The organism is Streptomyces echinatus, assembly GCF_014203595.1.
GTDB classification, from domain to species: Bacteria; Actinomycetota; Actinomycetes; order Streptomycetales; family Streptomycetaceae; genus Streptomyces; species Streptomyces echinatus.
The window spans coordinates 229,064-274,233 of record NZ_JACHJK010000014.1; the positions used below are offsets into that span (position 1 = coordinate 229,064).

The following is a 45,170-nucleotide window of genomic DNA, read 5'->3' on the forward strand; positions in this document are numbered from 1 at the left end:
TCCACAACTACCAGCGCTATCCGGTCGCGGTGGACGGCCGCACCATCCAGTACGTCGTGGCGGGCGGCGGCGGGGCCTTCATGCACGCCACGCACACCATCCCGCGGGTGTCCGTCGGCGGTGTCACCGAGCGCGAGTTCCGCTGCTATCCGCTGCGCGGTGACTCGCTCGCCTTCTACGGCCGCCTGTACGGCCGCCGGCTGCGGCTGCGCCGCTTCTTCCGCCTGACCGAGGCGGAGGCGACGGCCGTCGTCGCCGAACGGCTCGGCATCGAGCCGGGCCGCGCCCCCGGCACCGACGCCCGGATCACCCGACGCATCCGCCTGGTGGCGAGCCTGCTGGGCACCGGCCGCCGTCCGGACCGTCCGGCCCGGTTCCGGCTGCCCGTGCGCAAGATCTACACCCAGTTGTTCTCGCCGTCCTCCGCCACCTACAGCCCGCCGTTCTTCAAGTGCTTCCTGCGGCTGGACGTCGCTCCGGACGCCGTCCGGCTGCGCTGTTTCGCCGCCACGGGCAACCGCGCGCAGGAACTGGACCCGCCGGTCGAGGACGAGGTCGTGATCCCGCTGCCGCCGGCCGGGGCGAACTGATCACACGGTTGTCACACTCGGCTGCCAGAATCGGGGCAGAGCCGCCACCCGACCGCTGGAGGAACCGGTGCCGACCACTCCCCGCCCGCTGCGCAAGCTGGGCTTCCTCACCATCGGCCTGTTCGACGCGGCGGACCCGGGCCGGGGCCACGAGTCCACGCTGGAGATCATCGAGCTGGGCGAGCGGCTCGGCTTCGACACCGCCTGGGTCCGCCACCGGCATCTGCAGTACGGCATCTCGTCCCCGGTCGCCGTGCTGGCCGCGGCCTCCCAGCGGACCCGCCGGATCGGGCTGGGCACCGCGGTGACACCGCTCGGCTGGGAGAACCCGCTGCGGCTGGCCGAGGACCTGGCCACGGTCGACATCCTGTCCGGGGGCCGGCTCAACCCGGGCGTCAGCGTGGGCCCCCCGATGCACTACGAACAGGTCAAGGACGCCCTCTACCCGGACACCGCCGGCACGGAGGACTTCGGCTACCAGCGCGTGCGGCGGCTGCTGGACCTGGTGCGCGGCAAACCCGCCACCGACTTCAGCGGGGTGGAGGGCTTCGAGGTCTACTCCGACGTCGTCCAGCCGCACTCCCCCGGGCTCGGCCGGCGGCTCTGGTACGGCGGTGGCAGCCTGAGGTCGGCGCGCTGGGCAGGCGAGCACGGGATGAACCTCCTGACCAGCAGCGTCGTCAAGGCCGAGCGGCCGGAGGGACCGCTGGACTTCGCCGAGATCCAGCTGTCCCACATCCGGGAGTTCCGCGCCCACCACCCCGACGGCGAGGCGGCCCGGGTCTCGCAGGGCCTGGTCGTGATCCCGACCGACTCCGCGAGCGCCGGGCAGCGCGCCAAGTACGCGCGGTACGCGGCCGGGCGACTGCCCCGTACGGCCTCGCCCCAGGGCCCGGCGCGGCTGCTGTTCGCGCCGGACCTGGTCGGCACCTCGGCGGAACTGGCCGAGCGGCTGCGGGCGCACGCCGCTTTCCGCGAGGTCGACGAGGTGGCGTTCGCGCTGCCGTTCACCTTCGGGCACGAGGACTACGCGCAGATCCTGACGGACATGGCCCAGCGGCTGGGCCCGGCACTGGGCTGGCGGCCCGGCGGCGAGAAGGCCTAGGGTCTTTCGTTCGGACCCGGCCTGATCGAGACGTAGGACCCTGGGTCACCACTCCCCCACCGCCGTACCAGTGACCGGTTCGGAGGGGCGGCCGTCCACGCCGACCGGCACGTCGCCCTGGAGCATCACCCGGTGCATGATCCTGGGGGCGCCCACGTGTGTGTGGTCGCCGGGGGCGAGGTGGATGGTGGCCCGGTTGTCCCAGAAGGCGACGCTTCCCGGTTCCCAGCGGAAGCGGACCGTGTACTCGGGACGCACGGCCTGCTCCAGCAGCATCTCCAGCAGCGCCGCGCTCTCCGGCCGGGAGAGGTCCACGATCTGCTCCAGGTAGTAGCCGTTCACGGACAGCACCCGTTCCCCGGTCTCCGGGTGGACCCGCACCAGGGGGTGCACGGAGGCGACCTGGTGGTCCAGCAGGTGGCGGACGTAGTCGTCGTCGCCGGGCCGGGGCTGGTAGCCGACACCGAGCCGGTGTTCGGCGCGCAGCCCGTCCACGAAGGCCCGCACCGGCGCGGACAGCCCGGCGTAGGCGGCGGCCAGGTTGGCCCAGGTGGTGTCGCCGCCGTAGGGCGGAACGGTCTCGGCGCGCAGGACGGTCGCGGCCGGCGGGTCGATCCGGGCTCCGTGGTCGCAGTGCCACCCGCGCAGCAGGGTGTGCCGGCGCCGGCGCAGCCACTCCTCGTGCTCCATGCCGAACCGGCCGCCGAGCTCCAGCCGGTCGGCCGTGGTCTCCACCGCCGGGAAGTCCGCGGGCGAGGCGCCGCCCCGCCGGCCGAGGACGACCGGCCGGCCGAAGCGGCGGGCGAAGGCGAGGTGCCCGGCGTGGTCGAGCCGCTGTCCGCGGAAGAACACCACCTTCCAGCGCAGCACCGCGTCCCTGATGAGGGCGGTCACCGCGTCGTCCAGCGGCCGGGCGAGATCGACGCCGGTGATCTCGGCGCCGATGTGACCGGCGACCGGTCGCACCTCCACGCCCCCGACGTGTCCCGTTCCTCCCGCGGTCGCCCTGTCCGTCGTCATGCGCCCTCCGGTGCTCGTCCGTCTCGGCTGCCGGGGAGATCGTGACATCACCGGGCCTCGGACGGCGAACTCCCGTACGGCCGTGTCCCGGAGCACGGCCGTGCCACCGCCGGCGGGCCGGGCGGCGGTGGCGGGCCGGGCGGCGGTGGCCGGCCCTCTCACCCCCAGGATCGCGGGGGCACTGCCACGCGCGGACCGCCGGGCGCAGGGTGGACGGCGAGGCCGCCGGGAGGGACCGGTGGCCTGGACATCCTGAGAGGTACGACATGACTGCACAGCTCGGCGGCACCGTCACCCCGGCCGCGGGCCTGACCCTGACCCGCGTCGGCTACGGCGCCATGCAGCTGGCCGGGCCGCATGTCTTCGGCCCGCCGCGGGACCGGGACCGGGCGGTCGCGGTGCTGCGCGCGGTGGTGGAGGCGGGCATCACCCATATCGACACGGCCGACTTCTACGGGCCCGTCGTCGTCAACGAGATCATCAGGGAGGCCCTGCACCCCTACCCGGACAGCCTGCGCCTCGTCACCAAGGTCGGGGCCCGGCGAGGCGCCGACGGCAGCTGGATCATGTCGCGGCATCCCGGGGACCTGAAGGCGCAGGTGTACGACAACCTGCGGAACCTCGGCGTGGAGGCCCTGGACGTGGTCAATCTGCGGCTCGGCGACCTGGACACCCCGAACGAGGACTCCATCGCCGATCAGTTCGGCACCCTGGCCGGGCTGCGGGAGCGGGGACTGATCCGGCACCTCGGGCTGAGCACCGCGTCCGCCGCCCAGCTGGACGAGGCCCGCGCGATCGCGCCCGTGGTGACCGTGCAGAACCTGTACAACCTGGCGAACCGGCAGGACGACGCGCTGCTGCGGCGCACGGCGGCGGAGAACATCGCCTACGTGCCGTACTTCCCGCTGGGCGGGTTCACCCCCTTGCAGTCCGAGACGCTGGCGAAGGTCGCCGCACGCCTCGGGGCCTCGCCGCAGCAGGTGGCGCTGGCCTGGCTGCTGCGCCGGTCCCCGAACATCGTGCTCATCCCCGGCACCTCCTCCCCCGGGCACCTGCGGGAGAACATCGCCGCGGCGAGCCTGGCGCTGCCGGACGACGCGGCGGCCGAGCTGGACGGCATCGCGGGCTGAACCGACCGGGTCCGGGTACCCGGGGGCGCGTGAGGCGGACGCGGGGAAGGAGCCGCACGTGGCAGCGGAGGACCGGCTGCGGACGTACCGCGGCAAGCGCGATTTCGGGCGGACCCGCGAGCCCTCGGGGCAGGCACCTGCGGCCGGCGGCGACCGGCCCCGGTTCGTGGTGCAGATCCACGACGCGCGCCGGATGCACTTCGACTTCCGGCTGCAGGTCGACGACGTCCTGAAGTCCTGGTCGGTCCCGAAGGGCCCGTCCGGCGATCCGGGGGACAAGCGGCTGGCGGTGCCGACGGAGGACCATCCGCTGGAGTACGAGGAGTTCGAGGGCACCATCCCGAAGGGCGAGTACGGGGGCGGCACCGTGATCGTGTGGGACCGCGGGACGTACGAGCCGCTCTCCCACGACCGCCGCGGAGACCCGGTGGACTTCGCCGAGTCCCTGGAGCGGGGGCATGCCACGTTCCGGCTGCACGGCAGCAAGCTGCACGGTGAGTACGCCCTCACCCGCTTCCGCGGCGGCCGGGACGAGGAGCAGGCCTGGCTGCTGGTGCGCAAGGGGCCGGCGCGGTCGGCCGGGCACGGCACACCCGACCCCCGGCGGGCCCGCTCGGTGCGCACCGGGCGCACGCTGGCGCAGGTCGCCGCCGACGCCGGACAGGGGTGACGCCCCGGTGCGGTGACCGGACGCCGGCGTGGCAGCGATCAGAGGCCGGCGTCGCGATGTCAGGGGGCGGCGTCGCGACGGTCAGAGGCCGGGCGGCGATCAGACGTCGGGCAGCGGCTGTTCGGCCCAGATGGACTTGCCCGCTCCGGTCTGCCGGCTGCCCCAGCGCTGGGTGAGCTGGGCGACCAGCAGCAGTCCCCGGCCGCCCTCGTCGTAGGCGTGTGCCCGGCGCAGGTGCGGGGAGGTGGAACTGGCGTCGGACACCTCGCAGATGAGGGCCCGGTCGCGGATCAGGCGCAGCTGGATGGGCGGTTCGCCGTAGCGGATGGCGTTGGTGACGAGTTCGCTGACGACGAGTTCGGTGACGAAGGAGGCCTCGGCCAGACCCCAGGTGATCAGTTGCTCGGTGGCGGCCTGCCGGACGACCGCGACCTGGGCCGGGTCGGGCGGGACGTCCCAGGTGGCGACGTGGTCGGCGCCGAGGGCCCGGGTGCGCGCGAGGAGGAGGGCGACGTCGTCGCAGGGCTGGTCCGGCAGGAGGGCCTTCAGGACGTCGTCGCAGAGGGCTTCGAGGGAGTCGGCGGGGGTACCGAAGGCCCGGAGCAGTTCCTCGGCGGCGCCGTCCGGGTCCCGGTCGCGGTAGCCGATGAGGCCGTCCGTGAAGAGGGCGACGACCGAGCCTGCGGGCAGTTCCCGTTCCGTGGCCTCGAACGGCAGACCGCCGACACCGAGCGGCGGCCCGGCGGTCATCGGAAGGAGTTCGACGGTGCCGTCGGGCATGATCACGGCCGGGGGCGGATGGCCGGCGCCGGCCACGCAGAGGTGGCGGGAGATGGGGTCGTAGACGGCGTAGAGGCAGGTCGCGCCGAGTTCGGCGACGTCTTCTCCGCTGCCGTCGGCGGCGAGGTGGGTGACCAGGTCGTCGAGGTGGGTGAGGAGTTCGTCGGGGGGCAGATCGACGTCGGCGAGGGTGCGCACGGCCGTCCGCAGCCGGCCCATGGTGGCCGAGGACTGGATGCCGTGGCCCACCACGTCGCCCACGACCAGGGCGACCCGGCCGCCGGAGAGCGGGATGACGTCGAACCAGTCGCCGCCGATGCCGGCCAGTGATCCGCACGGCAGATAGCGGTGCGCCACCTCGACCGCGGCCTGCCCGGGCAGCCCGCGCGGGAGCAGGCTGTGCTGGAGGGCGAGGGCGGTGGAGCGTTCGCGGGCGAACCGGCGGGCGTTGTCGACACAGACGGCGGCGCGGCTGGCGAGTTCCTCCGCGAAGACGGCGTCGTCGGGGCCGTAGTCGTCGGGGTGGGCCATGCGGACGCAGACCGCGACCCCCAGGGTGGTGCCACGGGCCCGGAGCGGCACCGCGATCATGGAATGGGCGCCCTCCCGGTAGGGGCTTCCCTGGGGCGAGCGCGCGTTGCGTTCCCCGAGCCACTCGACGAACTCGGGGTCGCCGGCCCGGCGGACGACCGCGTGTCCTTGGCGCAGGGCGCGGGCGGGCGGCAGGGTCGGCTGGTAGACATGGGTCTCGCCGATGCTCAGGGCCGCCCCGGGGTTGCCGGCCCGGGTGGAGCCGTGGGCCACGCGGCGCACCTCGACACCGCCGTCCGGGGGGGCCGGCGGCTCCTCCGCGCCGAGCACCCAGTCGAGCAGGTCGATGCTGGCGAAGTCGGCGTATCGCGGGACGAGTAGCTCGATCAGCTCCTCGGCGGTGCGTACGACGTCCAGGGTGGTGCCGATGCGGGTCGAGGCCTCGTTGAGCAGGGCGAGGCGGCGCCGTGCCCAGTACTGCTCGGTGTTGTCGAAGGCGGCGATGCCGACCCCGGTCAGTTCCCCGGAGCCGGTACGCAGCGGCCACATCTCGATGCTCCAGAGATGTTCCCGGTTGATGGTGGGAGCCCCGGCGAAGGCCTCGTAGCGGACGGGCCGGCCGGTCTCGGCGACCTCACGGAGATGACGCAGGAAGCCCTGGTGGTAGTCGGCGTCGCCCACGGTGTCGGCGAAGTAGCGGCCGGCCAGCGCGGCCTCGGAGACGCCCATCACCTTGCAGGCGGCGGCGTTGACGCGCAGGTAACGCTGCTGGAGGTCGAAGACGGACATGGACATGGAGGCCTGTTCGAAGGCCTGGGCGCCCAGGGTGGGGCCGGGCGGGTCGGCCGTGACGATGTAGCCGGCGGGGGTCCCGTCGGCGTCGGTGACCGGGCAGGCGGAGACGGCCAGCTCGATCCGGTGACCGTCACGGTGCCGCAGGGTGACGGTCCCGGAGCGGGCCCTGAGCGGGTCGTCGGACAGGCCGGCCGCCAGCAGGTCCGCCGCCGGCCGGCCCACGACGTCTCCGGCCGGGTGACCGGTGAGCAGTCGCGCGCCCTCGCTCCACCCGGTCACCGTGCCCAGCGCATCGAGGACCGCCACGGCGGCGTCAGGCTCCATATGCCCCAGGATGTTCCGATTGCCCCGGCGTATCAAGCCGCGGGACGGCGTCTCATCCCCGGTGGGCGCGGAGGGCGGCGAGGGCCCGGTCGGCGTGCGTGTTCATGCGCAGCTCACTGCGGACGACCTCCAGGACGGTACGGTCCTCGGCGATCACGAAGGTGACGCGCTTGGTCGGGACGAGGGAGAAGCCGCGCTTGACCCCGAGCCGCTCACGGACCGTGCCGTCGGGGTCGGAGAGCAGGGGCATGCCGAGCCGGTGCCGGTCGGCGAACTCCCGCTGCTTGTCCACGGTGTCCCCGCTGACACCGACCGGCCGGGCGCCGGCGGCGGCGAACTCCGCGGCGAGGTCGCGGAAATGGCAGGCCTCCGCGGTGCAGCCGGGGCTGAGGGCGGCGGGGTAGAAGAAGAGGACGACCGGGCCGTCGGCCAGCAGGTCGGTGAGCCGGCGGGTGGTGCCCGTCTCGTCGGTCAGCGTGAAGTCCTCGATCTTGTCCCCTACGGCGACGCGCTCGCTCACGACCGCCCCTTTCCGTTCCGGGCGACTCCGTTCGCCCACAGCACGAGGGGCACCTGGAGGGGCAGCCGGGCAAGAGCCGCCGTCCTGAGCGGGGCGGGCCGGTGGCGCCAGTCCACGGCCATCTGGACGTTCGCCGGGAACACGCCGACGAAGAAGGCGGCGGCCGCCTTCGCGGCCGACGCGCGCGTCCGGGGAGCGGCGATCCCCGCCGCCAGGGCCAGCTCCACGGCCCCGCTGCCGTAGGTCCAGGCGCGGGGCGATCCCGGAAGCCGGCGCGGGATGAGGGCGTCGAAGGGCCGGGGGGCGGCGAAGTGGGCGACCCCCATGCCGGCCAGCAGGCCGGCGAGCAAGAGGGGTGAGCGTTGGGACCGGGGCACGGATTCCTCCTCTGGTGACCTGCCGCCGGATATTACTGGACGGTAAAGCGCCTGGGGGCCGTGAGCACCGAATCCGCACCGCCCCGTCGGCCGACGGGGGCCGGTGCGGCGAGTCCGTGCGGCGGAGCCCGTGCGGCCCGGTCCGTGCGGCGGGGTTCGCGGCGGGAGCCGGCCGGTCGTGTGCTGCAGGGCGGGGTGTCGGGTCAGCCCGTCCGGTACAGCTCGGTGAGCAGTTCGAGCACCGTCTGGAGCGCCGGGTGCGGGTCGTCGCGCCACCAGGCGAGCCGGACGGCGACGGGTTCCGCGTCACGGACCGGCCGGTAGACGACACCGGGCCGCGGGTACTGGTACGCGGTCGCCTCGGCCGTCACCCCGAAGCCGCGTCCGGCGGCGATGACGGTCAGCCAGTCGTCGACGTCGTGCGTCTCCTCGACGGCCGGGCGGGCGTCCGGCGGCCACAGCTCGGGGGTGGCGGTGCCGGTACGGCGGTCCACCAGCAGGACCCGGTCCGTGAGCTCGGCGAGCCGCACGGAACGGCGCCGGGCGAAGGGATCGTCGGCGGCCAGCGCGCACATCCGCCGCTCCAGCCCCACGATGGCGGTGTCGAACCGCCGGTCGTCCTGCGGCCTGCGCACGACGGCGAGATCGCAGGCCCCCTCGGCGAGCCCGGCGGAGGGCGAGTTGACCCGGACCAGGTACAGGTCGGTGTCCCCGTGGGCCGCGCTCCAGCGCCGCTGGAAGGCGACCGTGTGCCGGCCCAGCGCGGACCAGGCGTAGCCCACCCGTAGCCGGGTGTGCCCCGAGGTGGCCTCCCGGACCAGGTCGGACACGTCCGCGAGCACCCGCCGGGCCTGCGCCACCACGCGCACGCCGGCCGCGGTGGGGGTCACCTCGCGGGAGGTGCGCCGCAGCAGCCGTACCCCCAGGGCGCGTTCGAGGGAGGCCAGGGCGCGCGAGACGGCGGCCTGGGAGACGCCGAGCGCGATCGCCGCGTCGGTGAACGTGCCCTCGTCCACGATGGCCACGAGACAGCGGAGCTGCCGCAGATCGATGTCGTGCTCCCCTTGCATACGACCAGCGTATAGATCGGCCGGTCCATGCATTTTCCGCAAGAGCGGAAGGCGCGCACCGTCACTCGTATGCGACGAGCTCTCGAACGCCCGGCGGCGGCCGGGCCGGTACGCCGGCCGCGGCGGACGGCCGCAGTGGCCGCCATGGCCGGCAGCGGACTGTCCAACCAGACCGGCGCCGCGGTCGGCGCGCTGGCCTTCCCGGTCCTCGGCCCGCTCGGCGTGGTGGCGGTACGGCAGTACGTCGCCGCACTGGTCCTGCTTGCCGTCGCCCGGCCCCGGCCGCGGGCCTTCACCTGGCGGCAGTGGTGGCCGGTGCTGCTGCTCGGCGGGGTGTTCGGCTCGATGAACCTCAGCCTGTACAGCGCCGTCGACCGGATCGGCCTGGGCCTCGCGGTCACCCTGGAGTTCCTGGGGCCGCTCGCGATCGCGCTGGCCGCGTCCCGGCGCCGGCTGGACGCCGGATGCGCGGTGCTGGCCGCGGCCGGCGTCGTCGTCCTGATGCGTCCGCGCCCCTCCACCGACTACGCGGGGATGGCCCTCGGCCTGGTCGCCGCGTGCTGCTGGGCCTCGTACATCCTGCTCAACCGCGTCGTCGGACGGCGCGTCCCCGGGGCGCAGGGCGCGGCGGCCGCCTCGGCCGTGTCCGCCCTCGCCTTCCTGCCCGCCGGCGTCACCGTCGCGCTCGCCCACCCGCCCACGGCCGGGGCCGTCCTCTGCGCCGTGACCGCCGGACTTCTCTCCTCGGCCGTGCCGTACCTGACCGACCTGCTGACGCTGCGGCATGTGCCGGCCCAGACGTTCGGCCTGTTCATGAGCGTCAACCCGGTGCTGGCGGCCGTCGTCGGCTGGGTGGTCCTCGGACAGGGCCTCGGCGGCGCGGAGTGGGCGGGCATCGGGGCGGTGGTGGCGGCCAACGCGGTGAGCATCGCCACCACGCGCGGCTGACGACGACCCGGAGCACCGGCGGGTGAAGCCGGGCCGGCGGCCCGCACGCCGTGGCCCGAAGCCGACCGTCGGTGTCCCGCCCGGACGGCGTCGGGACCGGAGGCGGGCCTCAGGTCACGGCATCCGCCCGCGCCCCGGACACCGAGGAGCGTGCGGCAGACCCGAAGTCCGACGGAAGAGGGACCGGATCGTCCTCGGTCTGCTTGCGGAGCAGCAGCAGGGCGGCGTCGTCGTGCAGCCGGCCGCCCACGTGCGCCAGCAGTTCGTCGTGGAGCGCGGTGAGCGTGCGGGCCGGATCGGCGCAGGCGTGGCGGGCCACGCCGTCGGTCAGCGGATAGAACTCCCGCGCGTGATCGCGGGCCTCGATGACCCCGTCGGTGTAGAGCAGCAGCTGGTCTCCCACCGTGAGGGGCAGGCGCTGCAGGCTGGGAGCCTGACCGGAGAGGGCGCGCAGCCCGAGGGGCGGAGCCGGATGCGCGGGCTCCACCGTCCCCACCTCTCCGCACGCCGATATCAGCAGCGGAGGCGCGTGCCCGCAGTTGACGATCTCCAGGTCTCCCGACGGGGCGTGTCCGACGACCACGGCGGTGACGAAGTCGTCCGGGCCGAGGTTGCGGGCCAGGCTCCGCTCGATCCGCCCGACGACGGCGAGCAGGTCCGGCTCGTCGTAGGCCGCCTCACGGAACACGCCGAGCACGAGTGCCGCGGTCCCGACGGCGGGCAGCCCCTTGCCGCGCACATCACCGACGATCAGCCGGATGCCGTACGGGGTGGGCACCAGGGCGTACAGATCCCCGCCGATCCGGGCCTCCGCCGCGGCGGCGCTGTAGCGGACGGCCACCTGGAACGGGCCGACGGTCTCCGGGACCGGCTGGAGCAGGGCCTGCTGGGCGGCCTCGGCGACCGAGCGGACGGCGGCGAGGACCCGCTCGCGGCGGCCGCGCAGCGCGCTGGCCAGGCAGCTCGCCGCGGTGACGGCCAGCAGGGCGGACACCACGGCCGCCGGTTCGCGTGGCGGAACGGCGTGCCAGACGCTCAGCGCCGTACCCATCGCCACGGCGAGGAGACCGACGCAGACGACACCGCGCGGCCCGTTGGTGGCGGCCGCCAGCGCGGGGCCGGCCGCCAGCAGAGGCAACCAGGGCACTCCCGCCCGGGCGGCGACGTCGATGAGCACGACGACGGCGACGACGAGAACGGGCAGCAGCGGCAGTCCCGCGGCCAGCGGTCCGGCGGTACGCCGGCGCACCGCTTCCAGGGCGCCGGCCGTCCGGTTCCCGAAGAGCCGCAGGGGAGCGCGGTCGCCGCCGTGGTGTCGGGCCTGGGTCATGTCTGGTCCGCTGTCCTCACGGGTAGGGGGCGCACGCCCGGAATGTCTGTTTCATCAAGGAAACGGGTCGGGCGAGGACGGCCACAAGGAGCGGAATTTCAGATAGTGAGCGAGAGCCCCCGGGTCACTCGGCTCGCGAGCGGCAGGAGCCGGGCCCGGATCTCCGGGAGCCGGTCCTGCCGCTCCACCGGCAGGGAGACACCGAGCGAGCCCGGGGTGTCCCCGCGGTAGACGGGCACGGCGACACACACGGTACCGAGCGCGTACTCCTCCAGATCCGTGACGGCCGGCGCCAGCGGCGGCGCGTCGAGCCTGCGGAGCAGCTCCGGAAGCCTCGTGATCGTCCGCGGCGTGAGATCGGCGAGATGGTGCCTGGACAGGTAGTCCCGGCGGCCCTCCTCGTCCAGCTCGCGCAGCACGGACTTGCCCAGCGCGGTGGCGTGTCCGGCGTCCTCGAACCCCACCCAGAGGTCGACCCGTGGGGCTCGGGGGCCGTCGACGATCTCGGCGACCCTGATCTCGCCCTCCTCGTAGAACGTGAGGTAGGTGGCGGTGGAGAGCTCGTCCCGCAGGGCGGCCAGCGCCGGGCGCACCCGGCTGAGCAGCGTCTGGGCGTGGCCGACCGCGTGCAGGGAGTTCACCTTGTCGCCCAGGACGAAGCCGCCGTCGTCCAGTTTCCGCACGTATCCGTCGTGCAGCAGGGTGCGCAGCAGGTGATAGGCCGTGGCCAGGGGCAGCTCGGTCTCGCGCGCCAGCTGTTTCGCCGGCGCGCCGTTCTCGTGCGCGCTCACCGCCTCCAGCAGGCGGAGGGCCCGCTGCACGGACGTGATGAGGGTGGGGCCGTCCTGAGCGCCCATAGGACAAGGTTGCGCCGGGCACCTGGGCCGGGCAAGGCGGGGATGGGGGGCCGGGGCAGGGATCAGCGGGCCGGGGCAGGGATCGGCGGGCGGGGCGGGCGGCTCGGGAAGGGCGGGGCGGTACGGGGACCGGAAGAGCGGGGCGGTACCCAGGCGGCCCGGGAAAGGCGGGGCGGCCCGGCTGCGTACCCCGGCACGGGCCGAAAGGCGGGCCTCAGGTCACCTCCCGGCCGGGGAGACGGTTCAGGTGGTGCCGAGTTCGGCCCAGCGGGTGACCCCGCCGGGATGGATGCGTATGCCGTGGCGCGTCGCCAGGGCGTGGACGATCGCCTCGCCCCGGCCGTGCTCGTCCGGATCGATCCCGAGGAGCGACCGCCCCGCCGGCGCCGCCCCCGCGTCGCTCACCTCGATCCGCAGGGAGCGGCAGCCGTCGCCACGCACCCACGACAGCCGCAGCTCGGCCGGCGGCCGGGCGTGCACGATCGCGTTGGTGACCAGCTCCGACACCACGAGCAGCGCGTCCTCGACGATCTCCGGACACACGCTCCAGTCGGCGAGGAGCATCGCCACCCTCCGGCGTACAGCCGAGACGGCACCAGCGACGGGCGGAACCGGACACACGTGTTCGTATGCCGCCCGAAGCAGCGTGTTGAGCTGTGCCGCCATGTTCTCTCCCGGTGGTGTGTGCTGCCGGTCCGACGCCGTGAGTCGGCGCTTCCCGGACTCCAGAGCAAGCTATGGAGACAAATCGGGCCGGTCAATGAACTGTGGTCGGCATTACCGAACGCTCCGGCGACGGGGCGTCCCGCGGCCCCGCAGGGCGAAGCCCGCTCGGCGGTAATAGGCTCGCCTCATGGCCGGCCCAGTCCAGTCGATCGAACGGGCGGCGGCGATCCTGCGTCTGCTCGCCGGGGGCCCCCGCCGACTGGGGCTCGGCGAGGTGGCGGCCTCACTCGGGCTCGCCAAGGGCACCGCGCACGGCATTCTGCGCACGCTCCAGCACGTGGACTTCGTGGAGCAGGACGCGGCGACCGGGAAGTACCAGCTCGGAGCCGCCCTGCTGCATCTCGGCACCAGCTACCTGGATGTCAACGAGCTGCGCTCGCGCTCGCTGAACTGGGCCGACGCGCTGGCCGCCCGCAGCGGGGAGGCCGTACGCCTGGGGACACCGCTGGAAGGCAGCGTCCTCATCGTCCACCACGTGTTCCGGCCCGACGACACCTTCCAGACCCTGGACGTGGGCGCGCTGCTGCCGCTGCACGCCTCCTCGCTCGGCAAGGTGCTCCTTGCCTACGGGACCGCGGCCACCGAACCCGGCCGGGAACCGGAGCTGGAGGCGTACACCCGGCACACCCTGGTCGACCCCGAGCGGCTCGCCCGGGCGCTCGCCGCGGTCCGGGAGGCCGGCTGGGCCGCCGAGGTCCAGGAGATGAGCATGGGCGAGGCCGGGCTCGCCGCGCCGATCCGGGGGCACGGCGGCCTCGTCGTCGGTGCCATCGGGCTGTCCGGGCCGGTCGAGCGGATCTGCGACAGCCACAACCAGCCCCGTACCGGTCTGATCAGTCTGATCCGGGAAGCCGCCCGGGCGATCTCCAGGGACCTGGGAGCCGCCCGCTGGTAGACGCCGACAGCCGCCCCTCGATCCGTCGGAAGGCAGAGCCGATCATGGTGGAACGGTACGTGATGTCCGTCGATCAGGGCACCAACTCGACCCGGTGCATCCTGTTCGACCACCGCGGGCGGCTCGTCTCGGTCGCGCAGAGGGAACACCAGCAGCACTTCCCCCGGCCGGGATGGGTCGAGCACGACGCGGTCGAGATCTGGCAGAACCTGCGCCGCGTCGTGCCCGAGGCCCTGTCCGAGGCCGGCATCGACACGGGGCAGGTCGCCGCCATCGGCCTGGCCAACCAGCGCGAGACGACGGTGCTCTGGGACCGGCGGACCGGCGCCCCGCTGGGCCGGGCGATCGTCTGGCAGGACACGCGTACGGCGCCGCTGGTCGAGGAGCTCCTGCAACGCCCCGGGGAGGAGTTCTTCCTGGAACGCTGCGCCCTGCCGCCCTCGACCTACTTCTCGGCGCTGCGGATCCGGTGGCTGTTCGACAACGTCAAGGGGGTCGAGCAGCGCGCCAAGGACGGCGAGGTGCTGTTCGGCACGGTGGAGAGCTGGCTGATCTGGAACCTCACCGGAGGTGCCGACAGCGGACTGCACATCACCGACGCCACCAACGCCAGCCGCACGATGCTGATGAACATCCGCACGCTCGCCTGGGACGACGAGCTGCTGGAGTTCTTCGGGGTGCCCCGCTCGATGCTGCCCGAGATCCGGTCGTCCGCCGAGCTGTACGGTGAGGCCCGCTCACTGCTGCCGGGCGTCTCCCTCACGGCCGCCCTCGGCGACCAGCAGGCCGCCCTCTTCGGCCAGACCTGCTTCTCCCCGGGCGAGGCGAAGTGCACCTACGGAACGGGCAGCTTCCTGCTCCTGAACACGGGGGCCGACGTGGTGCGGTCCCGGCACGGACTGCTCACGACCGTCGCCTACAAGATCGGCGACCAGCCGCCGGCCTACGCCCTGGAGGGGTCGATCGCCATCACCGGGGCCCTCGTCCAGTGGTTCCGTGACCGCCTCGGCCTGATCAGCAGCGCCCCGGAGATCGAGACCCTCGCGCGGACGGTCGAGGACAACGGCGGCTGCTACATCGTCCCCGCCTTCTCGGGCCTGTTCGCGCCCCGCTGGCGCAGCGACGCACGCGGGGTCATCGTCGGCCTCACCTCGTACATCACCAAGGGGCATCTGGCGCGGGCCGTACTGGAGGCCACGGGGTGGCAGACCCGGGAGGTCGTCGACGCCATGAACGCCGACTCCTCGGTCTCCCTGCAGCAGCTCAAGGTGGACGGCGGCATGACCGCGGACAACCTGCTCATGCAGTTCGTCGCCGACGTGCTCGACGTGCCCGTGGTGCGGCCCATGGTCGCCGAGACCGTCTCCCTCGGCGCCGCCTACGCGGCCGGGCTCGCCGCCGGCTACTGGCCCGATCTGGAGGTGCTGCGCCGCAACTGGCACCGGGCCGCCCAGTGGCTGCCCGACATGGACCCGGAGCGGCGGGAGGCGGAGTACGACAACTGGCAGCGGGCCGTCGAACGGTCCCTCGGCTGGGTCCGACCGCCCCGCTCCCCCTGACCGAGCACGCCCACACGGACCCCGGCGACCGGACAGCGCCTTGACAACCCGGCGACCGGACGGCGCCCTGGCGACACGGCGACCGGACGCCGCTACGACACGGTGACGGTGACCGGACGGCCATGGCTGCGCTGCGACCGGACGCCCTCGGCACCTCAGCGGTGGGACGCCCTCGCCGCATCGGCGGTCGGACGGCCTCGGCGCCGAAGCGGCCGGGACGGACTCCGCGGCTCAGCGGCCCGGGCCGACACGGGCTTGGCCGGCCGGTGCCGGCCACAGGCCGACGATGGCGTCGGCGAGTCCGGTGGCGACCTCGCTCCAGCCGGCCCGCGGGGGGAGGGCGCGGCGGTCCTCGCCTTCCTGCCGGCCTCGTTCCTCCCCCGGCACCGCCCGGCCGGCCCGGTTCCGGTTCCGGCCGCCGCCGAGGCGTCGGCCGAGGCGGTCGCCCGAGGCCGCTCGGGCGCGGCCCGGAGCGCGGGCCCGTTCAGGGGAACCGGGGGTGAAAGGCGCGTGAGGGCGGCGGTGCCGGTCGAGACCTTCTGCCGTGACCGCCGTGCCCCTGCCCCTCGTCGCTCCGATGCTGGCCACCCCCGGCCGCCTGCCGCCCGCCGCCCAGGACGCGCGGTGGGCGTACGAGACCAAGCAGGACGGCCAGCGGGTGATGGTCTATCTGCCCGGCGACGGCACTGTCCTCCTCCGCGCCCGCTCCGGTGAGGTGATCACCGCGGCGTATCCCGAACTCCGGCCGCTGGGCGCAGCCCTGGGCACCACGCCCGCCGTGCTGGACGGCGAGGTGCTCGCCCTGGACGAGCAGGGCCGGGCCGACTTCCAGCTGCTGCAGAGCCGGATGGGATTGGCGCACGCCCCCGCGCGGGCGGCGCGCCGGGCCGCCCGGGTGCCGGTGCACCTGGTGCTGTTCGACGTGCCGTACCTGACGGAGCCGCTGGTACGGCTGCCGTACGTGCGGCGGCGGGCCCGGCTGGAGGAGCTGGGCCTGGCCGGGCCGTACTGGTCGACGCCGGGCGCCGTGACGGGACACGGCGCCGAGGCGCTGCGCGCCACCCGGGAGCACGGCCTGGAGGGCCTGGTGTGCAAGCGGCTGGACTCGGTGTACGAGCCCGGCGTCCGCTCCCGCGCCTGGATCAAGATCCGGAACATGCGCGCCGAGGACGTGATCGTCGGCGGCTGGCTGCCCGGCAAGGGCCGGCTGACCGGCCTGCCGGGAGCGGTGCTGGTCGGCCAGCGTGACGCGGACGGCCGGCTGCGCTACGTCGGCGGGGTCGGCACCGGCTGGAGCGAGGCGGAACGCGTCCGGTTGGCGGAACTGCTCCGGGACGCGGCGAGCGAAAGCTGCCCCTTCGTCCCGGCGCCGCGGATCGCGGAGGCACGCTGGGTGCTGCCCCGCCTGGTGGGCGAGGTCAGCTACAGCACCCGGACCCGCAACGGCATGCTCCGCCAGCCGTCCTGGCTCCGCCTGCGCCCGGACCTCACCCCCGAGGAGTCGGCGGCGGACCTGCCGCGGGACACCGGCCCCTGACACCGAATCAGCCCCACCCGACGAAACCACCACACGACGCCGGCCCCGGGCCGGCGTGGCCTTCATACCGAGGCTCGTCGACGGCCCACCCCCGGATCGGGAACCGAGACGCTGTCGTAGCGCCGCCGCGATCGCGCGAGGTGGCGGGGGACGGCTTCACGTCTCCGGCAGTGTCTCCGGCAGGCCCAGTGCCGCGGCGACGTGGCGCCAGATCGCGGTGAGGGCCCGGTCCAGGGTGACGGTGGGATCGCGGAGCATCAGGCGGATGCCGTAGCCGTCGCTGAGGGACAGCACCAGGGTGCTGAGGTCGTCCACGTCGGTCGGGGTGAACTCGCCCGACTCGATGCCGCGGCGCACCGCGCCGGCCACCCAGGCGTGCAGCTGGGCGTACAGGTCGACGGCGAAGGCGCGGGTCGTCTCGTCGCGCAGGGCCCGGGCCCACAGTTCCTGCCACAGCCGCCAGTCCTGGTGCAGTTCGGGATCGGTCGGCAGGAGGTTGCGCAGGATGCGGGCGAGGACGACCGCCGCGGGCGCGGTGTCCACGTCGCGTTCGGCGTCCAGGGCGGTGTGGGCGAAGGAGTGGGTCATCGCCTCGGTGAACAGCTTCTCGCGCGTGTCGAAGTGGTAGTGCAGCAGCGCCGTCGACACCCCGGCCCGCTCCGCCACCATGCGCATCCGGATCTTCTCGAAACCGGCCTCGGCGATCACCTCGCACGCCGCGGTCAGGATGCGCTCGCGCGTCTCGGCCGTGCTGCGCACCTTGGTCGGCACCCTGCGGCTCCCCTCGTCCGGTGTTCGTACGCCGTGACCATTTTCCCTCACGACCGCTCCGCCGGTACGGCCGTCTCGTTCCGCGGCCGCGCCGGGTAGGTGTGGAAGCCGCGTCCGGACTTCCGTCCCAGCAGGCCCGCCTCCACCATGCGGGACAGCAGGGGCGGCGGCGCGTAGAGCGGCTCGCGGAACTCGGCGTACAGCGACTCGGCGATGGCCCGCGTGGTGTCGAGGCCGATCAGGTCGGTCAGGGCGAGCGGGCCGAGCGGGTGGGCGCAGCCCAGGACCATGCCCCGGTCGATGTCCTCGGCGCTCGCACTGCCGGCCTCCACCATGCGGATGGCGGCCAGCAGGTAGGGGACGAGCAGCGCGTTGACGACGAATCCGGCCCGGTCCCGGGTGCGTACGACCTCCTTGCCGAGCCTGCCCGTCACGAAGGTCTCGGCCCGCGTCAGGGTGTCGGCCGAGGTGAGCAGGGAGGGGACGAGTTCGACCAGGGTCAGTACCGGTACGGGGTTGAAGAAGTGCACGCCCACGACGTGTTCCGGGCGGCCGGTCGCGGCGGCGAGCCGGATCACCGGTATGGAGGAGGTGTTGGTCGCCAGGAGGGCGTGGCCGTCGGTGAGGACGGAGTCCAGGCGGGTGAAGACGTCGGTCTTGAGGCGTTCGTCCTCCGCCACGGCCTCGACCACCAGGTCGCGGTCGTGCAGCGCTTCCAGTTGGTCGGTCACCGTGATCAGGCCCGCGGCGGCCGCGCGTCCCTCCGCCGTGAGCCGGCCGCGCGCGGCGGCCCGGTCGAGCGAGCGGTCGATGCGGAGGCGGCCCGCGCGGGCCGCCTCCGCGTCGCGTTCCACCACGGTGACCGGCAGGCCGGCCCGCGCACAGACCTCCGCGATGCCCGCACCCATCAGGCCGCAGCCGACGACTCCGACGCGTTCGATGTCGGTCATCCGAGCTTCCCTTCGATCCGTGTCGGCCGGTGTGTCAGGCGGTGGGCAGGTCCAGGACGCCGGTGCCGCGGCGGACGAGTTCGTTGGCGATGATCAGCCGCTGGATCTCGGAGGTGCCCTCCCAGATGCGGTCCACGCGCAGCTCCCGGTAGAGCCGCTCGACGGCGTACGAGCGGTCGTAGCCACGGCCGCCGTGGATCTGGAGGCACCGGTCGATCACCCGGCCCGAGGCCTCGCTCGCCGAGAGTTTGGCGATGGCCGCCTTGGCGTGCAGCCGCTTGCGGTCCTCGGCCGAGGCACGGTCGATCTCCCAGGCGACCTGGTGGGTGTAGGCGCGGTTGACGGCGATGTCGACGGCGCTGTCGGCGAGCATGCCCTGGATCAGCTGGTACGAGGCGATGGGCGACCCGAACTGCTCGCGCTCCACGGCCCAGTCACGGGACAGCTCCAGGGCCCGCTCGGCCGCGCCGGTGGTGCGGGCGGCGATCATCAGGCGCTCCTCGGTGAACCAGGAGCGGGTGATGTCGTAGCCCGCGCCGATGCCGCCGAGCACGGCGTCCTCGTCCACCTGGACGTCGGTGAAGGTGAACTCTGGGTGCTCGTAGACGAAGGTGTGCATGAAGCGCGGCACGCGGGTCATCTCGATGCCGGGCGTGTCCTTGTCCACCAGGAACAGGGTCGGGGCGCGCTCGGGGCCCGCCGCGGCGAGGACGATCATGAAGTCGGCGTGGTCGCCGACGGTCACGAACCACTTCTCGCCGTTCAGGACCCAGCCCCGGTCGTTCCTGGTGGCGGTGGTGGCGAGGTTCTGCGGGTCCGAGCCGGCGCCGGGCTCGGTCACGGCGTAGCAGTCCCGCCGCTCGCCCCGGATCACCGGGACCAGGAACCGCTCGCGCTGCTCGGGCGTGCAGAACCGCAGGGCGTTGGCGGGCCGCCACACCATGTCCCACAGGGCCCCGGTGAGGCGCCCCAGTTCCTCCTGCACGGTGACCTGTTCGGCGATGGTGAGGCCGGCGCCGCCCCACTCGGCCGGCATGTTGACGGCCTGGAGCCCCGCGTCGAGGACGGCGTCCCGGATCTTGGCGTGGGCGTCGGCGGGCAGGCCGTTGTTCTCCTCGCACTCCAGCTCGTAGGCGGCGATGAGGTCGGTGAGGGCACGCGCGTCGGCCTTGAGCTGTACCTGGCGCGGGGTGAGACGGAAGTCCATGGAAGTCCTCGCTGTGAAGGTGATGGGGTGCGACGGGGCTCGGAAGCGGTCAGGGCGTGGGCAGGGCCAGGGCGCTGGTGCCGCGCTTGATCAGCTCGTTGGCGATGATCAGCCGCTGGATCTCGGAGGTGCCCTCCCAGATCCGGTCGACGCGCAGTTCGCGGTACATGCGCTCGACGGCGTAGGAACGGTCGTAGCCGCGCCCGCCGAAGATCTGCAGGCAGCGGTCGGCGACCCGGCCGGCCGCCTCGCTGGCGGCGAGCTTGGCGGTGGAGGCCTTGGCGTGCAGGGTCTTGCGGTCGGTGCCGGGCTGGTCGGCCTCCCAGGCGACCTGGTGGGTGTAGGCGCGGTTGACGGCGATGTCCACGGCGCAGTCGGCGAGCATCCCCTGGATCAGCTGGTACGAGGCGATCGGCGACCCGAACTGCTCCCGTTCGACGGCCCAGTCCCGGGCCAGTTGCAGGGCCCGCTCGGCCGCGCCGACCGTGCGTGCCGCGATCATCAGGCGTTCGTCGGTGAACCACTCCTTGGTCAGCTCGTAGCCCTTGCCGACGCCGCCGAGCACGTCCTCGTCGGCGACGAAGACGTCGGTGAAGGTGAACTCGGGGTGCCCGTTGACCGCGGAGTGCATGAAGCGGGGCAGCCGGGTCATCTCCACGCCGGGCGCGGCCTTGTCGACGAAGAACAGCGTGGCCAGCCGCTCGGGACCGGCGTCCGCCTGCACCAGCAGGAAGTCGGCGACGTCGCCGCAGGTGACGAACCACTTCTCGCCGTTGAGGAGCCAGCCGCCGTCGGTCCGGGTGGCGGTGGAGGTACCGGAGGACGGGTCGGATCCGGCGCCGGGCTCGGTGACGGCGAACGCATCGAACTTCTCGGCCCGGATCACGGGCAGCAGGTACTTCTCGCGCTGCCGTTCGTCGCCGTAGGCGAGGACGTTGGCGGGCCGCCAGGGGATGTCCCACAGGCAGTTGGTGACCTTGCCGAACTCCTCCTCGACGATGACCTGGTCGAGCAGGCTCAGTCCGGCGCCGCCCCACTCGGCGGGCATGTTGATGGCGTAGACGCCGGCGTCCATGGCGGCCCGGGTCAGCTCGGTGACGAGCTCCTGCGGCAGCGGGCCGCCGGCCTGCTCGGACTGGTCCTCGTACCGCATCAGCAGCCGGGCGTACTCGGCGGCACGGCGCTTGAGGTCGGCCTGTTCGGGGGTGTAGCGCAGGTCCATGGGTGCCTCTTGTTTCCGGGAGACGGGGTGCGGGGGCGGGTGGCCCGGGCCGGTGGGTCCGGACCGCTGGTCCGGCCGGGGGCGCGGTCCGGTCAGGCGAGTACGGCGCGGGAGTCCAGGGCGAGGACCCCCTGGGGCCGTACGAGGAGGGGGTTGACCTCGATCTCGGCGATCTCGGGGTGCTCGGCGGCGAACGTGGTGATCGTCTCGACGGCGGCCGCGGCGGCGGCGACGTCGACGGCCGGTTTGCCGCGTACGCCGTCCAGCAGGGCGGCGGTGCGCAGGCCGCGCAGCAGCGACTCGGCGCGGCCGGCGGGCACGGGTGCCAGGGAGAAGGCGACGTCGCGCAGCGCCTCGGCCAGGACTCCGCCGAGGCCGACCATGGCCACCGGTCCGAAGCGCGGGTCGCGGTTGACGCCGACGATCAGTTCGATGCCGCCGGACAGGTCCGCCATGGCCTCGACCGAGTAGGCGGGCGCGCCGAGCCGGGCGTGCATCTCCCGGAACGCGGCGAGGAGTTCGCCGGGGCCGGCCAGGTTCAGGGCGACACCGCCCGCGTCCGACTTGTGCAGCAGGTGCAGGGCCTTGAGCACGTAGGGTCCCGTGAACTCGGCCGCAGCGGCAAGGAGTTCGCTCTCGTCGTGGATCTCCCGGGCAGCGGGGAAGGCGAGTCCGGCCGCTTCGAGGGCCTTGCGGGTCTGAAGGTAGCCGGTCTCCCGGATCGGTGCGGCGGGCGCGGGCAGGGGGGTGACCCCGGTGTGCGCCGTCCCGGGTGCCGTGGCGAGGAGCGCGCGGGCGGCGTCCTCGGTGGCGGCGAAGACCGGGACGCCCGCCGCGGCGAGGGTGCGGCAGCTGGGCGACTCGGGATACATCGACTGCACCACGAGCGGCTTGGCGGTGGCCCGGTGCCGTGCCGCGATGAGCCGGGCGGCCTCCCGCTCGCCGTCCGCGAGCGCCGTACCACCACCGCCGATTCCGCCTTCGGCCGCCGCGTAGCCGCCGAAGTACCCGGTCATCAGGACGGCGTCGGTGTCCTCGGCCGCCAGCAGCGCGGCGACGGTCGTCGCGTACGAGCCGGGGTCCTGCTCGCCCATGCCGGCCAGGTCGACCGGGTTGGCGACGGCGGACTGCTCCCACAGGGCCTCGCGCAGGTGCTGCCGGGTCGGCTCGGCGAGTTCGGGCACGGTCAGGCCGGCCGTCTCGACGGAGTCGGCCGCGATGACGCCGTGACCGCCGCCGTCCGTGAGGACCGCGACCCTGCGGCCCGCCGCGCGTCGCGCGCCGTCCAACGCGGCGAGGACGACCGTGAGTTCGCGTGGTGTGGCGACGAGTTCCACGCCCGCGTCGCGGCAGGCCGCGCTCACGACGTCGGCGGAGGTGGTGAGCGCCCCGGTGTGCGACTGGGCGCTGCGCGCGGAGGCGTCGCCGCGCCCGGCGGTCAGGAGCACCACCGGCTTGCCCGCCTCGGCGGCAGCCTCGGCGAAGGCGCGCCCGTCGCCGAAGTCCTCCGCGTAGACGGCGATCGCCCGGGTGCCCTCATGCCGGGCGCAGTCGGCGAGCAGGTCGACGAGGGTGACGTCGGCCTGGTTGCCGAGCGAGACGAAGCGGGAGAAGCCGAGGCCGTGCGGGTGAAAGCGGAGCTGGAGTTCGAGGGCGAGGTTGCCGCTCTGGCTGAGCAGGGCGACTCCGCCGGGGGTGAAGGAGTCGGAGGCCAGGAAGAGATCGGTGGTGTTGTCGGCGATGCCGAGGCAGTTGGGGCCGACCATGACGGCTCCGGCGGCGCGCACGCGTTCGGCGACGGCCTGCTGGCGGGCCCGGCCGGCGGCGCCGGTCTCGGCGAAGCCGGCGGTGATGGCGACGATCGCCCGGGCCCCGCACCGCAGGGCCTCGTCGACGGCGTCCTCGAAGCCGGCGGCGGGCACCGAGACCACGGCGAGGTCGACCGGTTCGCCGAGCGCGGTCAGGCTGGGTGCCGCGGTGCGGCCGAGGACCGTGCCGGCGCGCCGGTTGACCAGGTGGACGGGGCGGCGCCCGTCCGCGCGAAGGGCCTGGGCGGCGATGGCGTGGCCGTACTTGGCGGGGTCGTCGCTGGCTCCGACGACCGCGACGGAAACCGGGTCGAAGAGGGCGGAAAGGTCGCGTCCCATCTCACTTCACCAGCCGCAGCGCGGAGTTGGGGCAGACGGCGACGGCCGCCGCGGCGGCCTCCTCGCCGCCCTCGGGCACGGTGGTCTCGCGCAGCTGCGCGTAACCCCACTCGTCGAGGTCGATCAGCTCGGGCGCGGGATCCTGGCACAGGCCGTAGCCCTGGCAGCGGGTGGCGTCCAGCAGCAGTTTCATGACGCGGTCCTTTCGATGCGGCGGCGGGGGCGGTGAGGGTGATGCCGACCAGGCGGAGGGCGGGGCAGAGGGCGGGCCGCGTACGGGGCGGGACGGGGCCGGGACGCGGTGAGGGGATGCGGGAGGGGACGTTCGGGGTGGGGCCGGGCCCGGACTCGGGTGAGGCGGCAGGCGGGGGCGGGTCAGGGCGTGCGGAGCGTCACGGGCCGGGGCGTCGGCCCCTTCGCGGGCGGCGCACGAGACAGCGTTCAGTCCGGGACACCGGTCAGGGCACCGGTACGGTGAACCGGCGTCCGTCCTCGGGCGCCGGACCCGAGCAGGCGGTGCACACGGCGTGGCGGTGGCCGTCGACACGGTCGGGGAAGTGAGCGAGCAGAGTGCCGACGACCCGGGCGGCGGCGTCGAGCAGCCCGCAGGCCCCGCGCCCGGGCAGCCCACGCGACCAGCGGTGCAGCTGGCCGGAGGCGTCGGCGTCCGCCGTGCCGCGGGCGACGGCCGTGAGGGTGCCGGCCAGGGCCCTGGTGCCGGAGACACACACCCCGCACTGCCGGGCGCTCTGCGCGGCGAGGTAGGCGGCGGCCTCGGTGGCCACGGCGACGGGACAGTCCTCGGGGTGCAGGAAGTGCAGCGCCCCGCAGCCGAGGGCGCCGCCGGCCTCGGCCAGCCGGTCGTGGTCGAGGGGCAGGTCCGCCCAGCCGGCTCCGTGCAGGCCGCCGAACAGGCCGCCCAGCAGCACGGAGTCCGCCCTGCCGTGGCCGCACAGGTCGGCGAGAGCCTTCAGATGGGTACCGGCGGGCACCTCGGCCAGCGCCGCCCCGCCGGCCACCGGCCCGCCGGTGGCCGGTCCCTCGCGGCCCGTGCCGGACAGTGTCACCAGATGAGCCCCGGCGACGGCTTCCGCCGACTCGGGACGCGCGTGCATCAGCGCGATCCGGGCCAGCGTCTCGACGTTGGCGACGAGGGTGGGCGCGCCTTGGACACCGCTCTCGAAGGGGCGCGGCGGTTTCGCCGTGGGCAGCGCGGGGCCGCCGTCGATGCGCCGTACGACCGCGGTCTCCTCTCCCGCGACGTAGGTGTGTTCCGTCCGTACGACGTCGACGTGCAGGCCGGTGGGACGCTCGGCGAGGGCCCGTCGCACGGCCCGCTCGGCGGGGGCGTCGGAGAGGTAGACGAAGCCGTGGCCGGCGCCGGTCACGGCCGCGGCCAGCCGCATCCCGTCCAGGACCACGTGCGGCCGGTGCCGCAGCAGCCAGCGGTCCTTCACGGAGCCCGGCTCGCCCTCCTCGCCGTTGGCGACGACGGCCGGCCGGCCCGGGGCGTCCCGTACGGCGGCCAGCTTGACCGCGGCAGGGAAGCCGGCCCCGCCCCGGCCGCGCAGACCCGCGGCGGAGATGCGGTCGAGCAGCCGGCCCGGCTCCGGCAGGGCGGCGTATCCGCCCGCGGCGAGGTACCGGGGCAGGTCCTCGCCCCCGCCGGACAGCCAGGCGCCGGACAGCAGCGGGTCGAGAAGGCCGGGCTGTCCTTCGGGGAGAAGGGAGAAGACGCCGGTCATGCGGTGCTCCTGCGCTCGGAGGGGCCAGCGGGGTTGAAGGGGAGGGAGGGGGCGGGGCCGCCGCCTGAGGGGTCGCCGGGGGCGGGATCAGGGCCGGTGAGACCTGTGCGGTCCGCTGCCCTCAGGTGTGCCAGGGCGCGTTCCAGGTCCCGCCGCTGGACGGTGGTCCGGGCGTAGCCGGCCCCGGGCAGGCCGATCAGCATGCGGTGGTGGTCGAGGACCACCTCACCGGCCACCAGCGCCGGGCGCGGATCGCCGGCCGCCGGCCCCGCCGCGGCGGCCACGACCAGGTCGGTGATCTCGCCCAGGTAGCGCAGCCAGCCGCGCTGGGTACCGCGCAGCACCAGCCGCTCGACGCGACGCCGTTCGGCGGCGACGAGACCGGGCGGCGGGGGATCGTCCGTGGGGGCCCGCAGGGCGGCCACGGCCGCGGGCAGCTCCTGTTCGGGCTCGGGGGTGAGGCCGAGCCAGACCAGACTTCGGCGAGCGCTCATGCGTGCCTCCGGGGGCGCACGTCCCGGTCGTCTTCCGGGAACGGGGTGGCGCGGCGACGGGGTGAGGGGGTGCTCCGGTGCTCGCGGGGAGGCGGGAGCGGGGCGGCGCACAGGGGCCGCGGCATCACGGGACGCGCCCGGGCAGCCCACTGCTGGAGCCGACGCGTCCGACCTGTCAACGACACTAACTAACTAATTAGTCAGCCCACAAGTCTTGACTTGCCCACGGGGTGGTCTCACTCTGACTAACCAATTAGTCAGCCGGGACGAGGCAACTCCTTCCCTGAGAGCCGCCGTCCCGCCCGCAGCCTCACCGCCCATCGCCGCCGCCGCGGCGCGGAGGAGGACTCCATGCACCCCTCGACCACCCGGGCAGACACCCCGCCGGCCGCCCCGTCGCAGCCGCCTCCCGAGGACCCCGGGGAAGCGCTGCCCGCGCGCTACTACACCGATCCGGCCCTCGCCGAGGCCGAGACCGAACGCATCTTCGCGAAGTCCTGGCAGCTCGCCTGCCACGAATCCGATCTCCCCGCACCGGGCGCACGCCTGACCGCCACGGTCGCCGGGCGGGAGGTCCTGGTCGTCCGGACCGAGGACGGTGGCCTCGCCGCCCATCTCAACGTCTGCCGCCACCGCGGCACCCGCCTGGTCACCGAGCCCGAACCGTCGGGCAAGGCGATCCGCTGCCCGTACCACGGCTGGACCTACAAGCTGGACGGACGGCTCGTCGGCGCGCCCGAGGCCCGCCGGATCCCCTGCCTGGACAAGCCCCGGCTCGGACTGCACCCGGTCAACGTCGAGTCCTTCCTCGGCTTCGTCTTCGTCAACCTCGACCTGGAGGCGACCCCCCTCGCCGAGTCGTGCAAGGGACTCGCGGAGGCCGTCGGCCGGTACGCCGGGGCGGACCTCGTCCCCGTCGGCAGGCACCGCATCCACGATCTGGCCGGCGGCGAGGAGCAGAAGGCCAACTGGAAGGTGATCGTCGACAACTATCTGGAGGGCTACCACGTCCCCGTGGCCCACCCGGCGCTGATGCGGCTGCTGGACTACCAGGCGTACACGGTGGACGTGCAGGAGAACTACGTCCTGTTCGAGTCGCCCCTGCGCGACAAACCGTCCTCGAACTGGACCGAGCGGCTCTACCAGCGCCTCGCCAGTCCGATGCCGGGGCTGGCCGAGGCCGACCGGCGGGTGTGGCGGTACGCCGTGATCTATCCGAACACGCTCATCGACTTCTACCCTGACCACGTGCTCGCGTGGACCGCCCTGCCCACCGCCCAGGACCGGGCGGCGATCCCCGGCGCCTTCTACACGAAGCACGGCGAGAGCGTCCGCACACGGCTGGCCCGCCGGCTCAACATCCACATCGGCTGGGTGACCAACGACGAGGACGCCGAGCTGGTGGAGCGCGTCCAGGCCGGTCTGACCACGCCCGGCTTCGAGCCGGGTCCGCTCTCCCGCCGCGAGGCCGCCGTCGGCTGGTTCGCCCACCGGGTCCGGGACGACCTGGACGGGCACGCCCGGTGACGCCCGCCGGACCGCGCCGGCTGCGCGCCGTGTGCCCGCCGTCGGGCTTACCCCTCCCCCGCTGACCGCGTTCGCACTCTCCCCAGACCGGTCTTCGCCGCGGAGTCAGGGCCCGTGGCGAGCCGACCAGCCGGTCCGCCCTGGACCTGTGCCGTTCCTCGACGGAGAGGACGCTTCATGTCCCCCGCCCCACCCACCCCACCGACCCGCCGCGCCCTTCTGCGCGCCGGCGCCTGCGGCCTGCTGGGCGCCGCGGCCGCCGGCTGCGGGTTCATGCCCGCGCGGAAACCCGACGCGCGGGCGCTCGCCCCCGTCCGCCCCCGCGTCGACGGCGACCTCGTCTACTTCAACTGGGCCGACTACGTCGACCCGTCCGTCTTCAAGGGCTTCGAGAAGGAGTACGGCGTCGAGGTCGTCCAGTCGAACTTCGACTCGATGGAGGGCATGGTCGCCAAGCTCAACGCCGGCAACCGTTACGACATCGTCTTCCCGACCGCCAAATGGGCCCAGCGCCTGGTCCGCGGCGGCCGGCTGCGCCGGATCGACCACTCCTACCTCGCCAACAGCCAGGCCATATTCGGCCGTTACGGCTACTTCGCCGACCCCTGGTACGACCCGGGCTCCGCGCACACCGTCCCGTTCACCGCGTACAAGACGGGCATCGGCTGGCGGCGGGACAGGATCGGTGAACTGACCGGCTCCTGGAAGGACCTGTGGAGCGACAAGGCCCGCGGGAAGGTCTTCCTGCTCGACGACCGGGACGAGGTCCTCGGCATGGGCGCCCTGGAACTCGGCCTCGACGTCAGCACCGGCGACACCCACGACCTCGACCGCATCACCTCACTGCTGGGCACCCTGCGCCCGCGGCTGCGCGGCTTCTCCAGCGACAGTTACAACAACCTCCTCAACGGCAACGCGGTCATCACCCAGGCCTGGAGCGGCGACATGGCCGCCATGCTCAACCAGGCCGACGACCCCTCCGTCTTCGGCTTCCAGGCACCGAAGGAGGGCACGCCGATCAACTCCGACTGCTACGCCATCCCCTGGAACGCCCCGCATCCCGGCACCGCGATGCTCTTCATCGACTACATGCTCCGGCCGGAGAACGTGAAGAAGAACATCGAGTACATCGGCTACCCGATGCCGGTGGCCGGCACCGAGAAGACCTACGCCGACCTCGTCCGGCCCTTCCCCGCATGCGTCGTCACCCAGGACGACCTCAAGGCGGACCTGTTCTTCCGCAACGGCGGCCGCGCGGCGGAGGACGCCCGCGACACCGCCTGGACCCATGTGAAGGCGGGCTGAGCCATGGCACTGCTCCGCCCCTCCTCCCGCTCGCGGCGCCGCAAGGCCGACAGCCGCGGCAACCGCATGTGGGTCTGGTTCATGCTGCCCGGCACCCTCTGGATGACCGGGTTCCTGATCGCCTCGCTGATCCTCGTCGCGGTCCTCGCCGTCGGCACCACCGACGAACTCGGCAACCCGCGCTTCGGCTTCGACCTCGCCGGCGTACGGGCCCTCGCCGACCCCGCCTACACCGAGGTCATGCTCCGCTCCCTCGGCTACGCCCTGCTGACCTGCCTGATCTGCCTGCTGATCGCCTACCCGGTGGCCTACACGATCGCCCTGTACGGCGGCCGCTACAAGAACGCGCTGATCGCCGCGATCGTGGTGCCGTTCTTCGCCAACTACCTGGTCCGCATGTACGGCTGGTCGGTGGTCCTCTCCGACGACGGACCCGTGCTGCGCGCCCTGCGCGCGACCGGTCTGGCCGACGGCGACACGAAGATCCTCAACACCGGCGTCGGCGTGATCGCCGGACTCGTCTACGGCTTCGTGGTCTTCATGATCATCCCGCTGTACGCGGCCCTGGAACGGCTGGACGTCTCCCTCATCGAGGCCGGCCGCGACCTGTACGGCGGCCCGGTGCGGACCTTCCTCTTCGTCACCCTGCCCGCCACCCGGCAGGGCGCGGCCGCCGGGCTGGTCCTGGTGTTCCTGCCCGCGATGGGCGACTTCGTCAGCGCACAGCTCATGGGAGGACCGGACCAGATCATGATCGGCAACCTCATCCAGGACAAGTTCTTCCAGGGCCAGAACTGGCCGCTCGGCTCGGCGCTCACCATGCTCCTGATGCTGGTGCTGCTGCTCGGGATGTTCGGCTACCTGCGGCGCACCCGCAAGGACGAGGCGGAGGCCCGCCGATGACCCTGGTGAAAACGTCTCCGGCGGCCGCCCCCGCCCGGACCGCCCCGAAGCCCCGCTCGCGGCGCGGCCGCGCCGAACGCAGGCCGCGCGTCCTCCTCGCCGTCACCGGCCTGTTCTTCGCGCTGCTCTACCTGCCCATCGCCGTCGTCGCCCTGTTCTCCTTCAACTCCCGGAAGTCCCTGACCGTCTTCGGCGGTTTCAGCCTGCGCTGGTACCGCGCCTTCGCCCACGACGACGTGCTCCTGTCGTCGCTCGGCACCAGTCTGCGCATCTCCCTGGTGGCGATGGCCGGTTCGGTGGTCCTGGGCGTGGCCCTGGCGCTCGGCCTGGTGCGCTGCCGCACCCGGCTCGGCTCGCTCGCCGGTCTCGTCATGCTCGTGCCGCTGATCACGCCGGAGATCGTCACCGGTGTCGCGTCGATGCTGCTGTTCAAGGGGCTGGGCGTGGCCCTGTCCACGACCACGGTCATGCTCTCGGAGATCACCTTCTCCATCTCCTACGTCACCGTCGTCCTGCGTTCCCGGGTCGCGGCACTGAACCCCGAGGTGGAGGAGGCCGCGATGGACCTCGGCGCCACCCGCTGGCAGGCGGTCCGCCTGGTCACCCTGCCGGCCCTGCTGCCCGCCGTGCTCGCCAGCGCCGTACTGATCTTCGCGCTGGTCTTCGACGACTTCGTGCTCGCCTACTTCACCACCGGAGTGGACCCCCAGCCGCTGTCGGTGCGGATCTACTCCGCGATCCGTTTCGGGGTGCAGCCCACCATCAACGCCGTCGGCACGCTGATGCTCGCCGGCTCCGTCTGCCTGATCGCCCTGGCGCTGTTCATCCCGCGCCTCTTCGGCCGCCGCGGCGGCCTCGACATCCTCTCCGGAGAGTGACCCCATGGACGCGACCGACGCGATCCCGGCCGTCCGGCTCGACGGCGTCTCCAAGCAGTTCGCGGACTCCTACGCCGTTCACGATCTCGACCTCGACATCGAGGCCGGCCACTTCTTCTCGCTGCTGGGCCCGTCCGGCTGCGGCAAGACCACCTCGCTGCGCATGATCGGCGGGTTCACCGATCCCACCGAGGGCTCGGTGCTGCTGGCGGGCGAGGACGTGACCGGGCTGCCGCCGAACAAGCGCAACGTCAACACCGTCTTCCAGAGCTACGCCCTCTTCGACCATCTGAGCATCGCCGACAACATCGCCTTCGGTCTCAAGCGCAAGGGCGTGGACCGGGCCGAGACACACAAGCGGGTGGCCGAGATGCTGGACCTGGTCCAGCTCGGCGGCCTCGCCGACCGCATGCCCCGTACCCTCTCCGGCGGCCAGCGCCAGCGCGTCGCCCTGGCCCGCGCGCTCGTCAACCGGCCCGCCGTCCTGCTCCTCGACGAGCCGCTGGCGGCCCTCGACCTGAAGCTGCGCCGGCAGATGCAGGTGGAGCTGAAGCAGATCCAGCGCGAGGTCGGCATCACCTTCGTCTTCGTCACCCACGACCAGGACGAGGCGCTGACCATGTCCGACCGGATCGCCGTGCTGAACGCCGGCCGCGTCGAGCAGTGCGGCACCCCCGAGGACATCTACGAGCACCCGGCGAGCCGCTTCGTGGCGTCCTTCATGGGCACCTCCAACCTGATGACGGGCACCTACCGCGCCGGCGAGGTCGCCCTCGACCAGGGGCCTGCCCTGCCGGTCGGCCGCCGCTCCGGCATCACGGACGGCACCGCCGTCAGCGTCTCCGTGCGCCCCGAGAAGATCTGGCTGTCCGACTTCGAGCAGGACATGCCGGTACTCAGCGGTGTCATCCGCGAGACCGTCTACAGCGGCCCCACGACCACCTACCTGATCGAGATCGCCCCCGGCGTCACGCTGTCGGTGCTGGAACAGAACACGGCCCGGGCACGCATGGAGGACCGCTGGAGCGGCGGCGAGACCGTCGAGTTCGGCTGGCGGCCCGAGCACTGCCTGGTCCTGGCCTGACCGGGCCCGATCGAGAAAGCGAAGCTGATGCATCACGACGTGATCGTGCTCGGTGCCGGACTGGCCGGCCTCGCCGCCGCCCGGGACCTGGCGGCCGCCGGCACCGACGTACTCGTCCTGGAGGCCCGCGACCGCGTCGGCGGCCGGGTCGAGCAGACCCGGACACCCGACGGCCGTACCGTCCAGCTCGGCGGCGAGGTGGTGGGCCGCGGCCACACCGCCTACCTCCGGCTGGCCGGTGAACTGGGCCTGAAGCTGGTCCCGAGCTATGTGGAGGAGCCGGGCAGCATCTCCCGGGCCACCGCGGAGGGGTGCTCGTCCGGAGAGCCCCCGCACTGGTTCGGACCCGGCGACACGGCCCTGCACGAGCGGCTCGGCGCGGAGTTCACGGCCCTGGCCGCCACGGTCGACCCGGACGACCCCTGGTCGCATCCGGACGCGGCCGCCCTGGACCGGCTGTCCGTGGCCGGCTGGCTGCGCTCCCGGCACGCCTCGCCCGCCGTCGTACGGCTGTGGGACATCGGGCAGCTCGCCCTGGCCGGCGGCTCCTACGAACGGATCTCGCTGCTGGCCGCGCTGCGCAAGAGCGCGGCGGTCCCGGGAGCCGGCTCGGGCGACTACGACTACGAGGACTGGGAGGGGCTGCGGCTCGCCGACGGCTCGGCCACCCTCGCCGACGTCCTGGCCCGCGGCCTCGACGGGCGCGTCCGCCTGGGCTCGCCCGTGGCGGCGGTCGGCATCCGGCCCGGCCGCTGCTCCGTGCGCCTGGCCACCGGGGAGGTCCTCACCGCGGCGGCCGTGGTGAGCGCGCTGCCCGTCGGCCCCCTGCGGTCGGTGGCCGTCACCGGTGTCAGCGAGGCCCGGCTCGCCTCCCTGCACCGCCAGCGCCAGGCCGTCGCCGCCAAGTTCGCGGCCGTGTACGAGCGCCCGTTCTGGTGCGCGGCCGGCCTGAACGGCCTGTCGGAGGCCGAGGGGGTGCTCGGCAGCACCTGGCCGCAGGGCGAGGGCGTCCTGTCCGCCCTGATACCGCCCGAGCGCTACGGCGTCCTGCTGGGCACGCCGGCCCACCTGCGCGTGCCGGAACTGCTCGCCGAGACGGCCGGCATGTTCGGCGAGGAGGCCCACCGGCCGCTCGCCTGCCATCTGCGGCTGTGGGGCACCGACCCGTGGACCCAGGGCTACGTCACCCAGTGGCCGCCGGGCGAGGTCATGGCGGTCGGCCCGCTGCACGGCACCCACGAACCCCCGTTCTACGTCTGCGGCTCCGACCAGTGGGTCGCCGGGTACATGGAAGGCGCCGTCCGCACCGGCCGCGCCGCCGCCGAGGAGGCCCTGCGCCGTGGCTGACACCGCCCGCCCGACGACCGTCCTCAACCACATCGGCGGCAAGGACGTGCCGGCCGCCTCCGGAGCCGGCCTGCCCCTGGTCGACCCGGCCACCGGCCGCGTCCACGGCGCGGCACCGCTCTCCGGCGCCGAGGACGTCGACGCCGCCCAGCGGGCCGCCGAGGAGGCGTTCCCCGGCTGGGCGGCCACCACCCCGGCACAGCGCCAGTCCGCGCTGCTGCGGATCGCCGACGCCCTGGAGCGTGACGCCGGCGCCCTGGCGGCCGCGGAGGTCACCGACACGGGGAAACCGCGTGCTCTGTTCCTCGCGGACGAACTGCCCGCGATCGTCGATGTGCTGCGCTACTTCGCCGGGGCCGCCCGGAACCTGCCGGGCGCGGCCGCCGCCGAGTACACGCCGGGCCGCACCTCCGTGCTGCGCCGTGAACCGGTCGGCGTCTGCGCGCAGATCACGCCCTGGAACTACCCGTTGATGATGGCGGTGTGGAAGGTCGCCCCCGCGCTGGCGTCCGGCAACACGGTCGTGCTGAAACCCTCCGACACCACTCCGACCTCGGCCACGCTCCTCGCCCGGACCGCCGCCGCGCATCTGCCGCCGGGCGTGCTCAACGTGGTGTGCGGCGACCGCGACACCGGGCGCCTGCTCGTCGCGCATCCCGGCGTCCGGCTGGTGGCGGTGACCGGCAGCGTCCGTGCCGGGCGGGAGATCGCCGCGGCGGCGGCCGCCGATCTCAAGCGGGTGCACCTGGAACTCGGCGGCAATGCCCCGGTGCTGGTCCACGAGGACGCCGATCTGGACGACGCGGTCGAGCAGTTGGCGCCCCTGGCCTTCTACAACGCGGGCCAGGACTGCACGGCCGCGACCCGGCTGCTGGTGCACCGGCGGATCCACGACGCGTTCGTCACCGCCTTCGCGGACCGGGCCGCCCGGCTGCGGACGGGCTCCCCGGACGCGCCGGACACCGACTTCGGCCCCCTCGCCCACGCGGCCCAACTCGCCGGTGTCCGCGGGGTGCTGGACGCCCTGCCGGACCACGCCGAGGTGGTCACGGGCGGTGCCGCCCTGGACCGTCCCGGCTTCTTCCACCAGCCGACGGTGGTCACCGGGGTACGGCAGGAGGACGAGATCGTGCGCGGCGAGGTCTTCGGTCCGGTCGTCACCGTGCAGCCGTTCACCGACGAGACGGAGGCCCTACGCCTGGCGAACGCCGTTCCCCAGGGGCTCGCGGCGAGTGTCTGGACCCGTGACCACGACCGCGCGATGCGCGCGAGCCGGGCGCTGCACACCGGCATCGTCTGGGTCAACACCCACGGCACCACGGTGTCCGAGATGCCGCACGGGGGTGTACGGCACTCCGGTTACGGCAGCGATCTGTCGCTCACCGGTCTGCTCGACTACACGCAGGTCAAACACGTCATGCTGTGACCGGTCCGGGACCGTCCGGCTCCAGGGTCTATCGTGTCCCCCATGTCTGTGCCGGAACTGATCCGTATCGTCTCCCGCGACTCGCCCATGGCCCTGGCCCAGGTCGAGCGGGTCCGCGCCGAGTTGGCCGTGCTGCACCCGGGTGTGCGGACCGAGGTCGTCCCGGTGAAGACGACCGGTGACAAGTGGATGGGCGATCTGTCCAAGGTCGAGGGCAAGGGGGCGTTCACCAAGGAGGTGGACGCGGCCCTGCTGGCCGGCGAGGCTGATCTGGCGGTGCATTGCGTCAAGGACGTGCCCGCGGACCGGCCGCTGCCCGCCGGGACGGTGTTCGCCGCGTTCCTGAAGCGGGACGACGTCCGGGACGCGCTGGTGCACCCGGGCGGGCTGACCCTGGACGAGCTGCCGGCCGGCACCCGGATCGGCACCTCCTCGGTGCGCCGGGTCGCCCAGCTGGCCGCCACGCACCCGCATCTGGAGTGTGTGCCGTTCCGCGGCAACGCCAACCGCCGGCTGGAGAAGCTGGCCGCGGGCGAGGCGGACGCGCTGCTGCTGGCGGTGGCCGGTCTGGAGCGCATCGGCCGGACCGACGTGATCAGCGAGGTGCTGTCGACGGAGGAGATGATGCCGCCGATCGGCGCGGGCATCCTCGCCCTGCAGTGCCGGGAGGACGACAGGGCGCTGATCGACGCCGTCAGCGGGCTCGGCGACCCGGACACGTATCGCGAGGCGACGGCCGAGCGGATGTTCCTGCATGTGCTGCAGGGACACTGCAACAGCCCGATCGCCGGGTACGCGCGCGTGGACCGCGGCGGGGAACTCTCCCTGCGGGCCTGCGTGTTCACCCCGGACGGCAAGACCCGGCTGAACGCCCACGAGTGGGCGGGCCGGCTCGATCCGGCCACGCTCGGCACCTCGGTCGCCGTGGCGCTGCTCCGTCAGGGCGCGCGGGAGATCATCGACGGCATCCCGCACTGAGCCCGGTGCCGCGGCCGCACTGAGCCCCGGTGGGGCGGCCGCGCTGAGCTGCCACCGGTGATCGGCCGGGCCGCGTACGCCGTGCCGCGCTCGGCCGCGTGCGCTGCTCCCGGGCCGAGTCCGCGGGGTGGGCTCCGGCCCGCCTCAGGCGGTGCCCGGCTCCGTCTGGTCCCTCAGGAAGGCGGAGACCTGGTGGGCGAGGCCGCCCTGTCCGGTGCTCGTGGGGGCCGGGGCCGTGGTGGCCTCCAGGACGCCGATGCCGCCCGCCCACAGCCGGCGGTCGCTCCACTCGTCGTCCACCCGCAGCTGCACCTGCACGTCCACGTGGGTCAGGCTGCCCTCGGGCGCGGCGGCGTAGAGCACGGCGGTGGCCCGGCGCAGCGGGTAGACGTCGAAGCCCTCGATGAACTGGGAGTTGCGCCAGTCGATGAAGGCGCCCTCGCCGTCGGGGCCCACGCGGACGTCGAGCTGACCGTCCTCCAGGTGGATGCCGAGGTGCCGCGCGCCGCGGTTCTCGACGGTCACCCGGACACTGAAATACGTCAGCCCGGCGGCGGCGTCGTCCCGTCCGCGCGGCGGCTCGGCCGCCTCCAGGCGGTGGACGCGGACCCGCAGACCGGCATGCTCCTCGTACTCCTGCCAGTCACCGACCACGTTCGGCTCGTACACAGTGCCCCTCTCGACCTTCGAGAGGTGCTGTCTATCTGTGCGCTCAGCGCACTGTCAAATGAGCGGAATGCGCTGTGGCCAGGGAATTCAAGCGCGTTGATCGGTGATCAAGCGCTGCCCAGGAAGAACTCGTTCGCGGCCCGTCCGGGGCGGGTTCGCGTGCGTGCCGCACATCACGTCCGCGGCAAGATCAGCGGGCCGGTCGGGCGAGCAGCGCGGAGGCCGCGGTGCTGCCGAGCGCGGCGGCCACCGTCAGGACGGCGAAGTCGGCGGCGAGATGCGCGGGCGTGCCGAGCAGGAGACCGCGCAGGGCGTCGACTTGGCAGCTGAGCGGGTTGACCTTGCTGACGGCCCGCAGCCGGCCCGGCATCACCGGGACGGGGTACAGGGCGTCGGAGCCGAAGAACGGCGACACCGAGCAGCCTGAGCGGGTTCCAGGTGAGGGCGACGCCGAGCAGCGCGGCGACGGCGATCACGACGACCGTCTGGACCAGCGACTTCACCCCGGCCGCGAACGCCTTGCCGGTGATCAGGGCCGAGCGCAGGGTGGGTGTGACTCGGGGCGCGCTGACCAGGGCCTGGGCGAGCTCCAGGCGGCGGATCATGCCGCCGGAGCAGGTCTTGGCGAGCCGGTCGGCGGCGTCCGCGAGGCCCACGGCGGCGAGGGCCTGGGTGACGCGCGCGGCGCGCTCGCGCCGCGGCACGTCGAAGACCCGGGCGAACAGGGCGACGTTCTCCCGGCCGGCGAGCCCGCCTCGACCGCGGCCCCGGCGGAACCGGCCGCGGCACCTCCGTCGTGCGCGCTGCCGACGCCACCGGTGCGGCCCCGACATCATCGAGCGCGGCGCCCGCCGTGCCGGGCGGCACGGCGGCCGGACAGCCTGCGCAGGGCCGGCAGGGCCGCGCGCAGCGCCTCCTGGTCGACCTCGTCGAGCCGAGAGAGGTGCCGGCCGACCAGTTCGGTCCGGCGCCGCCGCCAGTCCGCGAGGCGCCGTTCTGCGGCCCCGGTCAGCAGCAGGCGGGCGGCACGGCGGTCCGCCGGGTCGGTCTCCCGGACCAGGTGGCCGTCCCGGGCGAGCCGGTTGACCAGGGCCTGGCCGCGTCCGGGATGCCGATGCCGGGCCGGGACTCGACCAGCCGCAGCAGCTCGACCTCGGCACCGCGCAGCGGTGAGCCCGCCGGGAAGCCCCAGGAGCCCGCTGGATGGCCCATATGTACTTATTTGTTTTGAGATGTCCGACAGAGGGAAAGCGAACCAATGTGCTTCGGACAGGAGGCACGTCCGTGGGAGCCGGCCACGCCGGGCGCCCCGATGTCCCCTCATCGTCCGAGCGCACCACCTCCCACGGTGTCTGTCCACCAGCACCTGCTGAGAGAGGTGCGCGCAATGCCTGTCACCGGCAGCACCAAGCCCCATCCCCATGACGACGCCCCGGACACGGGCGAGTCCTTCGAGCGGCTCGCACGCCTGCCCGACGGTCCCGAGCGCCAGGCGCTCAGGGACGAGCTGGTCAGGCTGTGGCTGCCCATGGCCGAGCGGATCGCCGTACGGTTCCGCGGCCGTGGCGAGGCCCTGGAGGACCTGTACCAGGTGGCCGCGCTGGGCCTCGTCAAGGCGGTCGACCACTACGACCCCGAGCGCGGCCGCGCCTTCGAGGCGTACGCGGTGCCCACCATCACCGGAGAGATCAAGCGCCACTTCCGCGACCACATGTGGACCCTGCACGTGCCCCGACGGGTGCAGGACCTGCGCAACCGGGTCCGCGCCGCGACGAAGGAGCTGGCGCAGACCACGTCGGGCCGGTCGCCCACCGTCGCCGAGATCGCCGCGCACACCCGGCTCACCGAGGACGAGGTGCGCACCGGGATGGAGGCGCTGGAGTGCTTCTCCGCGCTGTCCCTGGACGCCGAGGTGGCCGGCACCGACGGATACGCCCTCGGTGACTCCCTGGGCGGACCGGACCCCGGATACGACCTCGTCGTGGACCGGGCCTCGGTCAAGCCCTGCCTCGCGACCCTGCCCGAGCGTGAGCGCACCATTCTCTACCTGCGGTTCTTCCGCGGTATGACACAGAGCCGGATCGCCGAGCAGCTCGGCATCTCGCAGATGCACGTCTCGCGGCTGCTCAGCGGCTGCTTCGACCGGCTGCGCGAGGAACTGCTCGCGGAGGCACGCGCCCGCTGACCTCACTCCCCCTCGGTCCCGGGTACCTGGGTGGGGCCGTACCGGTCCAGGGCGTCCTCCAGCTCGGCGTGGATGGCGGCCGGTATGTCGCCGCGCCGTCCCCAGATCAGGATCAGCTCCGCGACGTTGCGCAGCTTGATGTTGGTGTGCTGCGAGATGTCCTTGAGGACCTGCCACCCCTGGTCGGGAGTGACCCGGCCGAGGGCCACGACCATCCCGATCGCCTGGTCCACGACGGCGTGTGAGGCCATGGCCTCCTTCAGCTGGCCGACCTCGGCCTCCAGGGCGGTCACCCGGTCCGGCTCGCTCTCTCCCACCCCTCCATCGTGGGCAGCGGGCTGCCCCCCTGCCACCTGGGGTACTCGACAGGCACTCCACCCCCGTCCGGTTGGACACTGGTGTCAGACCGGTGGCCGCCCGGCCCCCGAGAGCAGGACGACTGCCATGAATCACGACATCACCGCCGGCGGACCGCGCAGGAAGGACGTCATGTCCACCCACGCCGTCTTCGGCGCGCCGTGCTGGGTGAGCCTCACCAGCCGGGATCTCCAGGCCACCCAGGACTTCTACTCGGCCGTCCTGGGCTGGCGCTGGCGCGGGGCCAAGCTCGGCGAGCACTTCCGGATCGCCCTGGCGAACGGGGTCCCGGTGGCCGGGATCGCGGCCGTCGCCTCCATGTGGCAGATGGCGGTGGCCTGGACGCCGTACTTCGCGGTGCCCGACGCGGACGTGGCCGTGGCCCGGGTGCGGGAGCGCGGCGGCACGTCGGCGGTCGGGCCGCTGTCGTTCCCGCCCGGCCGGGCGGCACTGCTGGCCGACCGGGACGGTGCCACCTTCGGGATCTGGCAGGGGGAACTGGTCACCAACTGGGAGGCGTGGCGGCAGGCGGCACCCACCTTCATAAGGCTGCACACCCGGGACGCCTTCGACGCCGCGATCTTCTACGCCGAGGTCCTGGACTGGGCGACCGGGCAACCGGGCTGCTGCGAGGTCGAGTACGACGGCGACGAGGTGGTGCTGCGCAGCATGGGTGACGCGGTGGCGCGCATCGACTCGGGCGCGGTGGAGGCCGCCCCGGACCCGGAAGTGCGCCCGCACTGGCAGGTGCACTTCACGGTGACCGACGTGCCGGGCTGCACCCGCGCGGCCGAGAAGCACGGCGGCAGCGTGCTGCGCGAGGGCGAGACCGAGTCGATCCTGCGGGATGCCGACGGTGCTCAGTTCACGGTGACGGCCCGCGGCACCCTCTGAGCCCGCCGCTTCCGGGTTCCCTTCGCGCGGCCCGCCCGCGCGGACCCGGTCGGGGAGTCGCGCGACGGACGTGACAGCAGGACCAGGCTGCGGGCCTCCACCCGGAGCTTCGTACCGGCCTTGCGTTCGCGTTCGTCGGGGATCCCGTCGGAGTCGGCGGTGTCGATCAGCGTGGTCCAGCGCTCGCCGAAGGAGTCGTCGGGCAGGCGGAAGTCGACCGGCTCCCAGTAGCCGTTGACGAGCAGCAGGAAGGAGTCGTCGACCATGCGGCCGCCGTGCGGGTCGCGTTCGGCGATGGCGTCGCCGTTGAGGAACGCGCCGACCGAGTGCGCGTCGGCGCGCTGCCAGTCCCGGGCGGTCATCTCGCGGGCGTCGGGCCGCAGCCACATCAGGTCGGGCAGCGGCTGCGCGGCGTTGGTCGCGGTCTCACCGCGGAAGAAGCGGCGGCGGCGCAGCACCGGGTGCGCGGCGCGCAGGGCGATCAGGCGCCGGGTGAACTCCACGAGGGGCCGCTGCTCCTCCACCGGTCCCCAGTCGATCCAGGAGATCTCGTTGTCCTGGCAGTAGGCGTTGTTGTTGCCCCCCTGGCTGCGGCCGAGTTCGTCACCGTGGCACAGCATGGGGATGCCCTGCGAGAGCAGCAGCGTGGCGAGCAGGTTGCGCTGCTGGCGGGCGCGCAGTTCGAGGACGGCCGGATCGTCGGTGTCGCCCTCCGCCCCGCAGTTCCAGGACCGGTTGTGGCTCTCGCCGTCCCGGTTGTCCTCGCCGTTGGCCTCGTTGTGCTTGTCGTTGTACGACACCAGGTCGCGCAGCGTGAACCCGTCGTGCGCGGTGACGAAGTTGACGCTCGCGCGCGGCCGGCGCCGGCTGTGCTGGTAGATGTCGGAGGAGCCGGTCAGCCGGGAGGCGAACTCGCCGAGCGAACCCGGCTCGGCCCGCCAGAAGTCCCGTACCGCGTCCCGGTACTTGCCGTTCCACTCCGACCACAGCGGCGGGAAGTTGCCGACCTGGTAGCCGCCCTCCCCCACGTCCCACGGCTCGGCGATCAGCTTGACCCGGCTGATCACCGGGTCCTGCTGGATCAGGTCGAAGAACGCCGAGAGCCGGTCCACCTCGTGGAACTGCCGGGCCAGCGTGGCCGCGAGGTCGAAACGGAAGCCGTCGACGTGCATCTCGGTCACCCAGTACCGCAGCGAGTCCATGATCAGCTGAAGCACGTAGGGGTGCCGCATCAGCAGGCTGTTGCCGGTGCCGGTGGTGTCGTAGTAGTGCCCCCAGTCCCCGTCGACCAGACGGTAGTAGGAGGCGTTGTCGATGCCCCGGAAGGACAGCGTGGGCCCCATCTCGTTGCCCTCGGCGGTGTGGTTGTAGACCACGTCGAGGATGACTTCGAGGCCGGCCGCGTGCAGCGCCTTCACCATGTCCTTGAACTCGTTGACCTGCTGGCCGCCGGTGCCGAAGGCGGCGTAGGCGTTGTGCGGGGCGAAGAAGCCGATGGTGTTGTAGCCCCAGTAGTTGGCCAGGCCCCGGTCCTGGAGGACACCGTCCTGCACGAACTGGTGCACCGGCATCAGCTCCACCGCGGTGACGCCGAGCGAGGTGAGGTGCTCGAGCACGGCGGGGTGCGCGAGGCCGGCGTACGTGCCGCGCAGCCGCGCGGGGACGTCGGGGTGGGTACGGGTGAGGCCGCGGACGTGGGCCTCGTAGATCACCGACTCCGCGTACGGTGTCCGCGGCGGGCGGTCGTCGCCCCAGTCGAAGAACGGGTCGGTGACCACGCCCAGCATGGAGTGGCCGGCGCTGTCGGCCGGGGCGGGCCCCTCGGGGGCGCGCTCGTACAGGGAGGCGTGGTTGTCGATCTGGCCGTCCACGGCACGGGCGTACGGGTCGAGCAGCAGTTTCGCCGGGTTGCAGCGGTGGCCGAGCGCGGGCTGCCAGGGGCCGTGCACCCGGTAGCCGTAGCGTTGGCCGGGGCCGATGCCGGGCAGGTAGGCGTGCCACACGAACCCGTCGACCTCGTGCAGCCGGACGGGGGTGCCGGTGCCGGCGTCGTCGACCAGGATCAGCTCGACGCGCTCGGCGACCTCGCTGAACAGCGCGAAGTTGGTGCCCTGTCCGTCGAACGCGGCCCCCAACGGGTAGGGGTGCCCGCTCCAGGCGGGCACCCCTTTGCGGGACGTGCGGGCGGTCACCGGCTGCCCTCCAGGGCGTCGTCCCCGGCGGGCGCCGGCGCGGCCAGCGCGGCCACGCGCTCGATCCGGGGCACCTGGAGCCCCGTGCGCAGCGTCGGACCGGGGGTGACGGGCACCAGGGGGACGCGCTCGCCGGAGCGGGCGCGCTGCGAGAACCAGATGATCTTGCTGCCGGTGTCCGAGGCACAGCAGCCCCAGCCGTCGCTCATGGCCGCGATGTCCGCCAGACAGGACCGCAGGTCCTGGTCCGGGCGCAGATCCGGGTCGTCGTCGCCGAAGGCCGTGATGAGGTGCTGGCCGTTCCACCACATCTCGATCGAGGTGTGCTTGTCGTTCGCGTGCGCGTCGATCGCCCGCAGCAGCAGTTCGGCGCCGCGGCAGACGGGGTCCACGAGGTTCTCGAGGTCCCAGTAGTGGAGATGGGCGGCCAGGATGCGGCTGACCTGTCCCACCCGTTCCGGGCTGACTTCCACGTCGAGGTGGTAGTAGCAGGGCACTGCGGTCTTCATCGTCGCTTGCTCCTCACCGGCGAAGCTCTCGCTCCCCTCGCCCCGACCGGGAGGGATCCCGGACACACAGCGTGAGCGTTGTTCGCTTCAGAGTCATCTCCACGGTGCAGGCACTACGCCATTCGTGCAACACGAACACCCGACACCCGTAATCGTTGAAGCTCCAACAAGACGCTGCGTCGTCGCGCGTGCACCATAAGTGAAAGCCTCGATCGCCGTAACGGTGCCGTGCCTCTCCGTGCGCGGATACCACCCGACCGTCGGGAACGCGCCCAGTCGAGAGCGTGGAAGGTGAAGAGGGCCATGCTGCTACCCGCCAAGGCCGAAGTGGCCCGGCAGTTGCGGCGTTACCGGGCGTGGGAGCGCGTGATGCTCGCCTCGCCGCACGACCGCACGGTCCGGGCCACCTTCGAGGACTCGGGGTACACCCTGTGCGTGCTGATGGGCAAGCGCTCCGCCCGCGAGGCCGCGGACGCAGCCGAGCGCTATCTCCGCACGAATCTGGTCACCTACCTGCGCGAGCAGGACGGACGGCCGCAGCCTCGTCGGGCGGCCAGAAGAGGGCCGCCGTCGGAGCGGCGTTCCACGGCGCCAAGCCCCTGACCTGGCACCGTACAAGGCGTTCCACTCGGTACGGCACACGCCGGCCCGACTATCGGATCGCGAAGCCGGGCCGGGTGCCCGGCTTCGCGCACGGCGGAGGTGAGATACATGCGCAGGACCCCGGCCATCGGCCGTGTCCCGGTACGTGACGTCCGGCCGGCCGTGGAGTGCGGCAGGCGCCCGGCGAAAGCGGTGGTCGGGGAGACCTTCGAGGTCACCGCCACCGTGTTCCGCGAAGGGCACGACGCCGTGGGCGCGAATGTGGTCCTGCGTGATCCGAAGGGCCGGCGCGGCCCCTGGACACCGATGCGGGAGCTGTCCCCGGGGAGCGACCGCTGGGGTGCGGAGATCACCGCGGACTCGACCGGACTCTGGACCTTCCGGGTGGAGGCGTGGAGCGATCCGCTGGCGACGTGGCGGCACATCGCGTCCGTGAAGGTGCCGGCCGGGATCGACACCGGCCTGGTCCTGGAGGAGGGCGCCGCGCTGTACGAGCGGGCCGCCGCCGGAGTGCCGAAGGGCCCGGAGCGCGGTCTCGTACTGGCCGCGGCAGAGGCCCTCGGCGACGAGTCCCGGTCGGTGCACCACCGTCTGCAGGCGGCCCTGTCCCCGGAGGTGGAGGGGCTGCTGGCCCGGTATCCGCTGCGGGAGCTGGTGACCGCCTCGGACGCGATGCCGCTGCTGGTGGAGCGCGAACGGGCCCTGTACGGCTCCTGGTACGAGTTCTTCCCCCGCTCCGAAGGCACCGCCGAGCGGCCGCACGGCACCTTCCGCACCGCCGCCCGCCGGCTGGAGCCGATCGCCGAGATGGGCTTCGACGTCGTCTACCTCCCCCCGATCCACCCGATCGGCACCACCTTCCGCAAGGGCCGCAACAACACCCTCACCGCCGGCCCCGACGACGTCGGCGTGCCCTGGGCCATCGGCGGCCCGGAGGGCGGCCACGACGCCGTCCACCCCGCCCTCGGCACGATCGAGGACTTCGACTTCTTCGTCGCCGAGGCGAACAGGCTGGGCCTGGAGATCGCGCTGGACTTCGCGCTGCAGTGCTCCCCGGACCACCCCTGGGTGCAGAAGCATCCGGAGTGGTTCCACCACCGCCCCGACGGCACGATCGCCTACGCGGAGAACCCGCCGAAGAAGTACCAGGACATCTATCCCATCGCCTTCGACGCCGACATGGACGGCCTGGTCACCGAGACCGTGCGCGTCTTGCGGCACTGGATGGGCCACGGGGTGCGGATCTTCCGGGTCGACAACCCGCACACCAAGCCGGTGGTGTTCTGGGAACGGGTCATCGCCGAGGTCAACCGCAGGGACCCGGACGTGATCTTCCTGGCCGAGGCGTTCACCCGCCCGGCGATGATGCACACCCTCGCGCAGACCGGGTTCCAGCAGTCGTACACGTACTTCACCTGGCGCAACACCAAGCAGGAGCTCACGGAGTACCTGACCGAGCTGTCGGGGGAGGCGGCGGCCTGGATGCGGCCGAACTTCTTCGCCAACACCCCCGACATCCTGCACGCCTACCTCCAGAACGGCGGACGCCCCGCCTTCGAGGTCCGCGCCGTCCTCGCCGCCACCCTCTCCCCCTCCTGGGGCGTCTACTCCGGCTACGAACTGTGCGAGAACACCCCGCTCCGCCAGGGCGGCGAGGAGTACCTCGACTCGGAGAAGTACCAGCTCAAACCCCGCGACTGGGCAGCCGCCGCACGCGAGGGCCGCACCATCGCGCCCCTCCTCACCCGGCTCAACACCATCCGCCGAGAGCACCCCGCGCTACAGCGTCTACGAAATCTCCGCTTCCATCAGACCGACAACGATGCCGTGCTCGCCTACAGCAAGAGCACGGACACGGACACGGTCATCGTGGTCGTCAACCTCGACCCGCACCACACCCAGGAGGCCACGGTCTCGTTGGACATGCCGCAACTCGGCCTGGACTGGCACGCCGCCCTGTCGTTGCACGACGGACTGACGGGCGAGACGTACCACTGGGGCAGGACCAACTACGTGCGACTCACACCCGGCCGGACGCCGGCGCACGTGCTCCACACCGGGCGATCGACGCCCCAGATCGGAGGGCCCGCAGCCTCATGACCGTCAACGACCCTGTTCCGGACACCTTCGAGGACACTCCCGCCAAGGACCGGGACCCGGATTGGTTCAAACGCGCCGTCTTCTACGAGGTGCTGGTCCGCTCCTTCCAGGACAGCAACGGCGACGGCGTCGGCGACCTGAAGGGCCTGACCGAAAAACTCGACTATCTGCAGTGGCTCGGCGTGGACTGTCTGTGGCTGCCACCGTTCTTCAAGTCCCCCCTGAGGGACGGCGGTTACGACGTGTCCGACTACGCGGCCGTCCTCCCGGAGTTCGGTGACCTCGCCGACTTCGTGGAGTTCGTGGACGCCGCCCACCAGCGCGGCATGCGCGTCATCATCGACTTCGTCATGAACCACACCAGCGACCAGCACCCGTGGTTCCAGGAGTCCCGCAGAAACCCCGAAGGCCCCTACGGCGACTACTACATGTGGGCCGACGACGACAAGCAGTACCAGGACGCCCGCATCATCTTCGTCGACACCGAGGTCTCCAACTGGACCTTCGACCCGGTGCGCGGCCAGTACTACTTCCACCGCTTCTTCTCGCACCAGCCGGATCTGAACTACGAGAACCCGGCCGTCCAGGAGGAGATCCTGGCCGCCCTGCGGTTCTGGCTGGACCTGGGCATCGACGGGTTCCGGCTGGACGCGGTGCCGTACCTCTACGCGGAGGAGGGCACCAACTGCGAGAACCTGCCGGCGACCCACGCGTTCCTGCGGCGGGTCCGCCGCGAGATCGACGCGATGTACCCGGACACCGTGCTGCTGGCGGAGGCGAACCAGTGGCCCGAGGACGTCGTCGACTACTTCGGCGATTACTCCACCGGTGGCGACGAGTGCCACATGGCGTTCCACTTCCCCGTCATGCCGCGGATCTTCATGGCCGTACGGCGGGAATCCCGCTACCCGGT

41 protein-coding genes and 2 pseudogenes (1 of these 43 cut by a window edge) are annotated in these 45,170 nt (G+C 73.1%); 21 read left to right on the forward strand and 22 right to left on the reverse strand.

Going from position 1 to position 45,170, the window contains the following annotated elements; all coding sequences use genetic code 11:
- Together FHS34_RS32480 and FHS34_RS32485 are read left to right on the forward strand one after the other, a co-directional pair.
- Positions 1-590: the 3' portion of a metallophosphoesterase family protein gene (locus tag FHS34_RS32480; RefSeq protein ID WP_184972130.1), read on the forward strand. Its footprint begins 928 nt before the window's first position; 590 of the gene's 1,518 nt are visible here — the last part of the coding sequence; its start codon lies beyond the left edge, outside the window; its stop codon occupies positions 588-590.
- Positions 591-657: 67 nt separating this feature from the next.
- Positions 658-1,695 (forward strand): LLM class flavin-dependent oxidoreductase, encoded by a 1,038-nt coding sequence (locus FHS34_RS32485; protein WP_184972133.1) that lies wholly within the window; start codon positions 658-660, stop codon positions 1,693-1,695.
- A 45-nt stretch (positions 1,696-1,740) separates the two neighbouring features.
- Here FHS34_RS32485 and FHS34_RS32490 read toward each other — a convergent pair whose 3' ends face one another.
- A complete protein-coding gene (locus FHS34_RS32490) occupies positions 1,741-2,715 on the reverse strand; it encodes a TauD/TfdA dioxygenase family protein (protein ID WP_184972135.1) in 975 nt (324 codons plus the stop codon).
- A 266-nt stretch (positions 2,716-2,981) separates the two neighbouring features.
- Between FHS34_RS32490 and FHS34_RS32495 the strand changes: the two genes are divergently transcribed.
- Both FHS34_RS32495 and FHS34_RS32500 read left to right on the forward strand, forming a co-directional pair.
- Positions 2,982-3,845, forward strand: coding sequence for an oxidoreductase (locus FHS34_RS32495; RefSeq protein ID WP_184972137.1), 864 nt, complete (start codon positions 2,982-2,984; stop codon positions 3,843-3,845).
- A gap of 58 nt (positions 3,846-3,903) precedes the next feature.
- Positions 3,904-4,515: a DNA polymerase ligase N-terminal domain-containing protein gene (locus FHS34_RS32500; protein ID WP_184972138.1), complete on the forward strand. Its 612-nt coding sequence runs from the start codon at positions 3,904-3,906 to the stop codon at positions 4,513-4,515.
- A gap of 99 nt (positions 4,516-4,614) precedes the next feature.
- Here FHS34_RS32500 and FHS34_RS32505 read toward each other — a convergent pair whose 3' ends face one another.
- From FHS34_RS32505 to FHS34_RS32520, 4 genes are all read right to left on the reverse strand, one after another.
- A complete protein-coding gene (locus tag FHS34_RS32505) occupies positions 4,615-6,945 on the reverse strand; it encodes a SpoIIE family protein phosphatase (protein WP_184972140.1) in 2,331 nt (776 codons plus the stop codon).
- 52 nt (positions 6,946-6,997) lie between these two features.
- On the reverse strand, positions 6,998-7,465 hold the full coding sequence (locus tag FHS34_RS32510; protein WP_184972142.1) for a peroxiredoxin: 468 nt from the start codon (positions 7,463-7,465) through the stop codon (positions 6,998-7,000).
- Entirely contained in the window at positions 7,462-7,842 is a 381-nt protein-coding gene (locus FHS34_RS32515; RefSeq protein WP_184972144.1) for a DoxX family protein, read from the reverse strand. The genes FHS34_RS32510 and FHS34_RS32515 overlap by 4 nt, the downstream gene beginning before the upstream one ends.
- 203 nt (positions 7,843-8,045) lie before the next feature.
- Positions 8,046-8,912, reverse strand: a complete 867-nt coding sequence (locus tag FHS34_RS32520) for a LysR family transcriptional regulator (protein ID WP_184972146.1) — start codon at positions 8,910-8,912, stop codon at positions 8,046-8,048.
- A 135-nt stretch (positions 8,913-9,047) separates the two neighbouring features.
- Here FHS34_RS32520 and FHS34_RS32525 point away from each other — a divergent pair, with 135 nt between their 5' ends.
- Entirely contained in the window at positions 9,048-9,860 is an 813-nt protein-coding gene (locus tag FHS34_RS32525) for an EamA family transporter (RefSeq protein WP_372478603.1), read from the forward strand.
- Positions 9,861-9,969: 109 nt separating this feature from the next.
- On the opposite strand, the gene FHS34_RS32530 is transcribed toward FHS34_RS32525, so the two are convergent.
- From FHS34_RS32530 to FHS34_RS32540, 3 genes are all read right to left on the reverse strand, one after another.
- On the reverse strand, positions 9,970-11,190 hold the full coding sequence (locus FHS34_RS32530) for a PP2C family protein-serine/threonine phosphatase (RefSeq protein WP_184972150.1): 1,221 nt from the start codon (positions 11,188-11,190) through the stop codon (positions 9,970-9,972).
- A gap of 98 nt (positions 11,191-11,288) precedes the next feature.
- Positions 11,289-12,047: an IclR family transcriptional regulator gene (locus FHS34_RS32535; RefSeq protein ID WP_184972152.1), complete on the reverse strand. Its 759-nt coding sequence runs from the start codon at positions 12,045-12,047 to the stop codon at positions 11,289-11,291.
- 243 nt (positions 12,048-12,290) lie between these two features.
- Complete coding sequence (locus tag FHS34_RS32540; protein WP_184972154.1) at positions 12,291-12,713, reverse strand: ATP-binding protein; 423 nt, start codon at positions 12,711-12,713, stop codon at positions 12,291-12,293.
- Positions 12,714-12,900: 187 nt separating this feature from the next.
- Between FHS34_RS32540 and FHS34_RS32545 the strand changes: the two genes are divergently transcribed.
- From FHS34_RS32545 to FHS34_RS32555, 3 genes are all read left to right on the forward strand, one after another.
- Positions 12,901-13,668 carry an IclR family transcriptional regulator gene (locus tag FHS34_RS32545; RefSeq protein ID WP_184972156.1) on the forward strand — a complete coding sequence of 256 codons (768 nt, stop codon included), beginning with the start codon at positions 12,901-12,903 and terminating at the stop codon, positions 13,666-13,668.
- A 44-nt stretch (positions 13,669-13,712) separates the two neighbouring features.
- Complete coding sequence (glpK, locus tag FHS34_RS32550; protein WP_184972158.1) at positions 13,713-15,227, forward strand: glycerol kinase GlpK; 1,515 nt, start codon at positions 13,713-13,715, stop codon at positions 15,225-15,227.
- Positions 15,228-15,804: 577 nt separating this feature from the next.
- The gene (locus FHS34_RS32555) at positions 15,805-16,764 is read left to right on the forward strand and encodes an ATP-dependent DNA ligase (RefSeq protein ID WP_221509780.1); all 960 of its coding nucleotides are present in this window, start codon (positions 15,805-15,807) and stop codon (positions 16,762-16,764) included.
- 156 nt (positions 16,765-16,920) lie between these two features.
- On the opposite strand, the gene FHS34_RS32560 is transcribed toward FHS34_RS32555, so the two are convergent.
- From FHS34_RS32560 to FHS34_RS32595, 8 genes are all read right to left on the reverse strand, one after another.
- Positions 16,921-17,535, reverse strand: a complete 615-nt coding sequence (locus tag FHS34_RS32560) for a TetR/AcrR family transcriptional regulator (RefSeq protein ID WP_225817663.1) — start codon at positions 17,533-17,535, stop codon at positions 16,921-16,923.
- Positions 17,536-17,582: 47 nt separating this feature from the next.
- Positions 17,583-18,485 (reverse strand): 3-hydroxybutyryl-CoA dehydrogenase, encoded by a 903-nt coding sequence (locus FHS34_RS32565; protein WP_184972160.1) that lies wholly within the window; start codon positions 18,483-18,485, stop codon positions 17,583-17,585.
- A gap of 34 nt (positions 18,486-18,519) precedes the next feature.
- Positions 18,520-19,692 carry an acyl-CoA dehydrogenase family protein gene (locus FHS34_RS32570; protein ID WP_184972162.1) on the reverse strand — a complete coding sequence of 391 codons (1,173 nt, stop codon included), beginning with the start codon at positions 19,690-19,692 and terminating at the stop codon, positions 18,520-18,522.
- 49 nt (positions 19,693-19,741) lie between these two features.
- Complete coding sequence (locus FHS34_RS32575) at positions 19,742-20,914, reverse strand: acyl-CoA dehydrogenase family protein (RefSeq protein ID WP_184972164.1); 1,173 nt, start codon at positions 20,912-20,914, stop codon at positions 19,742-19,744.
- 92 nt (positions 20,915-21,006) lie between these two features.
- Positions 21,007-23,061 carry an acetate--CoA ligase family protein gene (locus FHS34_RS32580; RefSeq protein WP_184972166.1) on the reverse strand — a complete coding sequence of 685 codons (2,055 nt, stop codon included), beginning with the start codon at positions 23,059-23,061 and terminating at the stop codon, positions 21,007-21,009.
- A gap of 1 nt (position 23,062) precedes the next feature.
- Complete coding sequence (locus FHS34_RS32585) at positions 23,063-23,254, reverse strand: ferredoxin (protein WP_184972167.1); 192 nt, start codon at positions 23,252-23,254, stop codon at positions 23,063-23,065.
- Positions 23,255-23,519: 265 nt separating this feature from the next.
- Positions 23,520-24,806, reverse strand: a complete 1,287-nt coding sequence (locus FHS34_RS32590; protein WP_184972169.1) for an NADH-ubiquinone oxidoreductase-F iron-sulfur binding region domain-containing protein — start codon at positions 24,804-24,806, stop codon at positions 23,520-23,522.
- Positions 24,803-25,300, reverse strand: coding sequence for a hypothetical protein (locus tag FHS34_RS32595; RefSeq protein ID WP_184972171.1), 498 nt, complete (start codon positions 25,298-25,300; stop codon positions 24,803-24,805). The genes FHS34_RS32590 and FHS34_RS32595 overlap by 4 nt, the downstream gene beginning before the upstream one ends.
- A gap of 351 nt (positions 25,301-25,651) precedes the next feature.
- Here FHS34_RS32595 and FHS34_RS32600 point away from each other — a divergent pair, with 351 nt between their 5' ends.
- The 8 genes from FHS34_RS32600 (at position 25,652) to hemC (ending at position 34,748) form a co-directional block, all read left to right on the forward strand.
- Positions 25,652-26,827, forward strand: coding sequence for an aromatic ring-hydroxylating oxygenase subunit alpha (locus tag FHS34_RS32600; RefSeq protein WP_184972173.1), 1,176 nt, complete (start codon positions 25,652-25,654; stop codon positions 26,825-26,827).
- Positions 26,828-27,004: 177 nt separating this feature from the next.
- The gene (locus tag FHS34_RS32605) at positions 27,005-28,132 is read left to right on the forward strand and encodes a polyamine ABC transporter substrate-binding protein (protein WP_184972175.1); all 1,128 of its coding nucleotides are present in this window, start codon (positions 27,005-27,007) and stop codon (positions 28,130-28,132) included.
- 3 nt (positions 28,133-28,135) lie between these two features.
- Positions 28,136-29,035, forward strand: coding sequence for an ABC transporter permease (locus tag FHS34_RS32610; RefSeq protein ID WP_184972177.1), 900 nt, complete (start codon positions 28,136-28,138; stop codon positions 29,033-29,035).
- Positions 29,032-29,913 (forward strand): ABC transporter permease, encoded by an 882-nt coding sequence (locus FHS34_RS32615; RefSeq protein ID WP_184972178.1) that lies wholly within the window; start codon positions 29,032-29,034, stop codon positions 29,911-29,913. The genes FHS34_RS32610 and FHS34_RS32615 overlap by 4 nt, the downstream gene beginning before the upstream one ends.
- A 4-nt stretch (positions 29,914-29,917) precedes the next feature.
- Positions 29,918-30,997, forward strand: coding sequence for an ABC transporter ATP-binding protein (locus tag FHS34_RS32620; RefSeq protein ID WP_184972180.1), 1,080 nt, complete (start codon positions 29,918-29,920; stop codon positions 30,995-30,997).
- A gap of 27 nt (positions 30,998-31,024) precedes the next feature.
- On the forward strand, positions 31,025-32,344 hold the full coding sequence (locus FHS34_RS32625) for a flavin monoamine oxidase family protein (RefSeq protein ID WP_184972183.1): 1,320 nt from the start codon (positions 31,025-31,027) through the stop codon (positions 32,342-32,344).
- The gene (locus FHS34_RS32630; protein ID WP_184972185.1) at positions 32,337-33,770 is read left to right on the forward strand and encodes an aminobutyraldehyde dehydrogenase; all 1,434 of its coding nucleotides are present in this window, start codon (positions 32,337-32,339) and stop codon (positions 33,768-33,770) included. Before FHS34_RS32625 ends, FHS34_RS32630 begins: the two co-directional genes overlap by 8 nt.
- Before the next feature lie 42 nt (positions 33,771-33,812).
- On the forward strand, positions 33,813-34,748 hold the full coding sequence (hemC, locus tag FHS34_RS32635) for a hydroxymethylbilane synthase (RefSeq protein ID WP_184972187.1): 936 nt from the start codon (positions 33,813-33,815) through the stop codon (positions 34,746-34,748).
- A 144-nt stretch (positions 34,749-34,892) separates the two neighbouring features.
- Here the strand turns inward: hemC and FHS34_RS32640 are convergent, their stop codons facing one another.
- The 3 genes and pseudogenes from FHS34_RS32640 to FHS34_RS32650 all read right to left on the reverse strand — a co-directional run.
- Positions 34,893-35,417, reverse strand: coding sequence for a hypothetical protein (locus tag FHS34_RS32640; RefSeq protein ID WP_184972189.1), 525 nt, complete (start codon positions 35,415-35,417; stop codon positions 34,893-34,895).
- 190 nt (positions 35,418-35,607) lie between these two features.
- Positions 35,608-35,974 (reverse strand): annotated as a pseudogene (locus FHS34_RS32645) (ABC transporter permease); the annotation flags it as partial.
- 275 nt (positions 35,975-36,249) lie between these two features.
- Positions 36,250-36,584, reverse strand: a pseudogene (locus tag FHS34_RS32650) (winged helix DNA-binding protein); the annotation flags it as partial.
- A 220-nt stretch (positions 36,585-36,804) separates the two neighbouring features.
- Here FHS34_RS32650 and FHS34_RS32655 point away from each other — a divergent pair.
- Positions 36,805-37,602 carry an RNA polymerase sigma factor SigF gene (locus FHS34_RS32655; protein ID WP_184972191.1) on the forward strand — a complete coding sequence of 266 codons (798 nt, stop codon included), beginning with the start codon at positions 36,805-36,807 and terminating at the stop codon, positions 37,600-37,602.
- Between the two features lie 2 nt (positions 37,603-37,604).
- On the opposite strand, the gene FHS34_RS32660 is transcribed toward FHS34_RS32655, so the two are convergent.
- Entirely contained in the window at positions 37,605-37,919 is a 315-nt protein-coding gene (locus FHS34_RS32660; protein ID WP_184972193.1) for an ANTAR domain-containing protein, read from the reverse strand.
- A gap of 127 nt (positions 37,920-38,046) precedes the next feature.
- On the opposite strand from FHS34_RS32660, the gene FHS34_RS32665 reads away from it, so the two are divergent.
- A complete protein-coding gene (locus FHS34_RS32665; RefSeq protein WP_184972195.1) occupies positions 38,047-38,853 on the forward strand; it encodes a VOC family protein in 807 nt (268 codons plus the stop codon).
- Here FHS34_RS32665 and glgX read toward each other — a convergent pair.
- Entirely contained in the window at positions 38,820-41,045 is a 2,226-nt protein-coding gene (gene glgX / locus FHS34_RS32670) for a glycogen debranching protein GlgX (RefSeq protein ID WP_225817664.1), read from the reverse strand. The genes FHS34_RS32665 and glgX overlap by 34 nt on opposite strands.
- Positions 41,042-41,554 carry a pep a2 gene (locus FHS34_RS32675; protein ID WP_184972198.1) on the reverse strand — a complete coding sequence of 171 codons (513 nt, stop codon included), beginning with the start codon at positions 41,552-41,554 and terminating at the stop codon, positions 41,042-41,044. Before FHS34_RS32675 ends, glgX begins: the two co-directional genes overlap by 4 nt.
- A gap of 303 nt (positions 41,555-41,857) precedes the next feature.
- On the opposite strand from FHS34_RS32675, the gene FHS34_RS32680 reads away from it, so the two are divergent.
- From FHS34_RS32680 to FHS34_RS32690, 3 genes are all read left to right on the forward strand, one after another.
- Positions 41,858-42,157 carry a DUF5133 domain-containing protein gene (locus FHS34_RS32680; RefSeq protein WP_184972200.1) on the forward strand — a complete coding sequence of 100 codons (300 nt, stop codon included), beginning with the start codon at positions 41,858-41,860 and terminating at the stop codon, positions 42,155-42,157.
- A gap of 108 nt (positions 42,158-42,265) precedes the next feature.
- On the forward strand, positions 42,266-44,257 hold the full coding sequence (locus tag FHS34_RS32685) for an alpha-1,4-glucan--maltose-1-phosphate maltosyltransferase (RefSeq protein WP_184972202.1): 1,992 nt from the start codon (positions 42,266-42,268) through the stop codon (positions 44,255-44,257).
- The coding region (locus tag FHS34_RS32690; RefSeq protein ID WP_245002473.1) for an alpha-amylase family glycosyl hydrolase at positions 44,254-45,170 on the forward strand (917 nt) is incomplete at its 3' end. The genes FHS34_RS32685 and FHS34_RS32690, both read left to right, overlap by 4 nt.

Bases quoted from the DNA above. Each gene is read 5' to 3' on its own strand.
- FHS34_RS32490 (WP_184972135.1), bottom strand. From the start codon at position 2,715: ATGACGACGGACAGGGCGACCGCGGGAGGAACGGGACACGTCGGGGGC.
- FHS34_RS32495 (WP_184972137.1), top strand. From the start codon at position 2,982: ATGACTGCACAGCTCGGCGGCACCGTCACCCCGGCCGCGGGCCTGACC.
- FHS34_RS32505 (WP_184972140.1), bottom strand. From the start codon at position 6,945: ATGGAGCCTGACGCCGCCGTGGCGGTCCTCGATGCGCTGGGCACGGTG.
- FHS34_RS32520 (WP_184972146.1), bottom strand. From the start codon at position 8,912: ATGCAAGGGGAGCACGACATCGATCTGCGGCAGCTCCGCTGTCTCGTG.
- FHS34_RS32530 (WP_184972150.1), bottom strand. From the start codon at position 11,190: ATGACCCAGGCCCGACACCACGGCGGCGACCGCGCTCCCCTGCGGCTC.
- FHS34_RS32535 (WP_184972152.1), bottom strand. From the start codon at position 12,047: ATGGGCGCTCAGGACGGCCCCACCCTCATCACGTCCGTGCAGCGGGCC.
- FHS34_RS32540 (WP_184972154.1), bottom strand. From the start codon at position 12,713: ATGGCGGCACAGCTCAACACGCTGCTTCGGGCGGCATACGAACACGTG.
- FHS34_RS32545 (WP_184972156.1), top strand. From the start codon at position 12,901: ATGGCCGGCCCAGTCCAGTCGATCGAACGGGCGGCGGCGATCCTGCGT.
- glpK (WP_184972158.1), top strand. From the start codon at position 13,713: ATGGTGGAACGGTACGTGATGTCCGTCGATCAGGGCACCAACTCGACC.
- FHS34_RS32555 (WP_221509780.1), top strand. From the start codon at position 15,805: ATGCTGGCCACCCCCGGCCGCCTGCCGCCCGCCGCCCAGGACGCGCGG.
- FHS34_RS32565 (WP_184972160.1), bottom strand. From the start codon at position 18,485: ATGACCGACATCGAACGCGTCGGAGTCGTCGGCTGCGGCCTGATGGGT.
- FHS34_RS32570 (WP_184972162.1), bottom strand. From the start codon at position 19,692: ATGGACTTCCGTCTCACCCCGCGCCAGGTACAGCTCAAGGCCGACGCG.
- FHS34_RS32575 (WP_184972164.1), bottom strand. From the start codon at position 20,914: ATGGACCTGCGCTACACCCCCGAACAGGCCGACCTCAAGCGCCGTGCC.
- FHS34_RS32580 (WP_184972166.1), bottom strand. From the start codon at position 23,061: ATGGGACGCGACCTTTCCGCCCTCTTCGACCCGGTTTCCGTCGCGGTC.
- FHS34_RS32585 (WP_184972167.1), bottom strand. From the start codon at position 23,254: ATGAAACTGCTGCTGGACGCCACCCGCTGCCAGGGCTACGGCCTGTGC.
- FHS34_RS32590 (WP_184972169.1), bottom strand. From the start codon at position 24,806: ATGACCGGCGTCTTCTCCCTTCTCCCCGAAGGACAGCCCGGCCTTCTC.
- FHS34_RS32595 (WP_184972171.1), bottom strand. From the start codon at position 25,300: ATGAGCGCTCGCCGAAGTCTGGTCTGGCTCGGCCTCACCCCCGAGCCC.
- FHS34_RS32600 (WP_184972173.1), top strand. From the start codon at position 25,652: ATGCACCCCTCGACCACCCGGGCAGACACCCCGCCGGCCGCCCCGTCG.
- FHS34_RS32605 (WP_184972175.1), top strand. From the start codon at position 27,005: ATGTCCCCCGCCCCACCCACCCCACCGACCCGCCGCGCCCTTCTGCGC.
- FHS34_RS32610 (WP_184972177.1), top strand. From the start codon at position 28,136: ATGGCACTGCTCCGCCCCTCCTCCCGCTCGCGGCGCCGCAAGGCCGAC.
- FHS34_RS32615 (WP_184972178.1), top strand. From the start codon at position 29,032: ATGACCCTGGTGAAAACGTCTCCGGCGGCCGCCCCCGCCCGGACCGCC.
- FHS34_RS32620 (WP_184972180.1), top strand. From the start codon at position 29,918: ATGGACGCGACCGACGCGATCCCGGCCGTCCGGCTCGACGGCGTCTCC.
- FHS34_RS32625 (WP_184972183.1), top strand. From the start codon at position 31,025: ATGCATCACGACGTGATCGTGCTCGGTGCCGGACTGGCCGGCCTCGCC.
- hemC (WP_184972187.1), top strand. From the start codon at position 33,813: ATGTCTGTGCCGGAACTGATCCGTATCGTCTCCCGCGACTCGCCCATG.
- FHS34_RS32655 (WP_184972191.1), top strand. From the start codon at position 36,805: ATGCCTGTCACCGGCAGCACCAAGCCCCATCCCCATGACGACGCCCCG.
- FHS34_RS32665 (WP_184972195.1), top strand. From the start codon at position 38,047: ATGAATCACGACATCACCGCCGGCGGACCGCGCAGGAAGGACGTCATG.
- FHS34_RS32675 (WP_184972198.1), bottom strand. From the start codon at position 41,554: ATGAAGACCGCAGTGCCCTGCTACTACCACCTCGACGTGGAAGTCAGC.
- FHS34_RS32680 (WP_184972200.1), top strand. From the start codon at position 41,858: ATGCTGCTACCCGCCAAGGCCGAAGTGGCCCGGCAGTTGCGGCGTTAC.
- FHS34_RS32685 (WP_184972202.1), top strand. From the start codon at position 42,266: ATGCGCAGGACCCCGGCCATCGGCCGTGTCCCGGTACGTGACGTCCGG.